A 41948-nucleotide genomic window follows, 5' to 3' on the forward strand; every position below is an offset into this window, starting at 1 on the left:
CTAATACCTAATACCTAATACCTAATACCTAATACCTAATACCTAGCACCTATTACCCCGTATCTTTCATTTCTCGAGGTAGCTTTAACCTTTGCATTCAATTAAACTCAGTTTCTTCAATGTAACTTTTGGTGTTTTGCATGGCTAAAGATAGATTCGCGCCAAAACCTTTAAACGATATTATGGCTGGCCTGAGTGGTCGATTGTCATCGTATGCAGGTAAAAGCCAAGCATTAGATAAACAACAAACTTTGTTAAGTGAATTTTTGGGCGCTAATTTAGGTGGAAAATGTCGCGTTAGTAATTATCGCGATGGTACGCTGATGATTGAGGCGGTATCTGCACCTATAGCACTGCGTTTAAACTACTTAAAAATGGATATGCTGTCACACTTTCGTAGTGCCGGTATGGCAGAACTTGGGCAAATTAAAATTACCGCTAATCCACAAGCCAGCCAACGATTAAGTCCAAATAATGCGTTAAAAACAGCTAACGCCACTCCCGCGAATAAATTAGCGATGAGTGAACAAACCGCTGATTACCTTAATGCGATTGCACAAAGTGCACCACCGTCACTAAAAGAAAAGCTAGAGCGACTAGCGAGGCATGGTAAAAAATAAAGGTTTTAGGCGCTAGGAAGAAATAGGCGCTAGGAAAAGTTTACCATGTATATTTAGTTTGCAACTGTATTGAAGAACCTAGAACCTAGAACCTAGAACCTAGAACCTAGAACCTAAGTTCTTATACTCCCCTTGATTTTCTTTTATCCACCTCCATATCTTCATAGTTAATATAATTTTATAGTCTTAATTAAAGTTATGTTTACGGCTTATTTTAAATTTTCTTGCAGAAAACTGATATCTTAACTACGCGATGGTTTGATGTTTCGCAGAGTCTGGTATAGTAGCGCACGTATTGAACGCTGTATTTCACAACGTTTCTCGAAATTGCTAATTAATATGTGCTCGTGTGAGTAATCTATTAATTAGTAATTATAAAAATGGGTTAGCTGATACTCGGCTAGCAAAGAACACATTGTAACGGTTTTATCATGATATCTAATTTATTTACCAAGATTTTTGGTAGTCGCAATGACCGCACTATTAAAAATTTAAGAAAGACGGTCGCGCTGATCAACGCGCTTGAAACGCAACTTGAAGCGCTTTCAGACGAAGATTTAAAAGCCAAAACAGCAGAGTTTAGAGAGCGTTACGATAACGGACAAAGTCTTGATGACATTCTACCAGAAGCATTTGCTGTGGTACGTGAAGCATCAAAACGTGTAAATGGTATGCGTCACTTTGACGTACAGTTGCTAGGTGGTATGGTTTTACACCAAGGCCGCATCGCAGAAATGCGTACTGGTGAGGGTAAAACTCTTACCGCAAGTTTACCAGCATACTTACGTGGTATCACGGGTAAAGGTGTTCACGTAATTACTGTGAATGACTACCTTGCCAAGCGCGATGCTGAAACTAACCGCCCATTATTTGAATTTTTAGGTTTAACTGTTGGCTGTAACGTACCGGGTATGATGCCGCAACAGAAAAAAGAAGCCTACGCCGCTGATATTACCTACGGTACCAATAACGAATTTGGTTTTGATTACTTGCGTGACAATATGGCGTTTAGCATTAACGAACGCGTGCAACGTCCACTTTACTATGCGGTAGTCGATGAAGTTGACTCGATCTTAATTGATGAAGCCCGTACTCCACTGATCATCTCCGGTCCTGCTGAAGATAGCTCGCAGCTGTATGCTGAAATCAATACCATAGTTCCGCTTCTTGAGTTACAAGAGAAAGAAGACGAAGAAGGTATTGAAGGCGATGGTGATTTCACTATTGATGAAAAAGCCAAGCAAGTTCATTTAACTGAACGTGGTCAAATTAAAGTTGAAGAATTACTGATTGAACGTGGTTTGATAGCTGAGGGCGACTCGCTTTATTCTGCTGCGAGTATTACCCTGCTTAGCCATATTTATGCGGCATTACGTGCCCATAAGCTGTATCAAAAAGACATTGATTACGTTGTAAAAGAAAACGAAGTAATCATTGTTGATGAACACACTGGCCGTACAATGGAAGGGCGTCGTTGGTCTGAAGGTTTACATCAAGCTGTTGAAGCAAAAGAAAATGTAAAAATTCAAAACGAAAACCAAACGTTAGCGTCAATTACATTCCAAAACTACTTCCGTATTTACGATACCCTTGCAGGTATGACCGGTACTGCAGACACTGAAGCATTTGAGTTTCAGTCAATCTATGGTCTAGATACTGTTGTTATGCCAACTAATAAGCCGATGATCCGTGAAGATCGCGCTGATTTAGTTTACTTAACGCAAGAAGAAAAATACGAAGCCATTCTAATCGATATTAAAGATTGCCAAGAGCGCGGCCAGCCAGTATTGGTGGGTACGATTTCAATCGAAAGCTCTGAATATTTATCGCAATTTTTACGTAAAGAAAAAATCAAGCACAACGTACTTAATGCTAAATTCCATGCCCAAGAAGCAGACATCGTTGCCGATGCTGGTTTACCAGGCACAGTAACAATCGCAACTAACATGGCTGGTCGTGGTACTGATATCGTGTTAGGCGGTAACTGGAATAGCGAAGTTGAAAAACTTGAAAACCCAACTGATGAGCAAATTAAAGCGATTAAAGAAGCATGGCAAATTCGCCATGATGCAGTAATTGCTGCTGGTGGTTTACATATCATTGGTACTGAACGTCACGAATCACGCCGTATCGATAACCAGTTACGTGGTCGTTCTGGCCGTCAAGGTGACGCCGGTTCAAGCCGTTTTTATCTATCGATGGATGACGCATTAATGCGTATCTTCGCTGGTGAACGCATGACTAATATGATGCGTAAACTAGGTATGCAACGTGGCGAAGCGATTGAGCATCCATGGGTTAACCGTGCCATTGAAAACGCGCAACGTAAAGTTGAAGCACGTAACTTTGATGTGCGTAAACAGTTGCTTGAATACGATGATGTAGCAAACGACCAACGTCGTGTTGTTTACTCACAACGTAATGAGTTGCTTGAAGAAGGCGATATTTCAGAGACGATCACGGTTATTCGTGGCGACGTATTGGGCAACACTATTGACCAATATATTGCACCACAAAGTTTAGCTGAAATGTGGGATATTCCGGGCCTTGAAGAGCGCTTAAAGCAAGACTTCTTAATTGAGTTACCGATTACACAATGGTTAGCTGACGATAACAAACTTTACGAAGAAAAGTTACGTGAGCGAATTGAAGAGTCAGTTGAGCAAGCTTACAAACAGAAAGAGCAACAAGTTGGCGATTCTGTACTTCGTCAGTTTGAAAAAGCAATCATGCTACAAAGCTTGGATCAACATTGGAAAGATCACCTTGCTGCGATGGATCACCTTCGCCAAGGTATTCATTTACGTGGCTACGCGCAGAAGAATCCTAAGCAAGAGTACAAGCGTGAGTCGTTTGAGTTGTTCTCTGAAATGCTTGAGAACCTGAAAATTGATGTAGTTAGTATTTTAAGTAAAGTACAAGTACGTGCTGAAGAAGATGTTGAAAAAATTGAAGAGCAACACCGCCAAAGTGAAAATGCTCCTCGTGAATATCAACATGAAGAAGTTGAGCACGTAGGCGGCGAAGCACCAAAAGGTGCGGTCGTAACATCACGCGCAGAGCCAAAAGTTGGCCGCAACGAACCTTGCCCGTGTGGCTCGGGTCAAAAGTTCAAACAGTGTTGTGGTAAGTTAAAATAACCAAATGTTATAATTAACAATTAAAAAGCGACGCCTGCGTCGCTTTTTAATTGTAAGGTTAAATATCAGGCGAGTGGCTTGCCACCGTGATGTTCAATATTGTATCGGAGTTTGTGCGTCAGCAAGCTTAACGCCTACGGTGTTAAATTGTATTCTGGTGTTTAATCAATTGTAGGCGAGTGGCTTGCCACCGCGATATTCAATATTGTTTCGGTGTTTTTGCGTCAGCAAGCTTAACGCCTGCGGGTGTTGCATTTTACTCTGGTGTTTAATTAATTGTAGGCGAGTGGCTTGCCACCGTGATATTCAATATTGTATCGGTGTTTGTGCGTCAGCAAGCTTAACGCCTACGGGTGTTGCATTTTACTCTGGTGTTTAATCACTTGTAGGCGAGTGGCTTGCCACCGCGATATTCAATATTGTTTCGGTGTTTGTGCGTCAGCAAGCTTAACGCCTACGGGTGTTAAACTTTACTCTGATGTTTAATTAATTACTTGTAAGCGCGGCTTTATGCCGCGCGGTTTTAATTAAGGTATTACGATGAATAAAAAAATTGTGCATGTAGCGGTGGGGGTTATCAAAGCAGATAACACACTATTTATCTGTAAGCGCCCTGACGATAAACACCAAGGTGGTTTGTGGGAGTTTCCGGGCGGCAAAGTAGAAGCTGGCGAAACCGTATTCGAAGCACTAAAGCGCGAGCTTCAAGAAGAAGTAGGTTTAACAATTAATAGTTCAAGCGAGCTGATGGTTATTGAGCATGATTATGGCGATAAATGTGTAAAACTCGACGTGCATTTAGTTACTGATTTTAGCGGCCAAGCCCATGGCGCAGAAGGCCAGCAAAGTGCATGGGTCGCGATTGATAAGTTAGACGATTACAATTTTCCTGCCGCCAACGTAGAGATTATCGAAAAAATAAAAGTGGATGTTTAAATTTACCTAGGCGAGTGGCTTGCCACCGCGTTTTTAAAATGTGTTGTGGTGTTTGTGCGTCAGCAAGCTCAACGCCTACGGGAGTTAAATTTTACTCTGGTGTCTAATTAATCACTTGTAGGCGAGTTGCTTGCCACCGCGTTTTTAAAATGTGGTGTGGTGTTTTGCGTCAGCAAGCTCAACGCCTACGGGTGTTAAATTTTACTCTGGTGTCTAATTAATTACTTGTAGGCGAGTGGCTTGCCACCGCGTTTTTAAAATGTGTTGTGGTGTTTGTGCGTCAGCAAGCTCAACGCCTACGGTGTTAAAGTTTACTCTGATGTTTAATTAATCACTTGTAGGCGAGTGGCTTGCCACCGCGTTTCAAAATGTGGTGTGGTGTTTGTGCGTCAGCAAGCTCAACGGCTAGGGTGTTAAATTTTATCTCGGTGTTAAATTTACTTTGATGTTTATTACTTACTTGTAGGCGAGTGGCTTGCCACCGCGTTTTAAATGTGGCTCGGTGTTTTTGCGTCAGCAAGCTTAACGCCTTCGATGTTAAGGTTTATCTCAGTGTTAAATTTTACTTTGGTGTCTAATTAATTATTTGTAGGCGGGTGGTTTGCCACCGCGTTTCAAAATTCCGTGTTTGTTTATTAAGAAAGCTCAATCTTTACTGGAGGGATCTCGATTAATTGCTATATTTACTTGTAGTTAATTGAGGGAAAGTAATGGTTGATACCAGTAAGCGGACTAAAGGGCGATGCTCGATAATTAATCATTATTACTCAGTTACAATTTGTACTGAAAATAGAATGCAGCTTTTTTGTGATTTTGATAGTAGCTGTTTAATTATGAGGGAGTTACATTTTTTTTCGCATTCGGGAAACCTTAAGACAATTTGTTTTTCATTAATGCCTGATCACTTGCATTGGCTATTTCAGCTTAGAAATACTGATGATTTATCCAAAGTTATTGGTCAATTTAAAAGTATTACTACGATTAAATTGAACCGTTATTTACTTTCTAGCGGAAAAATTTGGCAAGCTAACTTTTATGATCACAAGCTTAGATCTGATGACGATTTACTTAACCAAGCTAGATATATAGTTGCAAACCCGCTCAGGGCTGGCTTGGTTAAAAGTGTGGGTGATTATCCATTTTGGAATTGTGTATATTTAAACTAATCCCAGTACATCTAATCTACTCTTTCGTAATATGCCACCGCGTTTTAAATGTGGTGTGGTGTTTGTGCGTCAGCAAGCTCGACGCCTACGGGTGTTAAATTATACTTTGGTGTCTAATTAATTACTTGTAGGCGAGTGACCTGCCATCGCGTTTTAAAATGTGTTGTGGTGTTTTGCGTCAGCAAGCTCAACGCCTACGGTGTTAAAGTTTACTTTGGTGTCTGATTAATTACTTGTAGGCGAGTGGCCTGCCACCGCGTTTTAAATGTGGTGTGGTGTTTGTGCGTCAGCAAGCTCGACGCCTACGGGAGTTAAGTTGTACTTTGATGTTTAATTAATCACTTGTAGGCGAGTGGCTTGCCACCGCGTTTTTAAAATGTGGTGTGGTGTTTTGCGTCAGCAAGCTCAACGCGTACGGGAGTTAAATTTTACTCTGGTGTCTAATTAATCACTTGTAGGCGAGTGGCTTGCCACCGCGTTTCAAAATGTGGCGTGGTGTTTGTGCGTCAGCAAGCTCAACGCGTACGGGTGTTAAATTTTACTCTGGCGTGTAATTAATTACTTGTAGGCGAGTGGCTTGCCACCGCGAAAAGAGTTGTTTTTTTAGATAATTTGGTGTGCTGTGCTTTTTAGACTATATTTTAAGCGAGGATAATTTTAGGAATAAGCATGCGCGAGAACCTTCCTGTCACGAAGACTGAAAGAACATTTCCAGATGATTCTAAGCTCATTTCTGTAACAGACTTAAAAGGTCAAATTGTTGATTGTAATGATGAGTTTGTAGCCATTAGTGGTTTTACTAAAGAGCAATTAATAGGTCAGCCCCACAATATTATTCGTCATCCAGATATGCCCTCTCTTGCTTATAAAGTTATGTGGGAGCATTTAAAAGCTGGGAAGTCTTGGATGGGCTTAGTTAAAAATCGTTGTAAAAATGGTGATTTTTATTGGGTTGATGCTTATATAACTCCTGTGACTGAGGGTGGTAAGGTCACGGGTTATGAGTCGGTGCGTTCTTGTCCTAGCAGAACTGATGTTAAGCGGGCGGAGGCGCTATATAAAAACATAGTAAAGAATAGCAAACAGCTAAGTTTGCCGATTGCGGTGGAAAATATCGCTTTGATTATTGTCACTATTGCATCAGTGTTGTTATTTACTATGGGTTGGCAAAGTCCGGCATTATTGCTTTTTATTGCTGCTATTTTAGGTTATGCAATATGGGGACTAGTAGCCAAAAAACGTATGGTTAATGCACTTTATGAAATGTTATCAGGGGCATTTTCTCATTCACTGGCGGTTAGCAGTTACACTGATGACACGGGGGAGTTGGGTCATTTAAAAGTGGCAATTAAAAGTCAACAAGCACACTTAGGAGCTGTGATCACACGGATTGAGAATGAGTCAAAAAGAGTGTCGCAGCAGTCAGATATTGGTGAACGCTTAACCAAGACCATGCTTGATAAAATTGAGCAACAGCAAAATGAAACCATGCAAGCTGCGGCGGCAATGAATCAAATGGCCACCACGATTGCTGATGTGGCAAAGCATGTTACTGATACCGCATCACATGCTGATATTGCAAACGAATTGACTATTAAAGGCGGTCAAATTGCGAATGCCACACAGCAAGCTATTGAACAGCTCCGCGATACTGTTCTTGAAATCAGCGAATCCGTACAGCGAGTTTCTGAGCAAACCAAAAATATTGCCGAAGCTGCGCAAATAATCGAACAAATTGCTGAACAAACCAATTTATTAGCACTCAATGCCGCCATTGAAGCTGCGCGTGCTGGTGAGCAAGGGCGTGGCTTCGCAGTGGTAGCCGATGAAGTTCGTAATTTAGCTAAACGTACTCAAGATTCCACTAAAGATATTTATGACATAGTGAATGAATTAACAACACGGGCTACAAGAGCTGTCGATGTTGCAGAAAAAGGTGGTAAAAATGCCCAGCATGGTCTTAATCAAGTGCTGCAAAGTAGCGAGATGCTTCAAGGTGTATCTGAAGCTGTAGGTGAAATTGCGAGTATGTCGACCCAAATGGCGACTGCTGTTGAACAACAATCACATGTTGCTGAGGACGTGAATCAGCAAATTCTTCGCATTTCAGAGTTAGCTAATTACAGCTTTACTGATGCAAAAGATACCGCTGAGGCTATTTCATTATTAAAAACAGTATCGGAGGCGCTGCACGAGCTAGTGGTAAGGTTTAAATAATCAGCCTGAGCTTCGGATAATAAATTAATACGTTTGTAAGTTTTTTAATCCAATCTTAGATAATCAATGACTGCTAAAGCAGTGTGATAGATAACCGTATTAGAGTTTTGATACGAATTGTTACATATTCGATTTTATTGTTGCTCCGATGAGGTTTATGATGGGACCAGAGAGCAGCTTATTATTAAGCTGCTTAAACGGTTTGTATTATCAACAATAATGATTTACGGGATTCCCATGAAAAAAATATCGCTCACTGCAGCAAGTATTGCACTTGCGCTGGGCCTAGTTGGCTGTGGTGAACAACAAGATGTTAAAGCGCCAGAAAGCAATGCTGTTAGTGAAGTGAAAACAGCTCTTAATTCAGGTATTGAATTAGCAAATATAGATAAGTCGGTCCGTGCGCAGGATGATTTTTATTATCACGTTAATGGTCAATGGTTGGCGACGACTGAGATCCCTGGCGATAAATCAAATTACGGTTCATTCTCACAATTGTATGATGACTCTCAAGCCGCAATGAAAACAGTGCTTGAACAAGCGGCTGCTAATACAGCTGCTAAAGCTGGAACTGATGAATATAAGCTAGGTGCGTTCTTTAAGAGTTACATGAATGAAGCCAAGCGTGATGAATTAGGTATAACACCGCTAAATGGCCCGTTAACTGCTATTGATGGTGTTAAAAATAAGTCTGATTTAGTCGCACTTATGGCGCAAATACGTATTCAAGGTGGCGCGGTGCCATTTGGTTGGTATGTAAATAATGATGCTAAGAACTCGAGTGAAAATGCATTATATGCGTATCAATCAGGCCTTGGCTTACCGGATCGTGATTATTATTTAAAAGATGACGAAAAGTTCACTAAAATTCGTGCCGCGTACCACGTTTACATTGCTGACGTTCTAAAACGCGCTGGTGTAGAAAAAGCCGATGAAGCTGCTAAAGCAATTATTGCACTTGAAACCAGTATTGCTGATGCACAGTGGACGCGTGTTGAAAGTCGTGATGCTACAAAGTCTTATAACAAAATGAGCGTGAGTGATGCAAGTAAGCTAACAGGTGAGTTTGACCTTGCTGAATACTTCAAAGCGTCTGGTGTAAATGTACAAGATATTATCGTCAGTCAGCCTAGCTACTTTGAAAAATTTGCCGATATTTATAAAACGACAGATCTTGAAACGTGGCAACAATACCTTAAATTTCATTTAGTAAGTAACTATGCAGGTATATTAGATAAAGATCTGGTTGATTTAAACTTTAACTTTTACAGCACCACATTGCGCGGCGTAAAAGAGCAAACTCCGCTTTGGAAACAAGCCGTTGATGCATCAAATGAAGTGTTAGGTGAAATTTTAGGAAAAGTGTACGTTAAAGACAATTTCCCGCCAGAAGCAAAAGCGCGCATGGAAGAGTTAGTTGATAACGTGATCAAAGGCTATGGCGTTGCGATTGAAAACCTAGAGTGGATGAGCCCTGAAACCAAGCTTGCTGCGAAAGAAAAGCTCGACAAATTTACCCCAAAAATTGGCTATCCTGATAACTGGAAAGACTATTCACAGTTAAGCATTAATGCGGATGATTTAGTTGGTAACTATATTCGCCATAGTGAATGGGCTTATGCCGATATGATTGACAAGCTAGGTAAGCCAGTGGATCGTTCTGAATGGCACATGACACCACAAACAGTCAATGCTTACTATAACCCGGTGAATAACGAAATTGTATTCCCTGCGGCAATTTTACAACCACCATTTTTTAACTTAGAAGCTGATGATGCGGTTAACTACGGTGCAATTGGTGCGGTAATTGGTCACGAGTTAGGGCATGGTTTTGATGACCAAGGTGCTAAGTATGATGGGGATGGTAATTTACGTGATTGGTGGAGCGAGTCAGACCTTAAACAGTTTGAAGAGCGTACTGGTCAGTTAGTTGCACAGTATAACGAGTATCAACCATTTGCAGATGCCAGCGTTAATGGTCAATTGACCTTAGGTGAGAATATTGGCGATTTAGGTGGCCTAACGGTTGCTTTCACTGCTTATCAGTTATCGCTAGGTGGCGACAAAGCGCCAGTGATTGATGGTTATACCGGTGATCAGCGCTTTTTTATGGGTTGGTCGCAAATTTGGCGTCGTAAATACCGTGACGAAGAGCTACGTAACCGCCTAATGACAGATCCGCATTCACCAAGCCATTACCGCGTGATCGGTATCTTGTCGAATATGCCTGAGTTTTATCAAGCATTTGACGTTAAAGAAGGCGACAAAATGTATATCAAACCAGCTGATCGCGTAAAAATTTGGTAATTAGTTTTTATTAGTTTGATGATTAAACGGTGGCTTAGGCCGCCGTTTTTGTTTTGAAGGGGGAGTAAAAGGTTAAAGAGAAAGGGGCTAGGTGCTAGGGAAGTGACTAGGAGCGCGTTGCTCGAAGCCCATGGCATTTACCCTCATTGTCTTCTCTTTGTGCGTCAGCAAGCTTAACGCCTACGGGTGTTAAATTTTACTTTGATGTTTAATTAATCACTTGTAGGCGAGTGGCTTGCCACCGCGTTTCAAAATGTGGTGTTTTGCGTCAGCAAGCTCAACGCCTACGGGAGTTAAATTTTACTTTGATGTTTAATTAATTACTTGTAGGCGAGTGGCTTGCCACCGCGTTTCAAAATGTGGCGTGGTGTTTGTGCGTCAGCAAGCTTAACGCCTACGGGTGTTAAATTTTACTTTGATGTTTTAATTAATTACTTGTAGGCGAGTGGCTTGCCACTGCATTTTAAATGTGGCGTGGTGTTTGTGCGTCAGCAAGCTTAACGCCTACGGGAGTTAAATTTTACTTTGATGTTTAATTAATTACTTGTAGGCGAGTGGCTTGCCACAGCGAAAGGTTAAAAAGGTACTGGATGCTAGGGAAGTGACTAGGTGCTAGGCTAGAACCTATCCCCTAAAACCTAGCTCCGATAGCTAGATCTGGCGGTTGAAACTGGTAAACTCAGCTTTATTAAACGTTAAAGCTGATTAAAAATGAAAAAACATCATCTAAGTTTAGTCGTCCTCGCGGGTGGCTTGGGCTCTCGTTTTGGTGGCAATAAACAAATCGCTGAGATTGCTGGGTTGGGTTGTACCATTATGGAGTTGAGTATTGCTGATGCTGTTGCCGCAGGAGTAACTCAGGTTGTATTAGTGATCAATCAGGCTGTGCGCAGCGAGATTGAGCAAGTGATTTTACCGCGCTTACCAACGGGGATTGATGTTGTGTTGGTTGAACAACGCATTGATTTAGTGCCAGAACAATTCCAATTACTTGCACAACAGCGAAGTAAGCCTTGGGGCACCGGGCATGCTTTATTATGCGCTAAAGATCATGTTCATAACCCCGCGATCGTCATCACAGCCGATGATTATTATGGCGCGTCGTCATTTTTATTACTCGCTGAACATTTTAAAAACCTGACTAGTTGGGCTATGGTGGGTTACCCAATTATTGATACTTTGTCAGATCAAGGAGGGGTGAATAGAGGCGTATGCCAAGTTAAAAATAACCAATTAATTGATGTTGTTGAGTATTTAAATATTCAGCACGAGAACGGTCAAATAATGGGTGACAATCCGCAGGGGCTCCGTGAGAAAATTGCCGTGGATGCGTTGGCATCAATGAGTTTTTGGGCAATTACGCCAACATTTTTTGACTGCCTAGAAGCAGGCTTTGACGAGTTTCTGCAAAAGTATGACAACGGTGTCAGAATGGAGTATTATTTACCCGATCAAGTTCAACAAGCGATCACATCTAATCAACAAATAGTTACCATATATACCGCAAAAGAGTCGTGGTATGGAGTGACTTATAAATCAGAATTACAGGATGTTACAGGTAAATTATATGAATTACGTCACGGATGAACTAGCCCCGATCTTGCCTTTTCCAGGGCACAACAATAGCGAAGTAAGTATGAAGTCAAATTCCATTGCGGTTTACTTGTCTGAGAGTTTTGGTCTTGGTAGTGAAAAAATCAGCATGAAGCCAATTGGTAGTGGTCACATAAATAGCACTATGCTATTAACTGCACCAAAAAAATCATTAGTTGTTCAAAAACTAAATACCGAGGTTTTTCCTGAACCAGATATGTTAGTTAAAAATGCTCGTTTAATTGAACGTCATTTAACTAAAAAACGTCAATTAGGCGAGTATGATTTAGCAATCATCCGCCATGTTCCTACAGTTGAAAATAACTATTTAGTTGATTGTGATAACGGTGTTTGGCGCGCACTCGAATTTATTGGCGGCAGTTATAGTGAAGATGTAGTTTTAAATACTTCACAAGCGCAAACTGCAGCCAATGCATTTGGTCAATTTGCTGTTGCTTTAGAAGATTTTGATGCCAAGCAACTACATCATGTTATTCCTGATTTTCATAATTTAGCGATGCGCGCTGAAAAGCTCAAAGCTGTGGTTGCAAAAGATCCACAGCAGCGCTTAGCCAGCTGCCAAGCTGACGTTGATTTTTGTTTCGCGCAATTTGGCTTAATTGATGAGCTTAAAGCATTGACGGGCATTGTACCGGTTCGACCATGTCATAATGATACTAAAATTAATAATATGCTGTTTTGTAATACATCAAATGATGCCAAAGCAGTGATTGATTTAGACACCTGTATGCCTGGTTATTGGTTGTATGATTTTGGTGATATGGTGCGTACTTTTTGCTCTCCTGAACAAGAAGATTCAACGGATTTAGCTAATGTATGTGTGCGTGAAGAGATTTTTGCAGCGGTAGTCAAAGGTTATGTAGAGCCTTTGAAAGACTTGATTACCGAACAAGAAAAACAAAGCTTTTGGTTAGGCACTAAAGTAATGACCTTTATGATTGGCCTACGTTTTTTAACTGATTACATTGACGGTGATCATTATTTTTCAATCAAGCATGCTAACCATAACTTAGAACGTGCGCAAAATCAGTTTGCTTTATATCGTGATATTCTCGCAAAAAAAACCACGCTTAAAGCTATTTTAAGAGATGTGTGATTTTTTAAGTTAAAGGGCTAGGTGCTAGGTTACTTCTAGCCCTAGACTATTACATCTCCTTTCCTATGCTATCCATCCCCATCTGCTTTACCTCCCAAGCTGTTTTAGGTAAGTTAAAACTAGATTAGTTCTAGGATAATAATAATGAAGCAGTTTAATCGTCGAGATTTTTTAAAAGCCGCGAGTGCTACGGCAGCGGCTAGTGTGATTTCAGGATGTGCCACGGGTACTCAAAGTGGCGTTATTACTCCCCCAGCGCAAGGGCGCTCTGTAATTGGTCTTGTCGCGCCAAAAATGGATGTAGTACGGGTTGGGTTTATAGGCTTAGGGCAGCGTGGTTTTGGCCACGTAAAGCGTATGAGTCATATTGCTGGTACAGAAATTAAAGCAATATGTGATACCCATGACGAAGTATTACAGCGTTCAGCTAACTACCTCACTGACAAAGGGTTGGCTAAGCCTGCTCTTTATACTGGCGCCGATAATGCCTATCAAGCAATGCTTAATCGCGATGATATTGATATTGTGATTATTTCTACGCCATGGTCGTGGCATGCACCGATGGCAATCGATACCATGAATAGTGGCAAGCATGCTTTTGTTGAAGTGCCATTAGCATTGACGGTTGAAGAAATGTGGCAACTAGTTGATACCGCTGAGCGCACGCAAAAGAACTGTATGATGATGGAAAATGTCAACTATGGTCGTGATGAGTTAATGGTATTGAATATGGTTCGCCAAGGCGTGTTTGGTGAGCTGCTACATGGTGAGGCGGCGTATATTCATGAATTACGTTGGCAAATGAAAGAAGTGGAGCATAAAACTGGTTCTTGGCGTACCGCTTGGCATGCAAAACGAAACGGTAATTTGTATCCAACGCACGGTTTAGGCCCTGTGTCACAATATATGAATATTAATCGCGGCGATCGGTTTGATTTTTTAACCTCGATGAGTTCACCTGCACTGGGCCGTAGCGCCTATGCAAAGAAAGAATTTCCAGCCGATCATCAACGTAATCAGCTTAATTATATTGCTGGCGATATGAATACTACGCTTATCAAAACAGTAAAAGGGCGCAGTATTATGGTTCAACATGATACCACTACGCCACGGCCGTACTCGCGCCATAATTTAATTCAAGGCACTAACGGTGTGTTTGCCGGTTTTCCAAATCGTATTGCGCTGGAAGATGGTGGTTCGAAGAGCTTCCATGAGTGGGATTATGAAATGGCTGATTGGTATAAAAAATACGATCACCCACTGTGGACTAAAATGGGCGAAGAGGCAGAGCGTAACGGCGGCCATGGCGGCATGGACTTCTTAATGTTTTGGCGGATGATTTATTGTTTACGCAATGGCGAGGCGCTTGATCAAGATGTTTACGACGGCGCGGCTTGGTCTGTTATATCACCGCTGTCAGCACAGTCCGTTAATGATCGTAGTGCGTCAATTGATATTCCTGATTTTACTCGTGGTGCATGGCAAAGTGCCAAACCGCTAGGAATAGTTGGTTAAATGCTAAGAGTTGCGCGAGGCAAACTCGCGGATATTGTGTTTTGCGTCAGCAAGCTTAACGCCTACGGTGTTAAGGTTTACTTTGATGTGTAATTTATTACTTGTAGGCGAGTGGCTTGCTACCGCGTTTCAAAATGTGGCTCTGGTGTTTTTGCGTCAGCAAGCTTAACGCCTACGGTGCTAAAGTTTATCTCGGTGTTAAATTTACTTTGATGTTTATTACTTACTTGTAGGCGAGCGGTTTGCCACCGCGTTTTAAAATGTGATGTGGTGTTGGTGCGTCAGCAAGCTTAACGCCTACGGTGTTAAAGTTTATCTCGGTGTTAAATTTACTTTGATATTTATTACTTACTTGTAGGCGAGTGGCTTGCCACCGCATTTTAAATGTGGCTCGGTGTTGGTGCGTCAGCAAGCTTAACGCCTACGGTGTTAAGGTTTGCCTCGGTGTTAAATTTTACTTTGGTGTGTAATTAATTATTTGTAGGCGAGTGGCTTGCCACCGCGTTTTAAATGTGGAGTGGTGTTGGTGCGTCAGCAAGCTTAACGCCTACGGTGTTTTAATTTGCTGCGAGGGAGGCGTTACTGCTTACTAAACGGTAACTGCCTATAAATAGCGGGTGTTTCTACCCAGACTGAATATAGGCAATTCATTACTACACTAAATGTAGTTTATCGCATTATGCTTTCTTTAAGGTACTGAAATAGCTCTTTATAGCCTTTAGCTGGCTTTTCAATTTTTACTTCTTTTGCCGCATTACGCACCAATTGACGTAACTTTTGACGATCAATACTCGGGTATTGCTCAATGGTTTGATTGACTAAATCATCACCTTGGGCAATTAAATCATCGCGTAATTGCTCAATCTTTTTAATCATCACTTCGGCTTGATTATTTTTATTCAACATAATGTCGATAATAGCGTTGATCTCTTCGATATTCTCAACGGTACGCAAAGTTTTTGCGATGTAATTTAAGTGACGACGATATGCATCACTTTTGTTACTGATTTTGTCTGCAACAACCATTGCCGCTTTTAAATCGTCATTTAAGGGTAAGCGCTCGCGCTGTTTTTTCCCCATTTTGGCAATTTCAGCACCTAACTGATGAAACTCTTGCGCTTCGCGCTTTAGCTCACTTTTTGATATATAGATAATTTCTTCTTCAATTTCAGCAGGCTTGCCTTTTTTCTTCGCCATGGGGTACTCATATGATAACGTTAACTGCAGTCATTATACCCAAACCACCTCAAGATGCGAGCGTCGTTGGAGTTAAAAGCGATTTAGGCAAGGCATTGATTGCAAGTAATAGTGGTTCTATTGTTAAAATCAATAACGCAGTATAAATCGCTTTTAAACCAACCCGTTGGGCGTTTCACAGGCACTTACTCTCATCGTTGTTACTTCTTAAAAGGGACTGCCATTCTTGCAAAGTAACGCCTTGATATTAAGCCCCTGTGAAACGCTGAATTCTGTATCTTGAGGTGGCTTGGGTATATACGTGATTCTTTTAATGATTAATATTAGCTGATGCAATGCAGTGAGTGTGTTAGCATTTAAGTATTATGATTGCGCATGCAAAACGCTCCAAGCTCAGGACTAAAAATATGAAAAGCCAACAGCAAGATCCTATTTATACACAAATTTCTCAAATAAAAGATGCCGTTGCAGAGGTTTTAGAACACGCGAAAAAACTCGGTGCTACTGGCGCTGAAGCGGCGATGTCGAGCACCTCAGGTTTATCAGTTAGTACCCGCATGGGTGAAGTCGAGACCATTGAATTTAATCAAGATGGTGGACTGGGGATCAGTGTGTATGTTGGTAATCACAAAGGCTCTGCGTCAACAGCTGATTTAAACCCCAAAACACTGCGTACAGTGGTAGAGAAAGCCATTGATATCGCCAAGTTTACCTCAGATGATCCACATAATGGCGTAGCCGATAAAGATCTACTTGAATTTGCTCCGCTTGATTTGGATTTATACCACCCGTGGGATGTCAGCCCTGAGCAGGGCATTGAATTGTGTCATGCTGCAGAGCAAGCGGCGCTAAATGCCGATGCACGTATTGTTAATTCAGATGGCGCCAGTTTTTCATCGCATCAAGGTTTACGCGTGTATGGTAATAGCCATGGCCTTATCACAGGTTACCCGCGTACTCGCCACAGCATTAGTACTATGGTGATTGGTAAAGATGGTGAGCAAATGCAGCGAGATTCAGCTTATACCGTAGCGCGAGACCAAGCTGGTTTGAAAGATGCTGCGGCAGTAGGTTTAGAGGCTGCGAGTGAAACTCTTGCTAAGCTCAATAGCAAAAAATTAGGTACCATGAAAGTCCCAGTTGTTTTTCGTGCAGATATAGCTAATTCATTGTTTGGTCACTTGGTGTCTGCAATAGGTGGTGGTGCGCTGTATCGTAAATCGAGCTTTTTGTTGGATAGCCTTGGCACGCAAGTATTTAATAAGTGCGTTAATATTTCAGAGCGCCCGCATATTTTAAAAGGTTTAGCGTCTTCACCATTCGATAGTGAAGGGGTAAAAACTATCGACCGTGAAATCATTCAAGGCGGTGATCTGCAAACTTACTTATTAGCGAGCTACGCAGCCCGAAAAATGAATATGACACCTACCGGTCATGCTGGTGGTATTCATAACTGGTTAGTAGAACAAACTCATGCTGACTTAGCTGCGTTGTTAAAAACGATGGGCACTGGTTTATTGGTCACTGAATTAATGGGCCAAGGCGTTAATACCGTAACCGGTGATTACTCGCGTGGTGCTGCCGGTTTTTGGGTTGAGAATGGCGAAATACAATATCCTGTAAGCGAAATTACCATCGCTGGTAAACTGCAAGATATGTTTAAAGGCATCAGCGGTATAGGTGGTGACATAGAGCGTCGTGGTGGAATTCAAACCGGTTCGGTATTGATTGAACAAATGCAGATTGCGGGAAGCTAGGTTTAAGCTTTAAGTCTTAAGCTGTTAGTCATAAGTTATAAGTTTTAATTTGCGTAGGCGCGGCATTATACCGCGCTGTTTTATTTAGACGTTAGATGGAGCTAGTCTCTGCCTTTAGCCTTTAACCTAGTACCTTTCAATTATTAAATCTTTTATAAAAAACACTTTACCTCAACGTTGCTTGAGGTTTTATTGTGGCTTTAATTACTTAAATAAAGGAATTTAATTATGTATTTAGAGCATGTAAATTTGGTAGTCGATGATGTTGAAGCTATGCTGCACTTTTATAAGGCGGCTTTTCCGTACTGGTCTATAAGAAGTCAAGGCGAAGGGGAGTGGTACGGTAAACCACGAAAATGGTTACACTTTGGCGATGATTTTCAGTATTTAGCATTGAGTGATCATGGTGAACAACATAACCGTGACTTAACCGGACATCAAGTTGGCTTAGCGCACTTTGCTTATGTTACGAATAATATTGCTGCAGTAATTTCGCGTTTAGAAAGCGCTGGTTACAGTATTGATAAGCCAGGTGCGGTAAATCCCTTTCGTAAAAATGTGTATTTTATTGACCCCGCAGGGTTTGAAATAGAGTTTGTTGAATATTTAAGTGACATTCCTAGTGAGCGTAATAATGATTTATAACATTAGTTTCGCGTCAGCAAGCTTAACGCCTACGGGTGTTAACGTTAATCTCAGTGTTTAATTACTCACTGTAGGCGAGTGGTTTGCCACCGCGTTTTAAATGTGGCTCGGAGTTTGTGCGTCAGCAAGCTTAACGCCTACGGGTGTTAACGTTAGTCTCAGTGTTTAATTACTCACTGTAGGCGAGTGGTTTGCCACCGCGTTTTGAAATGTACTCTGGTGTTTGTGCGCCAGCAAGCTCAACGCCTACGGGTTTTAACGTTTATCTCGGTGTTAAATTACTTGTAGGCGAGTGGCTTGCCACCGCGATATTCAATATTGTTTCGGTGTTTTCGCGTCAGCAAGCTTAACGCCTACGGGTGTTAACGTTAATCTCAGTGTTTAATTAATTACTTGTAGGCGAGTGGCTTGCCGCCGCGTTTTGAAATGTGCTCTGGTGTTTGTGCGTCAGCAAGCTTAACGCCTAGAGGTGTTAACGTTTATCTCGGTGTTAAATTTACTTTGATGTTTATTACTTACTTGTAGGCGAGTGGCTTGCCACCGCGATATTCAATATTGTTTCGGTGTTTTCGCGTCAGCAAGCTTAACGCCTACGAGTGTTAACGTTAATCTCAGTGTTTAATTACTCACTTGTAGGCGAGTGGCTTGCCACCGCGATATTCAATATTGTTTCGGTGTTTTTGCGTCAGCAAGCTTAACGCCTACGGGTGTTAAGCTTTAACTGTGTTTTATCTATTAATGTTTATTGATATCTTGCCAACTGGTTTTAAGGCTGTTGGCGAATGAGACAAACTTTTCTTTAATGGTGCGCTTAATTTTAATTTCCACAGAGCCCAGAATAACTTTTCCTTCGATAGTAATGGTTGGCCCTTGGTGTTTATTCAGTGACACTGATTTGTTTTCAACACTACCAATAATACTGAACAGTTTTGATACAACATTGACGTGTTCTGGCACATAAATTTCATCATTGCCTAGTAAGCAATTTACATGGATGGTGATATTTTGATGCTGAAATATGGCGTCAGTGAAATCAAGTTCAATAGAACCAAGTAAGTTCGTCAGGTGGATTTCTTTTGGTACTACCCATTGCCCACTGCGCTCGTTTGATCCTAAGATACTTCGCAAGTGCAATGTTTCATCGCTGCTTTTATTACTATAGTTTGGGCTAAACTGCGCACGTTTTTCCCACTGGTAATTACTATCGGTTGTTAATTCTAGGTCACTTACCAAATCAATTAAGCTTTGGTTATCTTTCGCAGCCATTGCCTGATCTAATCGACGCTCAAAAGCATCAGCTGAAATAACAGCATGACTGTAGTTATATATTAATTGATCAATAACTTGTTCACGCACTTGCTCAATTGGGCGATCTTCTAATTTTACAGTCATGATGTATTCCTTATAAGTGATGCTGTTGGTGTATTTTACGATTGTCAGTACTGCAATAGTTAAAGCAAAGCTTAGGCCATTTATTAATTAGCATAGTAATCAATAATTTAAATTTATTTTCGTTAGGTGCGTTTGTTATATTAACGACAGATTAACGAATAATGCTATTAAATGGTTAATTTTGCAACGACCAGAATAAATTACCGAGCAGTCTGTAAATAATTACCAAGACTAAAGCTAGTGCTATATGAAATTAAGTTTAAGCGATTGATTTTAAATGTTTTAAAAGTTGGCTTGATGTTCGCATTAATCATATTGTCTTTAATCAAAAGGAGAAAGATTATGAAAACATTTAACAAATCTATTATTGCAGCGTTAGTTCTTGGTACAACCGCTATGGGTGCTCAAGCAAATAGCTGGGAAAATGAAAGTAAAGATGCTTGGATTGATGGTAAGGCAGAAACGGTTCTGTTAATGAACACTAACTTAAACAACTTTGACATTAACACTGATGTAAAAAATGGCAAGGTTGTACTAACTGGTAAAGTTGAAAGTGAGCTTGATAAAGAGTTAGCGGAAGAGCTTATCTTAAGTCTAGATGGTGTAACTGATGTTGATAACGAGCTAACGGTCGTTAAAAACACGGATACAAAAAGCAAGAAGATGAAATCAGATAGCACAGAAAGTGATTTAACGGATGCTAAAATTACTACCGTGATTACAACACGCTATTTATTTAATTCTGAAGTAGGCGGTACGGATATTGACGTAGATACCGATAAAGGTGTGGTAACGCTAAATGGTACTGTTGGTTCGGATGCTGAAAAACAGCTAGCGGTGAAAATTGCTAAGAATGCTGAAGATGTTCGCGATGTAGTTGATAACTTAACTATTGTAGCTGAATAATCTATAAGCCACGAATGCCCAGTTATGCTGGGCTTTCTTATACAAATTTCAGGGAGTGAGAGTCATGGATTTAATACGAATTATATTTTCAGTGCTTATTCCACCACTTGGTGTATTTTTACAAGTTGGTTTAGGTGCTCAATTTTGGATTAATATTTTGTTAACATTACTAGGGTATATTCCTGGTCTAATACATGCAATTTATATAATCGCGCGTCGTTAGAGTCACAGTGTTAAATATAACAAGGATGAACAGCCAATAGATGGCAAGGAGTAACATTATGGATAACGTATTAAGGAAAAACCAACAAGGGATCGTAAAAAGCGCAAAGCCACTTTGGACGGCACAACAATGGAAGGAGCTAATGAATAGCGCATCAAGGAGCGAAGTAAAAGCAGCAAGGAATGGGCTTTAAATATCAGAGTATATAAATATCAAATACTAGAAGGATTTTGCTAGGATGTTATATATCAAAATTATAAGTGCATGTTGTTATTTTAATTAAGAACATCCACTTATAATCTTCCCCAAGAATGTTTAACCTCTCATTTTATTATAGTCATAGGTGTTTTTGCGTCAGCAAGCTCAACGCCTACGGGTGTTAACGTTTATCTCGGTGTTAAATTTACTTTGATGTTTATTACTTACTTGTAGGCGAGTGGCTTGCCACCGCGTTTTAAATGTGGCTCGGAGTTTGTGCGTCAGCAAGCTTAACGCCTACGGGTGTTAACGTTAGTCTCAGTGTTTAATTACTCACTGTAGGCGAGTGGCTTGCCACCGCGTTTTGAATGTGGCTCGGAGTTTGTGCGTCAGCAAGCTTAACGCCTACGGGTGTTAACGTTAATCTCAGTGTTTAATTAATTACTTGTAGGCGAGTGGCTTGCCACCGCGATATTCAATATTGTTTCGGTGTTCTTGCGTCAGCAAGCTCAACGCCTACGGGTGTTAACGTTAATCTCAGTGTTTAATTAATTACTTGTAGGCGAGTGGCTTGCCGCCGCGTTTTGAAATGTGCTCTGGTGTTTGTGCGTCAGCAAGCTTAACGCCTAGAGGTGTTAACGTTTATCTCGGTGTTAAATTTACTTTGATGTTTATTACTTACTTGTAGGCGAGTGGCTTGCCACCGCGAAAAGATTAAAGGTGCTAGGAAGACAAAGGTACTAGGTGCTAGGGAAGTGACTAGGACCTAGAGCCTAAAACCTAGCTCCGATGTTTAAAGCGTAGGCGGGGCTTTATGCCGCGCGGTTAAAATTTCATGGCTAAAGCCATTTCCTACATTACGATGTAAACCTAGAACCTAGAACCTAGAACCTAGAACCTCTATTTCTATCTACACCAACAACCATGTCGCAGTGCCTAGGAAGGCGAATATCCCTACAATATCGGTTACGGTTGTCAGTACCACGCTGCCAGCTAATGCAGGATCAATTTTCATTTTTTTCAATAGCAGCGGAATACTGGCACCGGCGATACCTGCGGCTACTAAGTTCATAAACATGGCAAAGGCGAGTACGCCGCCAAGCTTAAAGTCCCATTGCCAAATAGCAACAACACCGGCAATTAAAATAGACCAAACAATCCCGTTTATTGCGCCGATTGCAAGCTCTTTGATCAGTAAAAAGCGTTGGTTAGTTTGGTTGATATGACCCACTGCAATACCACGTATTACGAGTGTTAATGTTTGGCTGCCCGCAACACCACCCATGGATGGCACTATACCGTTGAGTACTGCTAGAATAGGTAAAATTGCTAAAGTGTTTTCAAAGAAGCTTGCCACAATCGCAGCAAGTAGCGCGGTTAACAAGTTAACGCCAAGCCAAATTGAGCGCTTTTTCGAACTTTTTAACACCGGAGCAAAGGTATCTTCTTCATCATCAAGACCGGCTAGGCTTAATAAGCTATGCTCGGCGTCTTCACGGATAACGTCAACGATATCATCGATGGTGATACGGCCAAGTAGATGGTCATTATCATCAACCACTGGGGCTGATATCCAGTTATGACGTTCAAACAGTTGTGCTACATCGGTTTCATCCATCGAAATGAGGATAGATTCACAATCTTCATCCATTAAGTCGCGAATGATTTTATCTGGCGAGTTAGTCAACAAGGTCGTTAACGACATGGCACCTATAAAGCAGTTATGTTTATCAACAACATAAAGATCATCGGTACCTTCTGGTAGCTCACCACGTAAACGTAAGTAGCGCAGTACTACGTCGATAGTGACATCAGGGCGGATGGTCACTGTATCTGTGTTCATCAGCGCGCCAGCAGAGCGCTCTTGATAAGAGAGTGCTTGAGTTGCACGTTCTCGATCTTGGCTATCCATGGCACTAACAACGTCTTTGTAGACGGTATCAGGTAGGCTACGTAGTACTTCCCCTAGATCATCGTGACTCATGTCCTCAGTTGCCGCAGCGATGTGCTTCGGCTCCATTTGGGCAATGATCCCTAAACGAACATCTTCTGATAGTTCTTCAAGTACGTCACCTTGTACATCTGGATCAACCAGTTGCCATAATAAGGTACGAATCTTATGCGGGGATGACTCGAGTAATAATGCGGTGTCACACGGAGCTGTTTTTGCCAACATACGCCTTACTTGAACAAATTGACCACTGTTAAGTGACTTGGTCACTTGTTTTAGTTGTTGTAGTGGGTAATCTTGTTCAAAAGCTTCTGGCATTGGCGTCCTTAAAAAATTAATACACTTGATAGGTAGGGTAACTGTTGTCGATAATTAACGCGCTTGGTCTGTTTAATTAACGACTTTATTCAGTTTAACGCAATTTAGTGGTACTGACTACGAGCTATTCTTGTTCGTTAAAGCGTTGTGCGATCAACTCACCAATTGCTGCAAGAGCAGGTTCAGCGTCCGGGCCTTCACATACAACTTTAACTTCTTTGCCTTGGCTACTTTCTAATAGCATTAAGCCCAGTACGCTGTCGCCTGCGGCTTGTTTGTCATCTTGATGAAGTGTGATGCTGGCATCAAACTGCACAGCTAATTGCGCTAATACGCTGGCTGCGCGAGCATGTAAACCGAGTTTGTTTTTTATTAAAAATGTATCTTCTAAGCGCATCAACATTCCTTACTGTAAACGTGAGTTGTTATTCTTGTTCACGATGGCGAATTTTCACATTACTGTGGCTCATCGAGAAGCTTTCACCTATAGTTTGCGCTAGATAAACTGAGCGATGTTGACCACCGGTGCAACCAATAGCAATTGTTAAGTAACTGCGGTTATTACGTTCTAAGTGCGGTAACCAAGTTTGTACAAAGGTTTGGATCTGCCAAGTGAATTTTTGCACGATACTGTGACTGGCTAAATAATCTTTTACTGGTTGATCCAGGCCTGTGAGCGGTTTTAACTCAGGCTCCCAGTGTGGATTAGGTAAAAAACGTGCATCAAATACATAATCGGCTTCTTTTGGAATACCATGCTTAAAACCAAATGATTCAAAGGTGATGATTAGTTTTTTATCTTTTTTCCCTAAAATCTTTTCACGGATTGACTCAGCAAGCTGGTGGACACTGAGATCTGTGGTATCAAGCATGAAATCAGCACGAGTAGTTAATACATCAAGCAACACTTTTTCTTGCTTGATGGCTAAATCCAGTGGCAAAGAATCCAAAGATAATGGGTGTAAGCGGCGGGTTTCAGAAAAGCGTTTGATCAGAGTTTGATCATCACTGTCTAAATAAAATAGCGTCGGATTTGCAAAACCAGGCAAGTATTCAAGAATGTCGTTAAATTCTTCCTGCTCTTTCGGTAAATTACGAACATCGATACTGACGGCAATTTTGTCGTAATTATCAGAGACACTGCGTACTAATGACGGTAATAAGTTAACTGGAATATTATCTACACAATAATAGCCAAGATCTTCTACTACACGTAAAGCAACAGATTTACCTGAGCCAGAACGCCCACTGATGATGATTAACTCCATGTAAATTCTCCTTCATTTAATACCAATTTTATTAAAAACATGCTCATTCTTGCTTGTTAAATAACCCACTAACTTTGTTTAAAATTATTTATATAGAACAACTATATCTCATAATTTCCACCTTGTTCTAGAGCTATTTTCCTGTTGCAATAATTACTCTCTAATTCAATACAATACAATTGGTATGACTACGATTGAGCTGCAATTACATGATACAAATCTTGGTCTGTTTTTGCGCTACGTAGTTGTTTACAAAAATCTTTGTTATTGAGTTTATCAGCAATTGTGGCTAACGTCTTCAAATGAAGTTGGCTGTCACCATCTGGTACGATGAGGGCTACAAATATATCAACTGGGCGATTATCAATCGCATCAAAATCAACCGGTGATTCACTCACTAAAATTATTGCTAGCGGGTTTTCAACACCACTCATACGGCCATGAGGGATAGCAATACCACGACCAATACCGGTACTACCTAGTTTTTCTCTCGATAGTAGTGCGTTGAGGATTTCTTGTTGTGATAGCTGAGGGAGTTGTTCATGAGCCAATTGGCTTATAAATTCAATGATCCGTTTTTTGCTATTAAAAAGGACCGCAGCTTTACTGCAGTCCTGACAAATAAGTGAGCTTAATTTCATAGTGTTAGTGTCGAGCGTGCTTCTCTTTGTGTTTAATTACTTGACGATCAAGTTTATCGATTAGTCCGTCAATAGCTGCATACATGTCTTGGTGCTCAGTCGAGGCAAATAATTCAGCGCCACTGACATGTAATGTGGCCTCTGCTTTTTGGCTTAGTTTTTCTACATCAAGAATAACATGGACATTGTTGATATGATCAAAATGCCTTTCAAGCTTGGCAAACTTATTGTTTACATAGTCTCTTAATGAATCAGTAATTTCTACGTGACGACCAGTTAAATTTAGTTGCATAAGCATTTTCCTCTTGTGATTTTACGCCTTAAATCAAACTTTTACGTTGATTTGACGGTGGAATAGCCAGCGACTCGCGGTATTTTGCAATAGTCCGTCTAGCTACTTTGATACCTTGCTCTGCCAATATATCTGCAATCTTACTATCACTCAATGGTTTCGCTGAGTTTTCTGCACTGATCAATTTTCTGATCAATGCTCGAATAGCTGTCGAAGAGCATTCGCCGCCGTTCTCAGTGCTTACATGACTTGAGAAAAAATACTTTAACTCAAAAATACCACGGGGGGTATGCATGTACTTTTGTGTCGTTACGCGAGAGATTGTTGATTCGTGCATCTCAACCATTTCAGCAACGTCGTTTAGTACCATAGGTCGCATTGCTTCAGGGCCATGCTCAAAGAATCCCTGCTGTTGTTTTACAATGCAGTTAGTTACTTTGAGTAACGTCTCGTTACGACTTTCTAGGCTTTTAATAAACCATTTAGCTTCTTGCAAATGCGAGCGTATAAATTGGCTGTCAGTGCTTGATTTTACTGAGCGTGACATTGCCGCATATTGGCTGTTCACTCTAATTTTTGGCATGCTGTCTGGATTAAGTTCAACCACCCAGCGACCTTTAATTTTTTTCACCGAGACATCAGGTATAACATACTCTGACTCTTCGCGTACTATAGTATCCGCAGGCTTTGGGTTAAGGCTGTGGATCAGTGTCATTACTTCTTTCAGCTCATCTTCTTTAAGCTTAGTCTTTTTCATCAAAGTGCGATAGTCACGACTAGCTAATAAATCGATATGATCAGTTAAAATCATTTTAGTCTCGCTAATCCAAGGAGTTGCAGGATCAAATTGATTTAATTGAATACATAAACATTCTTGTAGGCTGCGCGCAGCAATACCAACAGGGTCAAATAACTGAATGCGTTTTAACACTGCTTGCACTTCGTCTAGTTCGATTTCTTCTTCGTTATTACCTTGATTTAAGCTCTCTGCGATGTCTTCGCAGCTCAAGGTTAAAATACCTGAATCGTCAACAGCTTCAACAATCGCAATGGCAATAGCTTCATCGGTTGGACTAAAAGGTGTGAGCTGTAATTGCCACATCAGATATTCGTGCAGGGTTTCAGTTGAAGCACCTTGATAAATTGACTCATCTTCAGGCATTGGGCCGGATGACGTATTTGGCGCAGCACTCATGTATTCGTCCCAGGTGACGTCCATAGCCATTTCGTCACTTAAAGTCTCTTTACTTAATGCTTCGCTACTTTCTTGTTCATATTCGCTGGGCTTGTTGTCTGCTGATGCACTAACGGTTAAGTCATCGTTATCTTGTTTTTGTTCGTTTTTACCAGCCGTGTCGTCTGAATATTCATGCTCTTCTAGCTCTAACAATGGATTGCTGTCGAGTGCTTCTTGAATTTCTTGCTGGAGATCCAATGTACTGAGTTGCAATAAGCGAATTGCTTGTTGCAGCTGTGGTGTCATTGTAAGTTGCTGGCCCATGCGCAGCTGGAGTGATTGCCTCATGTATCTCTAACAATCCTTTTATTGTTATCATCGTTAAGTCTAGCAGATACTTAGCCGAGCGTGGCTTTATAGCCTAAATTGCTCGCCCAGGTAAACATCGCGGACTGTTTGGTCGGCAAGTACATGCTCAGGGGTACCTGATGCAATTAACTCCCCATGAGAAACTATGTAGGCTTTTTCACAAACATCAAGGGTTTCTCGTACATTGTGGTCGGTAATAAGTACGCCAATACCACGGTTTTTAAGGTGTTCAATAATCTTCTTTATATCTAACACTGAAATAGGATCAACGCCAGCAAAAGGCTCATCAAGTAAGATAAATTTTGGATTTGCGGCTAAAGCGCGTGCAATTTCAACTCGACGACGTTCACCACCAGATAATGCCATACCTTGGCTGTCGCGAATATGTTGAATGCTAAACTCATCAAGTAAGCTGTCTAGTGCTTCTTCTCTGGCTTGTTTATTCAGCTCTTTACGAGTTTCTAAAATAGCCATCAGGTTTTGATAAACAGTTAACTTACGAAAGATGGATGATTCTTGTGGTAAGTAGCCAATCCCTAACCGTGCGCGACTGTGCATTGGCAGTAAAGTGATGTCATTATCATCAATACTTATTTTACCTTTGTCGCTAGGTACTAAACCCACAATCATATAAAAAGTGGTGGTTTTACCTGCGCCATTAGGACCCAGTAAGCCAACAATGCTGCCTGCGCTAACTTCTAAACCCACGCTTTTTACAACTTGGCGACCTTTATAGCTTTTTGCTAAAAATTCAGCTTTTAATATACTCATGGCTGCCCTTTAGGTTTGTCTTTTTTACTGTCAACAGGTACCAAAATAGTGTGTACGCGATCGTTTGAGCTTGCGCCTTTTTCAGCACTGATCAGCTGTTGGTCCATATCATAGGTAATGCTTTTGGCATTAATTTTTTGACCTGCTTGAGTGACTTGTGCATTACCAATTAACGTTAAATAGCGCTTGGCGACATCGTAACGGACTTCATCAGCACTGGCGCTCATTATTGTGCCATCAGTTTGTTTTTCTTCAAAGTAAGCAGGGTTACCAGTTGCAACAAGCAATTGTTTGTTATTGCCTAAATCTTCGCGCTTATGGACTTCAAGTCGATCCGCTTTGATACGGCGGTTACCATGAATGATTTCGACATTTTTTTCAAAAATACCGATATTATCTTTCAGTTGGGCAAGCTGCTTTTCAGCACTGATAGAGACTTGATCCGCAGGTGGTGCCGTATTTTCAGCAAAGCTTGCAAAGGCAATGAATAAGCTTGGTATCACAAGCAAGTGAGCAAATTTATTGGTCATAATATATGGTTCGCGTATGGTTAATTAGTTCTACCACTTCGGCTTTTAAGTCGGCATGGAGGCCGCGCCCAGTGATCTTTAAATTTGGTCCGATTAATTCAACTGGTTGTTCTGAACTCATGGTTTGTAGTTCAATATCAACCTGAATATTATCTGCGTTTATATGTTCAATCATGGCATTATTGGTCAGGTTTTTAGCAACCACATTACCTTCTAAAATTAATTGATGATTTTCATATAGGGTGGCTTCATCGGCATTAATTTGCCACGTTTGCTGTTGATTATAGAGTGTAAAAATAGGTTGTTCAAAGTAAGTAAACCCTAACTGTTGGTAAAGTTCCATTTTTGCAGCTGTTACTTTGTGGCTAATTTTACCTTGTTCATCAAACGCGGTTTGTTTTAATGCCACCGCAGTATAATCAGGTTTTGCTATTATATCTTCTTGGTTTTGTTTTATGGCAGTGCTTTGATAAAAATACGGATACCACAGCCATACCATACAGCCGACAAATAATACGCATAATATTAAACGCGCACTATTCATGAGCTTGTGCCTTCGCTGGTTAATGATTTACCATTTTCGAGCATTAATAAATCAGTGAGTTCACGCACAGCTCCAAAACCACCAGGGAGCATGGTTGTATAATGTGAAACTCGCTTGATCAAAGGGTGAGCATCATTTACTGCCACCGCAAAACCAACTAATTCCATTACCGGCAAGTCAGGTCCGTCATCGCCTATGTAAGCGATTTGTTCATCGCTTAACTGCAATTTATCTTTGAGCTGTTGATAAGCTTGCAACTTGTTTTCTTGACCTTGGTAAATATGCGGTACTGTCAGGCTAGTCATCCGTTGCTGAACTATCTGTGAATGACGACCGGTGATCACGGCAACTTCAAAACCGCTATTGATCAGTGCTTTGATACCAAAACCATCTTTAGTATTAAACGCTTTGAGTTCTTCACCTTGATTGCCAAGATAAATGCGGCCATCTGAAAACACCCCATCGATATCACAGATCAGGAGTTTGATTTTTTGTGCTCGCTCGCTCGCATCATCTGAAAGTGGCTGATATAAGTCAGCAAACTGCATTATAAAACTCCTGCTTTGAGCAAATCTTGCATATTAAGAGCACCAATAGGGTGGTGTTTATCATCAACTACAATTAAGCCATTGATACGCTTATTCTCCATAATATTGAGTGCCTCGGCGGCAAGCATATCCGCGGTTGCTGTAGTGCAAGAGCGGGTCATGACAGTGCTTATCAAAGTGCTATGAATATCTATTCGTTGCTCTAAAATTCGGCGTAAATCACCGTCAGTAAAAAGCCCTGCAAGTTGCCCTGTGTCATCAACAATGGCCGTCATACCTAAGCCCTTGGCCGACATTTCGATTAATGCATCTTTGATACATTGCTTATCATTGATCATAGGCGTTGCTGGGCCACTGTGCATAATATCTTTTAAACACAATAGTAAACGTTTGCCTAAGCTTCCCCCAGGATGCGATAGCGCAAAGTCATCGGCAGTAAAGCCTCGGGTTTCTAACAGAGCAACGGCTATTGCATCACCCATCGCAAGCGTTGCAGTCGTGCTCGCAGTCGGGGCGAGTCCTAATGGGCAGGCCTCTTGACTTACTTTGATGCATACATGAGCATCAGCCCAATTTGCCATTGATGATTCAGGGTTACCTGTCATGGCGATCATTTTTGCGCCAATACGTTTAATAACCGGAATAATATTCAGTACTTCGCTGGTTTCGCCTGAGTTAGAAATAAGCATAACCACGTCATCACGAGTGATCATCCCTAAATCACCATGACTTGCTTCACCCGGATGGACAAAAAACGCAGGCGTGCCAGTGCTTGCCAGTGTTGCAGCAATTTTATTACCAATATGCCCTGATTTCCCCATACCGACTACTATGATCCTACCGTGACATTGATACATCAATTGGCAAGCTTGATTAAAGTTTTCGTCTAGGTATTGGGTTATATCAAGCAGCGCTTGGCGCTCTATTTCTAGCACCCGCTTACCTTGTTCAATAAAATTTAACTGCGTCATTGTGTTATCCATTTTGTGGCTAGCATTAAGCAACTTGGCTGAAAATATAACCTTGATAAATTAAAAACGCGACCAATAACAGGCCACCTTCAACTCTATTAATGCGTCTTGTGCCTCTAAAACTCAATGACATAGCAATAAGGGCTATGGTGGCACCAATCATTATTAAGGCATCACGGTTTGCAGCTGAAGGATCAATAATCGAAGGGTTGATAATCCCAGCCAGTGGTAACACAGCTAAAATGTTAAAGATATTTGAACCAACAATATTACCCAGTGCTAAATCATCTTCGTTTTTTAATACCCCAGCAATACAGGCTGCCAGCTCAGGCAGACTGGTGCCAATAGCAATAATGGTTAACCCTATTACTAAATCACTTAGGCCAAAGTATTTGGCTATATCAACTGCTGAGCCAACTAAAAAATGTGAGCTGACAGGCAGTAATATCATACCAATAATTAACCAAAATAAAGCCGATTTGGTGGGCACGTTATCTGGTACGTCTTCACAGGCTTCACTTACAAATGGGTCATCAGCTTGGTTTTTAGCGCGAATAGAAATAATAACTAAGCCCGCAATAAAGACCACAAAGCCTATGATTAATGCAACGCCCTCAGCAAATGAAAAGTAGTTATCCGAAAATATATACCAGGCGGCGATTGACACTAGCAGCACAAGCGGCATTTCGCGTTTTAATGTCATTGATGATACTGATAGTGGGCGCAATAGCGCGGTAATACCTAAAACAAGTAAAATATTAGTGATATTTGAGCCAACGGCATTACCCACGGCAGTGTCAGTTTTACCTGCAAGCGCAGCTGATGCTGAGACCATCATTTCAGGGGCTGACGAGCCCATAGCAACAACTGTTAAACCAACAATAAGAGTAGGAACACCGAAATTTTTTGCCAGTGCCGCAGCACCATATACAAAGCGATCTGCACTCCAAACGAGAGCTGCAAATCCGAGAATTAAAATGACAAAAGAAGTCACCATTACGTTACGCCAATTATTCAAAATGAGATGGCTGCAAATAGTAACAAAAGCCAACCTGAAAGTATAAATAAAAGAATCTGCGAAGCTTGTTAGATTATGGACTGATTTGGACTGAGAAAAATTATTTAAGCGACGGTTAAGCCAACGGCTGTAAGCTTTGCAGCGCTATTACATAGAATATTACAAAATTTTACGATTTGTTTTTTCCATCTTGGTGTAAAAACGCTTAAAATAGGTGAACTAGTGAAAATAGTAATGGAGAGCGACTTGTCGCAACCAATAGTAGAAATCAAGGATGTAAGCTTTTCTAGGGGCAATCGCTGTATATATAAAAATATGAGCTTTAGTGTCCCTAAAGGAAAAATTACGGCAATTATGGGGCCAAGCGGAATTGGTAAAACCACCATGTTGCGTTTAATTGGTGGCCAATTAAAACCAGATAGCGGCACTATTTTATTCGAAGGTAATAACATTCCTACCATGTCGCGCAAAGAGCTTTATGCGGCGCGAACCAAAATGAGTATGTTGTTTCAAAGCGGCGCATTATTTACCGATATGTCAGTGTTTGACAATATCGCTTTTCCGCTGCGTGAGCACACTCGTCTAAGTGAAGATTTAATTCGCCTTGTGGTGCTAATGAAATTACAAGCTGTTGGCTTGCGTGGCGCACAAGATCTAATGCCTTCTGAGCTGTCAGGTGGTATGGCACGTCGTGCTGCATTAGCGCGTTCAATCGCGCTTGATCCTGAATTAATTATGTATGATGAGCCATTTGCAGGCCAAGACCCTATCTCCATGGGAGTGTTGGTTAAGTTGATTAAGTCGCTTAATCAAGTGCTTGGGTTATCATCATTAATCGTAACTCACGATGTAACAGAAGTAATGAGTATTGCCGATCACGTTATCATTATTGCCGATCAAGGCGTTATTGGTAGCGGTACACCGGATGAAATGCGTAATCATGAATCGGCCCTAGTTCAGCAGTTCTTAAAAGGATTATCTGATGGCCCAGTGCCGTTTCATTTTCCTGCTCAACCTTATCAAGAAGAATTACTGGGAGGGCGCCGCTGATGTTTGATTTTTTGCAAATGCTAGGTCATAAAACGTTAGGACGGTTTGCTGCACTTGGTCGCTCTACTCAGATGTTGATAGGTGCGTTGTGGAGTTTGCCTAATTTTAGAAAAGGCACGCCGCTTTTAATACGGCAATTATATATGGTCGGCTCGCAGTCACTATTGATTATCATGGTGTCGGGCTTATTCATTGGTATGGTGTTGGCGTTGCAAGGCTACACCGTACTAGTTGGTTATGGTGCAGAGGATAGCTTAGGCCCATTAGTAGCATTGAGTTTACTTAGAGAGTTAGGCCCTGTTGTTACTGCATTATTGTTTGCCGGGCGAGCTGGTAGTGCATTAACCGCAGAAATAGGTTTAATGAAAGCGACTGAGCAGTTATCAAGTCTTGAAATGATGGCTATTGACCCTCTTAAACGTATTATCGCGCCACGCTTTTGGGCGGGCTTTATCAGTATGCCATTACTGGCGTTGATATTTTCAGCAGTTGCAATTATTGGTGCTCATTTAGTGGGGGTTGATTGGTTGGGTGTTGATACGGGGAGTTTTTGGTCAATCATGCAGTCACAAGTGTCATTCCAGCAAGATATTTTAAATGGCATGATCAAGAGTTTTGTATTTGCCATCGTGGTTACATGGATTGCGCTTTATAAAGGCTACGATTGTATACCGACCTCTGAAGGGATCAGTAAAGCAACAACAGAGACAGTTGTACACTCATCTTTGGCTGTTTTAGGGTTTGATTTTATTTTGACAGCGGTAATGTTTACTAGCTAATAAAGGTATAGATAATGAATTCACGGAAATTAGAAATTTTAGTTGGTTTTTTTGTTGCGCTAGGCATAGCAGCTTTTGCTATGTTGGCGTTAAAAGTTGCCAATGCAGGGATCAGCGGCAACGGCGAAACCTACTTATTGAAAGCCAAGTTTGAAAACATTGGTTCATTAAAAACACGTGCGCCGATTAAAGTAGGTGGTGTAGTGGTTGGTCGAGTTGAGGGAATTTCAATTCACCCACAAGAATTTGTGCCAGTTGTTGATATGACGATTGATGCGCAATATCAATGTCGTTTTTCAGATACCAGCTCAGTTTCAATCCTGACATCAGGCATTCTCGGTGAGCAATACTTGGGGATTAACCCTGTTATTGCCCCAAAATCAGCTGAACAAGCGTGTTTAGGTGTTGCGGTAACGAGTGATGATAAAAACTTAGGGTTAGACGAGTTATTTGGTGTTGAGAGCAAAGCCTTAAATGATGGCGACTATATCACTGACACGAAATCAGCATTGGTGCTTGAAGAGTTAATCGGGCAATTTTTATTCAATCAAGGCGGCGAGTAAGTAATCATGTTTAAGAAATTTTTAATGGTAGTTGCGCTGACTTTCAGTGCCATTAGCGTAGCAAGCGATGCGGTCAATTTAACAGACCCATATAAAATGGTCCGCCAAGTATCTGATAATACTTTTCAACGTATTACTCGTGACCAGCCTTTAATCGAAAAAGATAAGGAGCACCTACGGGTTATTGTCAAAGAAGAGTTGATGCCTTACATTGATTATAAATATGCTGCACTGCGTGTATTAGGAAGTCATGTATCAAAAGTACGTGCGATTAAAGATCCTGCCGAGCAAAAACAAGCAGTTGAGGATATTAAACACTTTATTGATGTGTTTCAAGAATACTTAATCGCTACTTATGCTGGTGTGTTTACGCAATACACCAACCAAAAAGTAGAGTTTGGTGCAAGCAAAGAGTTTACAGGACAAGACCTAGTATTAGTGAAAACCAAAATTGTCGAGCCAGGCAAGCCGGAAATTAAAATTGATTTTAAAGTACGTGAAGATCGCGATGGCGAATGGCGTGCTTATGACATGGTTGCCGAAGGCATTAGTTTATTAGATGCCAAGCAAAGTGAATTTCAAGGCATTTTGCGCCAGCAAGGTATTAACCATGTAAGTGACCTACTTGAACAGAAAAGTAAGTTGCCAGTGCAATTTAGAGGTGACGGCGGTAATGAGTAAAGTAACGGTTACTCAGCTTGACGAACAGCACTATCGAGTCAGTGGTGAATTGACTCGAAATTCAATTTCCGCTGAACGACTTCTGAATAAAAACTCACAAAGTAACCATAAAAACTGGTATTTTGACCTTTCTGAGGTGTCTAGGGTTGACACGGCGGGCTTAGCTTGGTTAATTCACTCTTTCGCAGAATTAAAGCAGCAAGGTATTCACCTTGAATTGCAAAATATTCCTGAACAACTGCAAAAGTTGATGCAGTTAGGACAGGTTACCAACCTATTTGAGTGAGAGTTATGGAAACAAGCCAAGTCGAAACCTTATTGCGCGACGCATTGCAATTAGCTGAAGTACATGTGAAAGCCAACGGTAGTCATTATGAAGTTATCGCAGTCGGCGATTGTTTTGATGGGTTAAGCCGAGTGAAAAAACAACAGCTGGTATATGGTCCGTTGATGAACACCATTTCTGACGGCACAATTCACGCAGTTTCGATCCGTGCATTTACGCCAACTGAGTGGAAGCGCGAACAAAAATTCATTTTACCTCAATAAAAAAGGTTTCCTCATGGATCAATTTGTAATTCAGGGTGGAACCGGACTTGCCGGTGAAGTCACTATCTCTGGCGCTAAAAATGCCGCTTTACCTATTTTGTTTGCAGCATTATTAGCTGACGGTAAAAGTACCTTTAATAATGTTCCTCGCCTGCGTGATATCGGCACTACTGAAGCATTATTAAAAACCCTCGGCGCAGAAATACACTGGCACGGCGAACAGCTCGTGATTGATGGTGGGAAAGTTGATAAAACATTAGCCCCTTACGAGTTAGTTAAACAAATGCGTGCCTCAGTATTAGCATTAGGTCCATTGGTTGCTCGTTTTGGTCAAGCACAAGTATCGCTTCCTGGTGGTTGTGCAATTGGTGCTCGCCCGGTTGATATTCATATTCAAGGTTTGGAGCGCATGGGCGCTGTTATTAGCGTTGAAAATGGTTATATCAATGCCAAGGTAGATGGGCGTTTAAAAGGTGCTGAAATCTACATGGAAATGGTCAGCGTTGGCGCGACCGAAAATTTATTAATGGCCGCAACCTTAGCTGATGGTAAAACCGTATTAGAAAACGCGGCGCGTGAACCAGAGATTATAGATTTAGCTGCTTGCTTAACAGCAATGGGGGCAAAAATTAGCGGTGCAGGCACTAGCCGTATTGAAATTGAGGGTGTTGAAAAGCTGCATGGTTGTGAGCATCGCATCTTGCCAGATCGGATTGAAACTGGCACATTTTTAGTGGCCGCAGCAATGGCGGGTGGTGAAGTGCTATGTAAGCTTACCGATTTTCATAGTTTAGAGCCTGTAATTGAAAAATTGCGTGCGACTAATGCGTTGATTGAAGTACATAAAGATAGTATTTATCTTGATATGCGTGGCCGTGAGCTTAAAGCCGTTAATATCAAAACCATGCCACACCCAGGTTTTCCTACCGATATGCAAGCGCAGTTTACTGCGTTAAATGTAGTCGCTAATGGCAGTGCGACCATTACCGAGACGATTTTTGAAAACCGTTTTATGCATGTACCAGAACTACAACGCATGGGTGCTAACATTCGTTTAGAGGGGAATACGGCAATTTGTGGTGACACTAAGAGTTTGAGTGGCGCACAAGTAATGGCAACTGATTTACGTGCATCAGCGAGCCTAATTTTGACTGGTATTGTGGCACAAGGTGAGACGGTTGTTGACCGTATTTACCACGTTGATCGTGGTTATCAACGGATTGAAGATAAACTCAGCGCGTTAGGTGCTAACATCAAACGTCGAAGTAGTTAATAGCCTGGAACCTAGGTCCTAGCTTCTAGGCCCTAGGTTTTATAGTTTAGTCTCTAACTCTGCAACCTTCACCATCACTTTTAGTACTTCTCCGCTTCGATAAAGTTCAAACTCTATTTCATGCCCCGGCTCTGAATTACCAATTGTGGTCAAGGTTTTTTGAGGGTTAGTGACATCTTCACCGGCAATTTTAATCACAATATCTTGTTCTTTAATACCAGCTTGCCATGCTGGACCTAATGGATCTAGATTGGTTATACGCAAGCCCGCAACAGGGGTGAATTTATCGCTAACTTCTTTACCCGTACTATCAACGGCAGTACCGGTGAAGCCCAAATAACCACGTACAACACGGCCATGACGGATCAGTTTATCCATTACCTCTTTTGCTAATGAGTAAGGTACTGCGAAGAATATGCCTTGGATATCGAGGTTCTCTCGGGTTTTAAATTGTGCAGAGGTGATCCCAACCAAGTCACCGTTAGAGTTTACTAGCGCGCCACCTGAATTGCCGACATTAATTGCCGCATCCATCTGTAGTAGGCTATTGTAAGGACTATCGGTAATTTTTTGTTTACCCGTGGCACTGATGATCCCTTGGGTGATTGTTTGTCCTAAATTAAGCGGATTACCAATCGCCAGTACCACATCGCCCACACGTGGCGTAAAACGCTCACTAATTGGAATAACGGGCAAATGCTCCACGTTAATTTTCAACAGTGCTAAGTCGGTGATGGTATCAAAGCCGATGAGCTGAACATCAAAATAACGGCGGCCATCAGTAAGCAGCACCATAATTTGATCAGCATTATTAATCACATGATAGTTGGTAAGAATATAGCCATCACTTGACATGATTACACCGGAGCCAAGTTCTTGCACGGTGTTTTGCCGTTTATAACGAGGTTCCTTTGAAATGCTCTCAGAAATGATTGTCACAACAGATGGCGCTGCGCGCTGTACTGCATCGGCAAAGCTCAAATGGTCAATACTCATAGCACTTGGTAAGGGTACATTGGGTAACAGCGTTGCACGCATATTTGGGCTAAAAAATACTACCAAAAATGCGATACCGAGTCCGGCAAATAGCGGGGGAAGGACAAACTTAAAAAATTTCAGCACAATTTTCTTATTCTTAATGAGCGATCTTCTAATGATGGCACAAAAAAAATAGCAGCGGCAAGTACCACTGCTATTATTTATGTTATTTACCTAATATTTATTTTATTGGATTAAAACAAATACCGACTCACGACCGCGTTGTACTCCAAGTACGATGTTACCTTTAGTATTTTCGATGATCTTATTCATGTCACTAATTGTTTCAACACGCTGACGGTTTACTTGCATTACCACGTCGCCTTCTTCAAGGCCTACTCTAGCCGCTGGTGAGCGCGGATCAACAGTTGTCACCTCAACCCCTTTATTACCATTCTTTTGGGTGTTTTCAAGAGTTGCACCTTGGAAGGCTGGATGTAGTTCATCACCGGCTGCGGTTAGTGCTGATGCGCCATCAAGGGTAACTTTAACGGTTTGCACTTTACCATCACGATAAATGCCTAATTTTACCTTTCTGCCTTCACCTAGCGTGGCGATTTTACTGCGCAGTTCATGGAAGCCGCTGATCTCACTACCATCAATACTAATAATTACGTCACCTGCTTTAATCCCCGCTTCACTGGCGGCAGAATCATCCATTACTTGCATAACATAAGCGCCTTGTTTTACATCAAGCTGTTGTGCTTTAGCAAGGCCAGCATCCAGTGGGCGCCCAGAAATACCTAGTGAGCCACGGCGTACTTCACCATGTTCAATAATTTGGTCAACGAGATTTTTCATCATATTGGATGGAATCGCAAAGCCGATACCAACATTGCCACCCGATGCACCTAAAATGGCCGTGTTAATACCAATTAGCTCACCGTTTAAGTTAACTAACGCACCACCTGAGTTACCTTGATTAATTGCAGCATCGGTTTGAATAAAATCTTCATAACCTTCAATATTTAAACCACTACGGCCCAGCGCACTAACAATCCCTGAGGTAACAGTATGGCTTAAACCAAATGGGTTACCAATCGCTACTGCAAAGTCACCCACTCGTAGTTGATCTGAGTTTGCCAGTTTAACGGCGACTAAATCCTCGGCATCAATTTTTAATAACGCGATGTCTGATTCTTTATCGCTACCGATTTTAGTTGCTTCGTATTCACGACCATCTTCAAGAGTAACCAACATTTTTTCAGCATCTTGAACTACGTGGTTATTGGTAACGACATAGCCTTCTTTGGCGTCAATAATAACGCCTGAGCCTAAACCACTAAATTCACGCTTTTGGCTACGCGGTTGCGGATTGCCAAAAAAGAAATCAAGCGGATCAGCGCGACGACGGACTTCCTTTGAACCGGAGACTTGGATACTAACAACGCCTGGTGTTATTTGTTCTAGCATCGGCGCTAACGTCGGTAATTGTTGACCATTGACTGCGATAGGCATCTTAGCCATTGATACTGCAGGGGTTAATAATAAACTGGCAGATAACATTGCTGCACTGATTAACGATAATTTCATTTTCATAGTCAGGGTTTACTCCACATCACAGGAAAAAGCACAAACAAAAAAGGCTGCATAAGCAGCCTTTTATCAATTTAGTTCAAAACATTTTAAAGTAGGTTCGCTCTTTAGAATGTTTTGAAATGCATGTAAAACATAAGCTGCTTTATAAACAGACTATGGGGTCAAAAAAAAGTTCATCAAGAAGCTTTAGAAATTTCTGAAACCTTAATTAAACTTTGTCCGGCTCGGCTACTTTTGGTTCGCCGGCGAATAAGCCTGATTCACCTGATACATAATCAGCAGGTTGAGCATGTGCCGATGAACGGTCACTTTGGCGTTCCTTTAGTGAGCGCTGTAGCTGCTCAGTCGTTTCTTTAGAAAAAAATGGTTCGTTAGGATGCTGTTTTTTATCAGCTAGTAGCAGCTTGTTAGTTTCATCAACATGATTTAACAATTGGTCGTAGTTGTCTTTCATTTTGTTGACGAGTCTACCAGTGCTTGCTAAATGATCTGCAACATCTTGACGGTATTGCTCTAATGCATTTTTAGCTTGTTCTGCTTGTTGCTCTAATTCATCTTGCTTAAATTGCTTTTTAGTGACGAAGGCGCCAAGGAAAAATGCAGCTACTGCCACAATAACAATAATGCCGATCCAAGTAACTGTACCCATGATTCTACCCCTTTGGGAATTAATACATAAAAATAAAATAACGCCTAGATTGCGTACTCAAGAATAAATCCTGTTGCTGCTAATATACCCCGAGTTACGATGCGTGTTAACATATTGCGTAAATTAAACCGTGTTTTATTGTAACTATCTATGACTCCTTGGCAAAAGTACCAACAAGATTTACAGCGTGAAGACTTTGTTTACGATGCTGCGCAAGAAAATGCAGTACGTCATCTACAAAGGCTCTTCGATGACTTAACAGCACAAAAGCCCGCAGCTAGAGGCTGGTTCTCTAAACTATTTAATAAAAATAGCACGGCGCCTATAAAAGGTTTGTATTTTTGGGGGGGAGTAGGGCGTGGTAAAACCTATTTGGTTGATACCTTCTATGAGGCGCTGCCGGGAACACGCAAGATGCGCGTGCATTTTCATCGTTTTATGCACCGTGTTCACGAAGAGCTAAAAAAATTAGACAAAACTGCTAACCCCTTAGAAGTTGTGGCTGATATTTTTAAAGCTGAAACCGACATTATCTGCTTTGACGAATTTTTTGTGCAAGACATTACTGATGCCATGCTGCTTGGTGGTTTAATGGAAGCCTTATTTGCGCGCGGCATTGTGTTAGTGGCAACGTCTAACATTATACCTGATGAGTTATATCGAAATGGTTTGCAGCGTGCTCGCTTTTTACCTGCAATCGCACTTGTTAATGCAAACACTGAGATTGTGAATGTGGATTCTGGCATTGATTACCGATTGCGTACTTTAGAGCAAGCAGAGATATTTCATAGCCCACTAGATGAACAAGCCGATAAAAATCTGTTTGAGTATTTTGATAAGTTATCTCCAGAGCCGGGTAAACTCGATCACCCCATCGAAATCGAAGGGCGAATGATCAAAACCCGTAAGGTCGCTGATTGTATTGTGATGTTTGATTTCTCTCAGTTGTGTGAAACCGCACGTAGCCAAGTCGATTATATGGAAATAAGCCGTTTATATAACACTGTTATTTTATCGAACGTAAAACAGCTTGGCCAAAATAACGACGATGCCGCCAGACGCTTTATTGCGTTAGTCGATGAGTTTTACGAACGCCACGTCACACTTATTATTTCTGCTGAAAAACCTATTACGGAACTCTACACGCAAGGCAACCTTAACTTTGAGTTCAGACGTTGTATTAGTCGATTGCAAGAAATGCAGTCGTTAGAGTACCTAGCAAGAGAGCATTTGGTTTAATGTAGCTGTAAGTTATAAGCCGTCAGCCGTCAGCCGTCAGCCGTCAGCCGTCAGGTAAAGAGAATATTTTCTTGACTCTTAAGTTGATAGGGACAAAGTTTTGATAGCTGATAGAACAATTTTCTTGTGGAAAAAACAACCGTCGAGTAGCAATGTGATAAAAGTGCTGGTATACTCCCGCGTCTGCCACGTTGCGTTCTATTGCCTTCATTAGATTAGCCTCTTTTGAATGGCGCAAAAGTCTTAAACTCGAAGGGGTTGGAGCAAACATTTAGAGCGGTAATTAATAATAATTACCTGTGGTTTTAATTGAAAAACATTGGATTTTTATAAATGAAAACGTTTGTTGCTAAACCAGAAACAGTAAAACGTGACTGGTACGTAGTTGACGCTGAAGGTAAAACTTTAGGTCGCATCGCTACTGAAATCGCTCATCGCCTACGCGGTAAGCACAAAGCTGAGTACACTCCACACGTAGATACTGGTGATTACATCATCGTTATCAACGCGGAGAAAGTTACTGTAACTGGTAACAAGTTCAAAGATAAAGTGTACTATGCTCACTCTGGTTTCCCAGGTGGTCTTAAGTCTACTACTTTTGATAAACTTCAAGCTGCAAAGCCTGAAATGATCATCGAGAAGGCTGTTAAGGGCATGTTGCCACGTGGTCCTTTAGGCCGCGCAATGTACCGTAAACTTAAAGTTTACGCAGGTACTGAGCACAACCATGCTGCACAACAGCCTCAGGTTCTAGACATTTAAGGAGCACTAACATGGCAAATCAATACTACGGTACAGGTCGTCGTAAAAGTTCAAGTGCTCGCGTATTCTTACGCCCAGGCACTGGTAACATCGTAATCAACAATCGCTCTTTAGAAGAGTATTTTGGTCGCGAAACAGCACGCATGGTTGTTCGTCAAGCTTTAGGGCTTGTTGATATGACTGAAAAGTTTGATCTTTACATCACCGTTGCTGGTGGTGGTACTACTGGTCAAGCTGGTGCTATCCGTCACGGTATCACTCGTGCACTTATGGAGTTTGACGAGTCACTACGTCCACAACTTCGTAAAGCAGGTTTCGTTACTCGTGATGCACGTAAAGTTGAACGTAAGAAAGTGGGTCTTAAGAAAGCGCGTAAGCGTCCACAGTTCTCAAAACGTTAATATTTACGTTATCAAGAATTTCAAAAACCCAGCTTCTGCTGGGTTTTTTGTTTTTGGAGTTATAAAAGTTAGCGAAAGTAAAGTTAGCGAGAGTAAAG

44 protein-coding genes are annotated in these 41948 nt (G+C 41.3%); 25 read left to right on the forward strand and 19 right to left on the reverse strand.

Annotated features, from left to right (window positions below; all coding sequences use genetic code 11):
- Positions 1-140: 140 nt before the first annotated feature.
- The 3 genes from H5183_RS18260 to mutT all read left to right on the forward strand — a co-directional run bounded on the left by H5183_RS18260 (position 141) and on the right by mutT (position 4696).
- Positions 141-620 carry a DUF721 domain-containing protein gene (locus tag H5183_RS18260; protein ID WP_145236680.1) on the forward strand — a complete coding sequence of 160 codons (480 nt, stop codon included), beginning with the start codon at positions 141-143 and terminating at the stop codon, positions 618-620.
- A gap of 431 nt (positions 621-1051) precedes the next feature.
- Positions 1052-3760, forward strand: coding sequence for a preprotein translocase subunit SecA (gene secA / locus H5183_RS18265; RefSeq protein ID WP_182732376.1), 2709 nt, complete (start codon positions 1052-1054; stop codon positions 3758-3760).
- Positions 3761-4300: 540 nt separating this feature from the next.
- The gene (gene mutT / locus H5183_RS18270; protein ID WP_149980579.1) at positions 4301-4696 is read left to right on the forward strand and encodes an 8-oxo-dGTP diphosphatase MutT; all 396 of its coding nucleotides are present in this window, start codon (positions 4301-4303) and stop codon (positions 4694-4696) included.
- Between the two features lie 331 nt (positions 4697-5027).
- On the opposite strand, the gene H5183_RS18275 is transcribed toward mutT, so the two are convergent.
- Positions 5028-5216, reverse strand: a complete 189-nt coding sequence (locus H5183_RS18275; protein WP_182732377.1) for a hypothetical protein — start codon at positions 5214-5216, stop codon at positions 5028-5030.
- Positions 5217-5406: 190 nt separating this feature from the next.
- On the opposite strand from H5183_RS18275, the gene H5183_RS18280 reads away from it, so the two are divergent.
- The 6 genes from H5183_RS18280 (at position 5407) to H5183_RS18305 (ending at position 14611) form a co-directional block, all read left to right on the forward strand.
- Positions 5407-5862 carry an REP-associated tyrosine transposase gene (locus H5183_RS18280; protein ID WP_182732378.1) on the forward strand — a complete coding sequence of 152 codons (456 nt, stop codon included), beginning with the start codon at positions 5407-5409 and terminating at the stop codon, positions 5860-5862.
- Between the two features lie 669 nt (positions 5863-6531).
- Positions 6532-8079: a PAS domain-containing methyl-accepting chemotaxis protein gene (locus H5183_RS18285; protein WP_182732379.1), complete on the forward strand. Its 1548-nt coding sequence runs from the start codon at positions 6532-6534 to the stop codon at positions 8077-8079.
- Positions 8080-8316: 237 nt separating this feature from the next.
- Positions 8317-10386 carry a M13 family metallopeptidase gene (locus H5183_RS18290; protein ID WP_182732380.1) on the forward strand — a complete coding sequence of 690 codons (2070 nt, stop codon included), beginning with the start codon at positions 8317-8319 and terminating at the stop codon, positions 10384-10386.
- A 711-nt stretch (positions 10387-11097) separates the two neighbouring features.
- Positions 11098-11973 (forward strand): NTP transferase domain-containing protein, encoded by an 876-nt coding sequence (locus H5183_RS18295; protein WP_182732381.1) that lies wholly within the window; start codon positions 11098-11100, stop codon positions 11971-11973.
- 49 nt (positions 11974-12022) lie between these two features.
- Positions 12023-13096: a phosphotransferase enzyme family protein gene (locus H5183_RS18300; RefSeq protein WP_149980682.1), complete on the forward strand. Its 1074-nt coding sequence runs from the start codon at positions 12023-12025 to the stop codon at positions 13094-13096.
- Between the two features lie 144 nt (positions 13097-13240).
- The gene (locus tag H5183_RS18305; RefSeq protein WP_182732382.1) at positions 13241-14611 is read left to right on the forward strand and encodes a Gfo/Idh/MocA family protein; all 1371 of its coding nucleotides are present in this window, start codon (positions 13241-13243) and stop codon (positions 14609-14611) included.
- A gap of 223 nt (positions 14612-14834) precedes the next feature.
- Here H5183_RS18305 and H5183_RS18310 read toward each other — a convergent pair whose 3' ends face one another.
- On the reverse strand, positions 14835-15023 hold the full coding sequence (locus H5183_RS18310; protein WP_182732383.1) for a hypothetical protein: 189 nt from the start codon (positions 15021-15023) through the stop codon (positions 14835-14837).
- Positions 15024-15280: 257 nt separating this feature from the next.
- Positions 15281-15808 (reverse strand): ribosome biogenesis factor YjgA, encoded by a 528-nt coding sequence (gene yjgA / locus H5183_RS18315; RefSeq protein WP_182732384.1) that lies wholly within the window; start codon positions 15806-15808, stop codon positions 15281-15283.
- A gap of 407 nt (positions 15809-16215) precedes the next feature.
- Between yjgA and pmbA the strand changes: the two genes are divergently transcribed.
- The 3 genes from pmbA (at position 16216) to H5183_RS18330 (ending at position 18560) form a co-directional block, all read left to right on the forward strand.
- Positions 16216-17565 carry a metalloprotease PmbA gene (pmbA, locus tag H5183_RS18320; RefSeq protein WP_145236716.1) on the forward strand — a complete coding sequence of 450 codons (1350 nt, stop codon included), beginning with the start codon at positions 16216-16218 and terminating at the stop codon, positions 17563-17565.
- A 228-nt stretch (positions 17566-17793) separates the two neighbouring features.
- Positions 17794-18210 carry a VOC family protein gene (locus H5183_RS18325; RefSeq protein WP_145236719.1) on the forward strand — a complete coding sequence of 139 codons (417 nt, stop codon included), beginning with the start codon at positions 17794-17796 and terminating at the stop codon, positions 18208-18210.
- Positions 18211-18401: 191 nt separating this feature from the next.
- Positions 18402-18560: a hypothetical protein gene (locus tag H5183_RS18330; RefSeq protein WP_182732385.1), complete on the forward strand. Its 159-nt coding sequence runs from the start codon at positions 18402-18404 to the stop codon at positions 18558-18560.
- 385 nt (positions 18561-18945) lie between these two features.
- Here H5183_RS18330 and H5183_RS18335 read toward each other — a convergent pair whose 3' ends face one another.
- A complete protein-coding gene (locus tag H5183_RS18335; protein WP_145236722.1) occupies positions 18946-19602 on the reverse strand; it encodes a LiaF domain-containing protein in 657 nt (218 codons plus the stop codon).
- 342 nt (positions 19603-19944) lie between these two features.
- Here H5183_RS18335 and H5183_RS18340 point away from each other — a divergent pair, with 342 nt between their 5' ends.
- From H5183_RS18340 to H5183_RS21845, 3 genes are all read left to right on the forward strand, one after another.
- Positions 19945-20508, forward strand: a complete 564-nt coding sequence (locus H5183_RS18340) for a BON domain-containing protein (protein WP_145236725.1) — start codon at positions 19945-19947, stop codon at positions 20506-20508.
- A gap of 64 nt (positions 20509-20572) precedes the next feature.
- The gene (locus H5183_RS18345) at positions 20573-20731 is read left to right on the forward strand and encodes a YqaE/Pmp3 family membrane protein (protein ID WP_064667813.1); all 159 of its coding nucleotides are present in this window, start codon (positions 20573-20575) and stop codon (positions 20729-20731) included.
- A gap of 58 nt (positions 20732-20789) precedes the next feature.
- Positions 20790-20924, forward strand: coding sequence for a hypothetical protein (locus tag H5183_RS21845; RefSeq protein ID WP_259397404.1), 135 nt, complete (start codon positions 20790-20792; stop codon positions 20922-20924).
- 915 nt (positions 20925-21839) lie between these two features.
- Here the strand turns inward: H5183_RS21845 and mgtE are convergent.
- From mgtE to H5183_RS18405, 12 genes are all read right to left on the reverse strand, one after another.
- Positions 21840-23198, reverse strand: a complete 1359-nt coding sequence (mgtE, locus tag H5183_RS18350) for a magnesium transporter (RefSeq protein WP_145236729.1) — start codon at positions 23196-23198, stop codon at positions 21840-21842.
- 124 nt (positions 23199-23322) lie between these two features.
- Positions 23323-23595 carry an HPr family phosphocarrier protein gene (locus tag H5183_RS18355; protein ID WP_064667815.1) on the reverse strand — a complete coding sequence of 91 codons (273 nt, stop codon included), beginning with the start codon at positions 23593-23595 and terminating at the stop codon, positions 23323-23325.
- A 28-nt stretch (positions 23596-23623) separates the two neighbouring features.
- A complete protein-coding gene (gene rapZ, locus H5183_RS18360; RefSeq protein ID WP_145236732.1) occupies positions 23624-24466 on the reverse strand; it encodes an RNase adapter RapZ in 843 nt (280 codons plus the stop codon).
- A gap of 188 nt (positions 24467-24654) precedes the next feature.
- The gene (gene ptsN, locus H5183_RS18365) at positions 24655-25107 is read right to left on the reverse strand and encodes a PTS IIA-like nitrogen regulatory protein PtsN (protein WP_145236736.1); all 453 of its coding nucleotides are present in this window, start codon (positions 25105-25107) and stop codon (positions 24655-24657) included.
- 4 nt (positions 25108-25111) lie between these two features.
- Positions 25112-25399 carry a ribosome hibernation promoting factor gene (hpf, locus tag H5183_RS18370; RefSeq protein ID WP_145236739.1) on the reverse strand — a complete coding sequence of 96 codons (288 nt, stop codon included), beginning with the start codon at positions 25397-25399 and terminating at the stop codon, positions 25112-25114.
- A 28-nt stretch (positions 25400-25427) separates the two neighbouring features.
- The gene (locus tag H5183_RS18375) at positions 25428-26924 is read right to left on the reverse strand and encodes an RNA polymerase factor sigma-54 (RefSeq protein WP_182732386.1); all 1497 of its coding nucleotides are present in this window, start codon (positions 26922-26924) and stop codon (positions 25428-25430) included.
- A gap of 66 nt (positions 26925-26990) precedes the next feature.
- Complete coding sequence (gene lptB, locus H5183_RS18380) at positions 26991-27716, reverse strand: LPS export ABC transporter ATP-binding protein (protein ID WP_145236746.1); 726 nt, start codon at positions 27714-27716, stop codon at positions 26991-26993.
- Complete coding sequence (lptA, locus tag H5183_RS18385) at positions 27713-28246, reverse strand: lipopolysaccharide transport periplasmic protein LptA (RefSeq protein ID WP_145236749.1); 534 nt, start codon at positions 28244-28246, stop codon at positions 27713-27715. Before lptA ends, lptB begins: the two co-directional genes overlap by 4 nt.
- Positions 28236-28790: an LPS export ABC transporter periplasmic protein LptC gene (gene lptC, locus H5183_RS18390; RefSeq protein ID WP_145236752.1), complete on the reverse strand. Its 555-nt coding sequence runs from the start codon at positions 28788-28790 to the stop codon at positions 28236-28238. The genes lptA and lptC overlap by 11 nt, the downstream gene beginning before the upstream one ends.
- Positions 28787-29338 carry a 3-deoxy-manno-octulosonate-8-phosphatase KdsC gene (gene kdsC / locus H5183_RS18395; RefSeq protein WP_145236755.1) on the reverse strand — a complete coding sequence of 184 codons (552 nt, stop codon included), beginning with the start codon at positions 29336-29338 and terminating at the stop codon, positions 28787-28789. Before kdsC ends, lptC begins: the two co-directional genes overlap by 4 nt.
- Complete coding sequence (locus tag H5183_RS18400; RefSeq protein ID WP_145236758.1) at positions 29338-30309, reverse strand: KpsF/GutQ family sugar-phosphate isomerase; 972 nt, start codon at positions 30307-30309, stop codon at positions 29338-29340. The genes kdsC and H5183_RS18400 overlap by 1 nt, the downstream gene beginning before the upstream one ends.
- A 25-nt stretch (positions 30310-30334) precedes the next feature.
- Positions 30335-31306, reverse strand: a complete 972-nt coding sequence (locus H5183_RS18405) for a calcium/sodium antiporter (RefSeq protein ID WP_182732387.1) — start codon at positions 31304-31306, stop codon at positions 30335-30337.
- Positions 31307-31561: 255 nt separating this feature from the next.
- Between H5183_RS18405 and mlaF the strand changes: the two genes are divergently transcribed.
- Genes mlaF through murA form a run of 7 tightly spaced genes read left to right on the forward strand, consistent with a single transcriptional unit; the run spans position 31562 to position 36222 of the window.
- On the forward strand, positions 31562-32377 hold the full coding sequence (gene mlaF, locus H5183_RS18410; RefSeq protein WP_182732390.1) for a phospholipid ABC transporter ATP-binding protein MlaF: 816 nt from the start codon (positions 31562-31564) through the stop codon (positions 32375-32377).
- On the forward strand, positions 32377-33156 hold the full coding sequence (gene mlaE / locus H5183_RS18415; protein ID WP_145236765.1) for a lipid asymmetry maintenance ABC transporter permease subunit MlaE: 780 nt from the start codon (positions 32377-32379) through the stop codon (positions 33154-33156). The genes mlaF and mlaE overlap by 1 nt, the downstream gene beginning before the upstream one ends.
- 14 nt (positions 33157-33170) lie before the next feature.
- The gene (gene mlaD / locus H5183_RS18420; RefSeq protein WP_182732388.1) at positions 33171-33719 is read left to right on the forward strand and encodes an outer membrane lipid asymmetry maintenance protein MlaD; all 549 of its coding nucleotides are present in this window, start codon (positions 33171-33173) and stop codon (positions 33717-33719) included.
- A gap of 6 nt (positions 33720-33725) precedes the next feature.
- Positions 33726-34400, forward strand: coding sequence for a phospholipid-binding protein MlaC (locus tag H5183_RS18425; protein WP_145236773.1), 675 nt, complete (start codon positions 33726-33728; stop codon positions 34398-34400).
- Positions 34393-34686, forward strand: a complete 294-nt coding sequence (locus tag H5183_RS18430) for a lipid asymmetry maintenance protein MlaB (protein ID WP_145236776.1) — start codon at positions 34393-34395, stop codon at positions 34684-34686. The genes H5183_RS18425 and H5183_RS18430 overlap by 8 nt, the downstream gene beginning before the upstream one ends.
- Before the next feature lie 5 nt (positions 34687-34691).
- A complete protein-coding gene (locus H5183_RS18435) occupies positions 34692-34949 on the forward strand; it encodes a BolA family protein (RefSeq protein ID WP_145236780.1) in 258 nt (85 codons plus the stop codon).
- A gap of 13 nt (positions 34950-34962) precedes the next feature.
- Positions 34963-36222 carry a UDP-N-acetylglucosamine 1-carboxyvinyltransferase gene (murA, locus tag H5183_RS18440; protein WP_145236783.1) on the forward strand — a complete coding sequence of 420 codons (1260 nt, stop codon included), beginning with the start codon at positions 34963-34965 and terminating at the stop codon, positions 36220-36222.
- A 39-nt stretch (positions 36223-36261) separates the two neighbouring features.
- On the opposite strand, the gene H5183_RS18445 is transcribed toward murA, so the two are convergent.
- From H5183_RS18445 to H5183_RS18455, 3 genes are all read right to left on the reverse strand, one after another.
- Positions 36262-37344, reverse strand: coding sequence for a trypsin-like peptidase domain-containing protein (locus H5183_RS18445; RefSeq protein ID WP_145236786.1), 1083 nt, complete (start codon positions 37342-37344; stop codon positions 36262-36264).
- Positions 37345-37446: 102 nt separating this feature from the next.
- On the reverse strand, positions 37447-38799 hold the full coding sequence (locus tag H5183_RS18450) for a Do family serine endopeptidase (protein ID WP_182732389.1): 1353 nt from the start codon (positions 38797-38799) through the stop codon (positions 37447-37449).
- Between the two features lie 208 nt (positions 38800-39007).
- Positions 39008-39448 (reverse strand): YhcB family protein, encoded by a 441-nt coding sequence (locus H5183_RS18455; RefSeq protein WP_145236792.1) that lies wholly within the window; start codon positions 39446-39448, stop codon positions 39008-39010.
- A gap of 150 nt (positions 39449-39598) precedes the next feature.
- Here H5183_RS18455 and zapE point away from each other — a divergent pair, with 150 nt between their 5' ends.
- From zapE to rpsI, 3 genes are all read left to right on the forward strand, one after another.
- Complete coding sequence (gene zapE / locus H5183_RS18460; RefSeq protein WP_145236796.1) at positions 39599-40687, forward strand: cell division protein ZapE; 1089 nt, start codon at positions 39599-39601, stop codon at positions 40685-40687.
- A gap of 333 nt (positions 40688-41020) precedes the next feature.
- Entirely contained in the window at positions 41021-41449 is a 429-nt protein-coding gene (rplM, locus tag H5183_RS18465) for a 50S ribosomal protein L13 (RefSeq protein WP_002957960.1), read from the forward strand.
- An 11-nt stretch (positions 41450-41460) separates the two neighbouring features.
- On the forward strand, positions 41461-41850 hold the full coding sequence (gene rpsI / locus H5183_RS18470) for a 30S ribosomal protein S9 (protein WP_016710054.1): 390 nt from the start codon (positions 41461-41463) through the stop codon (positions 41848-41850).
- Positions 41851-41948: the final 98 nt, after the last annotated feature.

The sequence above is a fragment of the Pseudoalteromonas sp. SR44-8 genome, from assembly GCF_014163635.1.
Lineage (GTDB): Bacteria > Pseudomonadota > Gammaproteobacteria > Enterobacterales > Alteromonadaceae > Pseudoalteromonas > Pseudoalteromonas rhizosphaerae.

What these genes read in the sequence shown, in the direction of transcription:
- H5183_RS18260 (WP_145236680.1), top strand. Translation starts at nt 141, where the DNA reads ATGGCTAAAGATAGATTCGCGCCAAAACCTTTAAACGATATTATGGCT.
- secA (WP_182732376.1), top strand. Translation starts at nt 1,052, where the DNA reads ATGATATCTAATTTATTTACCAAGATTTTTGGTAGTCGCAATGACCGC.
- mutT (WP_149980579.1), top strand. Translation starts at nt 4,301, where the DNA reads ATGAATAAAAAAATTGTGCATGTAGCGGTGGGGGTTATCAAAGCAGAT.
- H5183_RS18280 (WP_182732378.1), top strand. Translation starts at nt 5,407, where the DNA reads ATGGTTGATACCAGTAAGCGGACTAAAGGGCGATGCTCGATAATTAAT.
- H5183_RS18285 (WP_182732379.1), top strand. Translation starts at nt 6,532, where the DNA reads ATGCGCGAGAACCTTCCTGTCACGAAGACTGAAAGAACATTTCCAGAT.
- H5183_RS18290 (WP_182732380.1), top strand. Translation starts at nt 8,317, where the DNA reads ATGAAAAAAATATCGCTCACTGCAGCAAGTATTGCACTTGCGCTGGGC.
- H5183_RS18295 (WP_182732381.1), top strand. Translation starts at nt 11,098, where the DNA reads ATGAAAAAACATCATCTAAGTTTAGTCGTCCTCGCGGGTGGCTTGGGC.
- H5183_RS18300 (WP_149980682.1), top strand. Translation starts at nt 12,023, where the DNA reads ATGAAGTCAAATTCCATTGCGGTTTACTTGTCTGAGAGTTTTGGTCTT.
- H5183_RS18305 (WP_182732382.1), top strand. Translation starts at nt 13,241, where the DNA reads ATGAAGCAGTTTAATCGTCGAGATTTTTTAAAAGCCGCGAGTGCTACG.
- yjgA (WP_182732384.1), bottom strand. Translation starts at nt 15,808, where the DNA reads ATGGCGAAGAAAAAAGGCAAGCCTGCTGAAATTGAAGAAGAAATTATC.
- pmbA (WP_145236716.1), top strand. Translation starts at nt 16,216, where the DNA reads ATGAAAAGCCAACAGCAAGATCCTATTTATACACAAATTTCTCAAATA.
- H5183_RS18325 (WP_145236719.1), top strand. Translation starts at nt 17,794, where the DNA reads ATGTATTTAGAGCATGTAAATTTGGTAGTCGATGATGTTGAAGCTATG.
- H5183_RS18335 (WP_145236722.1), bottom strand. Translation starts at nt 19,602, where the DNA reads ATGACTGTAAAATTAGAAGATCGCCCAATTGAGCAAGTGCGTGAACAA.
- H5183_RS18340 (WP_145236725.1), top strand. Translation starts at nt 19,945, where the DNA reads ATGAAAACATTTAACAAATCTATTATTGCAGCGTTAGTTCTTGGTACA.
- H5183_RS18345 (WP_064667813.1), top strand. Translation starts at nt 20,573, where the DNA reads ATGGATTTAATACGAATTATATTTTCAGTGCTTATTCCACCACTTGGT.
- H5183_RS21845 (WP_259397404.1), top strand. Translation starts at nt 20,790, where the DNA reads ATGGATAACGTATTAAGGAAAAACCAACAAGGGATCGTAAAAAGCGCA.
- mgtE (WP_145236729.1), bottom strand. Translation starts at nt 23,198, where the DNA reads ATGCCAGAAGCTTTTGAACAAGATTACCCACTACAACAACTAAAACAA.
- H5183_RS18355 (WP_064667815.1), bottom strand. Translation starts at nt 23,595, where the DNA reads ATGCGCTTAGAAGATACATTTTTAATAAAAAACAAACTCGGTTTACAT.
- rapZ (WP_145236732.1), bottom strand. Translation starts at nt 24,466, where the DNA reads ATGGAGTTAATCATCATCAGTGGGCGTTCTGGCTCAGGTAAATCTGTT.
- ptsN (WP_145236736.1), bottom strand. Translation starts at nt 25,107, where the DNA reads ATGAAATTAAGCTCACTTATTTGTCAGGACTGCAGTAAAGCTGCGGTC.
- hpf (WP_145236739.1), bottom strand. Translation starts at nt 25,399, where the DNA reads ATGCAACTAAATTTAACTGGTCGTCACGTAGAAATTACTGATTCATTA.
- H5183_RS18375 (WP_182732386.1), bottom strand. Translation starts at nt 26,924, where the DNA reads ATGAGGCAATCACTCCAGCTGCGCATGGGCCAGCAACTTACAATGACA.
- lptB (WP_145236746.1), bottom strand. Translation starts at nt 27,716, where the DNA reads ATGAGTATATTAAAAGCTGAATTTTTAGCAAAAAGCTATAAAGGTCGC.
- lptA (WP_145236749.1), bottom strand. Translation starts at nt 28,246, where the DNA reads ATGACCAATAAATTTGCTCACTTGCTTGTGATACCAAGCTTATTCATT.
- lptC (WP_145236752.1), bottom strand. Translation starts at nt 28,790, where the DNA reads ATGAATAGTGCGCGTTTAATATTATGCGTATTATTTGTCGGCTGTATG.
- kdsC (WP_145236755.1), bottom strand. Translation starts at nt 29,338, where the DNA reads ATGCAGTTTGCTGACTTATATCAGCCACTTTCAGATGATGCGAGCGAG.
- H5183_RS18400 (WP_145236758.1), bottom strand. Translation starts at nt 30,309, where the DNA reads ATGACGCAGTTAAATTTTATTGAACAAGGTAAGCGGGTGCTAGAAATA.
- H5183_RS18405 (WP_182732387.1), bottom strand. Translation starts at nt 31,306, where the DNA reads ATGGTGACTTCTTTTGTCATTTTAATTCTCGGATTTGCAGCTCTCGTT.
- mlaF (WP_182732390.1), top strand. Translation starts at nt 31,562, where the DNA reads ATGGAGAGCGACTTGTCGCAACCAATAGTAGAAATCAAGGATGTAAGC.
- mlaE (WP_145236765.1), top strand. Translation starts at nt 32,377, where the DNA reads ATGTTTGATTTTTTGCAAATGCTAGGTCATAAAACGTTAGGACGGTTT.
- mlaD (WP_182732388.1), top strand. Translation starts at nt 33,171, where the DNA reads ATGAATTCACGGAAATTAGAAATTTTAGTTGGTTTTTTTGTTGCGCTA.
- H5183_RS18425 (WP_145236773.1), top strand. Translation starts at nt 33,726, where the DNA reads ATGTTTAAGAAATTTTTAATGGTAGTTGCGCTGACTTTCAGTGCCATT.
- H5183_RS18430 (WP_145236776.1), top strand. Translation starts at nt 34,393, where the DNA reads ATGAGTAAAGTAACGGTTACTCAGCTTGACGAACAGCACTATCGAGTC.
- H5183_RS18435 (WP_145236780.1), top strand. Translation starts at nt 34,692, where the DNA reads ATGGAAACAAGCCAAGTCGAAACCTTATTGCGCGACGCATTGCAATTA.
- murA (WP_145236783.1), top strand. Translation starts at nt 34,963, where the DNA reads ATGGATCAATTTGTAATTCAGGGTGGAACCGGACTTGCCGGTGAAGTC.
- H5183_RS18450 (WP_182732389.1), bottom strand. Translation starts at nt 38,799, where the DNA reads ATGAAAATGAAATTATCGTTAATCAGTGCAGCAATGTTATCTGCCAGT.
- H5183_RS18455 (WP_145236792.1), bottom strand. Translation starts at nt 39,448, where the DNA reads ATGGGTACAGTTACTTGGATCGGCATTATTGTTATTGTGGCAGTAGCT.
- zapE (WP_145236796.1), top strand. Translation starts at nt 39,599, where the DNA reads ATGACTCCTTGGCAAAAGTACCAACAAGATTTACAGCGTGAAGACTTT.
- rplM (WP_002957960.1), top strand. Translation starts at nt 41,021, where the DNA reads ATGAAAACGTTTGTTGCTAAACCAGAAACAGTAAAACGTGACTGGTAC.
- rpsI (WP_016710054.1), top strand. Translation starts at nt 41,461, where the DNA reads ATGGCAAATCAATACTACGGTACAGGTCGTCGTAAAAGTTCAAGTGCT.